Origin of the sequence: Bradyrhizobium sp. SZCCHNS1022 (assembly GCF_032484835.1) — a bacterium.
Lineage (GTDB): Bacteria > Pseudomonadota > Alphaproteobacteria > Rhizobiales > Xanthobacteraceae > Bradyrhizobium.
In genome coordinates this window covers 1-56,474 of record NZ_JAUETT010000006.1, presented here as the reverse complement: position 1 = coordinate 56,474, position 56,474 = coordinate 1, and the positions used below count along the sequence as shown (strand labels likewise).

Here is a 56,474-nt window from a genome sequence, read left to right as displayed (position 1 = left end):
GGCTTGCGACCGCGCGGCGGTTTGCGGCCGAAGGGGCCCGCGTCGCCATCCTCGATATCGATGCTGCCGCGGCCGCCGATGCGGCTGCCACGCTCGGCGATCAGCATATCGGGCTTGCCTGCAACGTCGCCGATAAGGCCTCATGCAACGACGCCGTCGCGCAAGTGGCCGCAAAGTTCGGCGCCATCGACGTCCTGATCAACAATGCCGGCATCACCCAGCCGGTCAAGCTGCTCGACATCACGCCGGAAGACTGGGATCGCATCCAGGACGTCAACCTCAAGGGCGTGCTGTTCCTGTCGCAGGCCGTGATCCCGCACATGCGCGCCCGTAAATCGGGCTCGATCGCCTGCATGTCGTCCGTCTCGGCGCAGCGCGGGGGTGGCATCTTCGGCGGCCCGCATTATTCGGCAGCCAAAGCCGGCGTGCTCGGCCTTGCAAAGGCGATGGCGCGCGAGTTCGGCATCGATGGCATCCGCGTCAACTGCGTGACGCCGGGCCTGATCGGCACCGACATTACCGCAGGCAAGCTGACCGACGAAATGAAGGTCAAGATCCTTGAAGGCATTCCTCTCAACCGTCTTGGCACCGCCGACGATGTCGCTGGCATCTACACGTTCCTTGCGTCGGATCTGTCCGCCTACGTCACCGGCGCCGTGATCGACGTCAACGGCGGCATGCTGATCCATTAACAAGGTCTTAGACGATGGACACCGCAACGACTCGGCTCGTCAACGCACCGACATTGGCGCAGCGCGCCTACAACATCCGCCGCAATGCGCTCCGCATGGGCGAGGTGCAGGGGCAGGGTTATATCGCCCAGGCGCTCGACATCTCGGACGTCCTGGCGGTGGCCTATTTCCATGCGATGCGCTACCGGCCCGATGATCCGGATTGGGATGAGCGGGATCGCTTTCTGCTGTCAAATGGTCACTATGCCATCGCGCTGTACGCCGCGCTGATCGAGGCCGGGATCGTCCCGGAGGCTGAGCTCGAAACCTATGGGAGCGACGACAGTCGGCTACCGATGTCGGGCATGGCATCCTACACGCCGGGCATGGAAATGTCCGGCGGCTCGCTCGGTCTCGGCCTCAGCATCGCCGTTGGCATGGGCCTCGGGCTCAAGCGCAAGAAATCGAGCTCGCGAGTCTACACGCTGTTCTCCGACGGCGAGCTCGACGAAGGCTCGGTGTGGGAGGCGATCTCGTCCGCCAGCCACTACAAGCTCGATAATCTCATCGGCGTCGTCGACGTCAACAATCAGCAGGCGGATGGTCCCTCGACGCAGGTAATGGGATTCGAGCCGCTGGTGGCGAGGCTCGAGGCGTTCGGCTGGTTCGTGCAACGCGCCGACGGCAACGATCTCGACGCCGTCGTGGCGGCCTTCGATGCCGCCAAGACCCATGAGGCGCCGAAGCCGCGGATGATCGTGGCCGACACCTTAATGGGCAAGGGCGTGCCGTTCCTCGAACAGCGAGAAAAGAACCATTTCATTCGCGTCGAGCAGCACGAGTGGCAACTCGCGCTTGCCGCGCTCGAAGCCGGGAGGCCGTGATGAAGACGCCGCGAGCAGCGCCAGATCTGAGCAAGCCGCGCTTGACGACATCGGCGATGATCGCCTCGATCGCCTCCGAAGGCCAGCGCACCAAAGCCGCGCCATTTGGTCATGCGCTGGTCGAGCTGGCACGCAGCCGTCCCGAGATCGTCGGTATGACCGCCGATCTCGGCAAGTACACCGACCTGCACATCTTCGCCAAGGAATTTCCCGACCGCTATTACCAGATGGGGATGGCCGAGCAGCTCTTGTTCGGCGCCGCTTCGGGTCTAGCCGCCGAGGGATTCATGCCGTTCGCGACGACCTACGCCGTGTTCGCCTCGCGCCGCGCCTACGATTTCATCCATCAGACCATCGCGGAGGAAGACCGCAACGTGAAGATCGCCTGCGCGCTGCCCGGCCTGACCTCCGGCTATGGTCCAAGCCATCAGGCGGCGGAGGATCTCGCGCTGATGCGCGCGATGCCGAACATGACCGTGATCGATCCTTGCGATGCGCTGGAGATCGAGCAGGTGGTGCCGGCGATGGCGGCGCATCAGGGGCCGGTCTACATGCGGCTGCTGCGCGGACAGGTGCCGCTGGTGCTCGACGAGTATGATTACAAGTTCGAGCTCGGCAAGGCCAAGCTGTTGCGCGACGGCAGGGACGTGCTGATGATCTCGTCCGGCCTGATGACGATGCGTGCTCTCGAGGTGGCCAAGGCGCTCGCTGACGATCGTGTCGACGTCGCCGTTCTGCATGTGCCGACCATCAAGCCGCTCGACGCCGAGACCATCGTGCGCGAGGCCGGCCGGTCCGGCCGCCTGGTCGTCGTCGCCGAGAACCATACGGTGATCGGCGGTCTCGGCGAGGCCGTCGCGGGACTGCTGATGCGCTCCAGCGTGCATGCGCGCTTCCGGCAGATCGGCTTGCCCGACGAATTCCTCGACGCGGGCGCGCTGCCGACGCTGCACGACCGCTACGGCATCTCTCTGTCGGAGGTCGCCAGGCAGGTGAAGGGCTGGCTCAAATAGCCAGCCGCCTCTCACGATCATCGTCGATACTCCGGTGCGCTTGAGCGCCGGGCATAACAACAAGCTCATATTGGAGGAATGGTAATGCGCAAGGGGAAGACGCGTCGACAATTCCTGGCGGGGACGGCAGCCCTGCCTTTCGCCATCGCCGTCTCGCGCTATGCAAAGGCGGCCGAGTTCACGATGAAGCTCGCGACCGGCCAGGATCCGTCGCATCCGGTCAACAAGCGCGCGCAGCAGGCCGCCGACCGCATCAAGGAAGCCAGCGGCGGACGGCTCGAGATCAATCTTTATCCGGCCAACCAGCTGGGCTCGGACACCGACCTCATCTCGCAGGTCCGAGTCGGCGCCGTCGATGCGATCAACATCTCGAGCTCCGTACTCGCGACACGCGTGCCGCTCGCCGGCATCGTCAATACCGGATTTGCCTTCACATCTTACGACCAGGTCTGGAAGGCGATGGACGGCAGCCTGGGTGACCACATCCGCAAGGATATCGAGAAGACCGGCGCCATCGCGCTCTCCAAGCCGTGGGACAACGGATTCCGTCAGGTCACCTCGTCGACCCGCGAGATCAAGACGCCGGACGATCTCAAGAGCTTCAAGATCCGCGTTCCGGCCGCCCCCATCCTGACCAGCCTGTTCCAGGCGCTTGGCGCGGGTCCGACCCCAATCAACTTCAACGAAGTCTATACCGCGTTGCAGACCAAGGTCGTCGAGGGGCAGGAGAACCCGTTGCCGATCATCGCCACGGCCAAGCTCTATGAAGTCCAGAAGTACTGCTCGCTCACCAGCCATGTCTGGGATGCCTACTGGATTCTCGGCAATCGGGCCGCCTTCGGCAAGCTGCCGTCCGACCTGCAGACGCTCGTCCTGCACGAGTTCAGCAAGTCGGCCGATGACGAGCGCGCCGACATTGCCGCGCTGAGCCAGAGTCTGCGCGCGGATCTCGCAGCGAAGGGCTTCACCTTCATCGATGTCGACAAGAGCACGTTCCGCGCCGTGCTCGCCAAGAGCAGCTTCTACAAGGATTGGCGCGGCAGGTTCGGCGAGGAGGCCTGGACGATCCTGCAGTCGAATGTCGGAGAGCTAGGATGAACACCGTCGACGCGTCTCTGGCAGCATCCACGAAGTACAGCATCGTCGACGGCCTCGAGCGGGCGCTGACGAAGCTGATCGAGATTCCCGCGATCGTCGCCTTGGTCGCGGAGGTTGGAATTCTCTTCACCAGCGTGACGGCGCGCTTCGCCTTCAACCGGCCGCTGACCTGGGCTGACGAACTCGCGTCGATCACCTTTCTCTGGCTCGCCATGCTGGGCGCGGTGCTCGCCCTCGGCCGCGGCGAGCACATGCGGATGACTGCGCTGGTCGATCGCGTCGCGCCGCGCACGCGCGCGGTTCTGGAAAGCGCAGCGCTGATGGCGCCGGCATTGTTCCTCGCCATCCTGCTGCATCCCGCGATCGACTATGCGAGCGGGCAGGCGTTTGCGGAAACGCCTGCGCTCGGCCTGCCCGACAGCGTGCGGGCCGGCGCGGTGCCGGTTGGAATCGCGCTGATGCTGGCAACCGCGCTGCTGCGGATGGCACGCCACGCCTCGCGTGACATCGCGATCACGCTCGCACTCCTGGCGACGATCGGAGCCGCATTGTGGATCGCAGCGCCGGCGCTGAAGGCGCTCGGCAATTGGAACCTCGTGGTATTTTTCGCGATCCTGCTGGGCGCGGCGGTCCTTTCGGGTGTTCCGATCGCGTTCTGCTTCGGTCTTGCCACGGTGGCCTATCTGCTGACGGTGACCACCGCGCCGCTCGAGGTCGTCACCAGCCGGATCGACGAAGGCGTCTCCTCGCTCGTGCTGCTCGCGATTCCGCTATTCATCCTGCTTGGCCATCTGATCGTGATGACGGGAATGGCAACCGCGATGGTCGGCTTCCTGGTCTCGCTGGTTGGGCACGTGCGAGGTGGCCTGTCCTATGTGCTGCTTGGCGCGATTCTCCTTGTCTCCGGTATCTCCGGTGCCAAGACCGCCGACATGGCCGCGGTCGCGCCGGTGCTGTTTCCGGACATGAAGCGGCGCGGCATTCATGACGGTGAGCTGGTCTCGCTGCTCGCCGCCTCCGGCGCGATGGCGGAGACCATTCCGCCCTCGATCGTGCTGATCATCATCGGCTCGGTCGCCGGCGTTTCGATCTCGGCGCTGTTCACCGGCGGCATCGTGCCGGGCCTCGTGCTCGCGGCGGCGCTGGCCATCGTCGCCAAGCGCCGCATGGTCGAACCAGAAGGCATCATCCGGCCGCGCCCATCGTGGACCACCATCCGCTCTGCGCTGATCACTGCGATGCCGGCCCTGCTACTGCCCGTGCTGATCCGCACGGCGGTGACCGAGGGTGTCGCGACTGCGACCGAGGTCTCGACCATAGGCATCGCCTACACGGTCCTGGTCGGGCTGTTCGTCTACCGCCGCTTCGATTGGCGCAATCTCTATCCGGCGCTGGTCCACACCGCGGCGCTGTCGGGGGCGATCCTGTTCATCATCGGGGCCGCCACTGCGATGGCTTGGGCGCTAACGCAATCGAACTTCTCGCATGCGCTCGCGGCGATGATGGTCGCGGTGCCCGGCGGCAAATATGGCTTCCTCCTGATCTCGATCGTCGTGTTCATCCTGCTCGGCAGCATCCTCGAAGGTCTCCCCGCCATGGTGCTGTTCGGCCCGCTGCTGTTCCCGGCGGCGAAGCTGCTCGGCGTACACGAGGTGCACTACGCGATGGTGATCATTTTGGCGATGGGCATCGGCCTGTTCGCGCCGCCCTTCGGCCTCGGCTACTACGCGGCGTGCTCGATCGGGCAGATCGATCCCAATGCCGGACTGACGCGCATTTGGCCCTATCTCGGTGCGCTGGTGCTCGGGCTGCTGCTGGTCGCCTTCGTGCCCCGGCTGTCCATCGGCTTCCTCTGAGACGATGCAATGAAACAGCCCGCATCATGAGCACCGAAATGCCAGTCGCGCGTGAGATGATGACGCAAGAGACGAACGCGACAGCATCCGTCCTCGAAGCCCGGGACATCGAAAAGAGCTTTGGCGCCACCCAGGTGCTTCGCGGCGCCAATCTGTGGATTCGCCGTCGCGAGATCCACGCGCTGCTGGGCGGCAACGGAGCCGGCAAGTCGACCCTGATCCGGATCATCTCCGACTCGCATCGCCACGACGGCGGATCGATCAGCATCGACGGCCGGCTCGATCCGGATGCCAAGGCGATCGCCGTCGTGTTCCAGGAGCTCGCGCTGCTGCCGCATCTGTCGGTGGCCAAGAACATCTATCTGCCGCATCGCAAGCGTGCTTTTGCCAGATTGAGTGAAGCCGAGTGCTTCGAGGAGGCGCGCGCCGCGCTGGCGCTCGTCGACGAAAGCCTTGCCGAACACGTTGGATTGGCCGGTCGCCAGGCTCGATCTACATGAGCGGCAGTTCGTTGAAATCGCTCGGGCGTTGAGCTCCGGGGCGCGCTTGCGGTAAGAACCTCCGCGAATGATTCCGGCGCTCGGGCTGTCAGCGAGTGCCGATGCACAGGCGGAGTCACCGTTGCGCTCGAGAGATACTGCGCGAATGATCAGTGCCGGGCGCTAGTCATGACGGTTCGTTTGCGCGGCGGCGCGGCCGCGGCGGAAGCGGGAGCGTGTGCCGGGTGGGTAGGCCCGCGCGAGCTGATTGTGCTCGATCCGATGCTGCATCATGTCCCGGCGGGTTTGATGCTCGTCCAGCATCAGGACGAGATCTGAGCATGGCTTGGTCGAGCACAGCAGCACGAAGCCGGCTTCGGCGTCCTCGGGATAGACGGTGAGCGCGGCGGAGCGGTCGACCTCGCCCTGGAGCAGTCGCGCCGCGCAGGCGAGGCACCAGCCCTGCTCGCAGATGAAGGGGCTCTCGATGCCGGCATCGATCATGCTGTAGAGCAGATATTCGTCGGCTGCAGCCTTGAAGGTGAGTGTTCCATCGCTACGCTCGAGCCTGACGTGAAAACGGCTGGCGTCGGCTTCGTCGTTCATGATCGTCCTCTCGGTCACGGCTCACCAGCGGCTGTCGGGCAAGGCGACCTCGCCGATGCGGCCGCGCGCGTAGCAATGCGCCGCCGCGATGATGCGTATCGCGATCGCGAGTTCGCGGGGATCCCGCGGCGCGTAGACGATGAGGCTCTGCGGCGGGACGGCGCCGGCCATGTAGCGCGCGAACGGATGCACCGTGCCCCAGCCCTTGGCCGCGACCTTCTGCGCCCATACCGGCCGCAGGGTGAGGTGCAGCGATCCGTCCGGACGAACCAGCAGCCAGACCGGCGCGAATACGAACGCCTCCGGCTGGCCCATGGCATTGGTGTCGTCGAGCGCGAAGGCGCGGCCTGCAGTGTTGAGCGGCGGCGGCACCTCTTCGACGCCGGCCAGCGCGCATGCGCATGAGGCAAGCTGCCCAGCATATCCGGCGGGCGAGGCGTCATCGAGCTGATGGCAAGGCCATGTCAGCGCGAGCCGCGGGGCGTCGCCCTGCCGCGCGGCGAGACGGCGCAGTCCCGGTGCCATGACCCAGACCGGCGCGCCGTGCAGCCACATGCTAGGCGAAGCTGTCATAGTGGACCTGCGTGATCGGTACGTCGGCGCTGCGCAGCAGCGCCTTGACCGCGTTGACCATGACCGGTGGCCCGGCGACATAGAACTCCGCCGCGGCGGGATCGGTGACCGTTGCCTTGATCGCATCGGTGACGAAGCCGGCTGCATGTGGCCAGCTCGCCGGCGCCTGTTCGACGACCGGCAGGTAGCGACTGTGGGCCACGTGCGCGATCGCCGCTTCCAGCATGTCGGCCGCAGCGAGATCGGCCGGCGCACGCGCACCGTAGATGACGTCCACGGGCGATCCGAAATCGAGTTGCGTTTGCGCCGCCTCGCGTATCATCGACAGGATCGGCGCAAGGCCTGTGCCTCCGGCCACGAACACCTTGCGGCCCGGCTCGCGCCGTAGCGTGCAGGTGCCGAACGGGACCTCGACGGTGATGCGAGCGCCCGGCTGCAAGGCGGCAAGCGTATTGCTGCCGTGGCCGCCGTCATAGCGCTTGGCAATGAACTGCAGGATGGCGCTGCCCGGCAGGTTGCACATCGAGTAGCAGCGTCGTAGGCCTTCGCCGAGATGCAGGATCGCATATTGGCCAGGCCGGAAGTCGATCGGCGCGGCGGTCTCGAAGGTGAACTGGCGAATCTCCGGCGCAAGATGTTCGACCTCTCGCAGGATCGCCTGTTGCTCGACGCATCGAGGCGTCGGCGCGGACCAGTCGCCGGGACCGCGCGCGATGGTGACATCCGAGGCTGCGCGAGATTGACATGCCAGGATGCGGTTGCGCCGCGCGTCGCGCGGATTCACGGCTGGGGCGCCGGGAAAAATCAATTCCACTTGCCCGTCGACGAGGGTCACCTTGCAGGAGCCGCAACTGCCCCAGCCGCATTCGTAAGGCAGCGCGACTCCGCTTCGCCGCGCGGCCTGAAGGATGGTTTCGTGTTCGGCCGCGTCGATCGCGACACCATCGGGCTCGATGCGGAGTTGCCGCGTCATCAACGCCGTCCTTTCGGCCTTGACGGTCGGCTGCTCGATGCCGACCGTGCTCGCCAAACTACAGTCCGCAATCCGCGATCAGCCTTGCCTGCGCCGTCATGGTCCGCTCCAGGATCGCTTGCGCACTGTCGGCGCCTGGCGCGGCCGCGAGCGCCTCGCTCAGGCCACGCGCGGCGCGTTCGCCGAGCGGCATCCATTTCGCGGCCCATTCTCGCAACAGCACCGCATGGGTAGGAACCTTGCTGGCGGCGTATCTCACCAGAGCCTTCGTGGTCTCGATGGCATAGGATTCGTCATAGTTGCGGAAATCGTCGTGCATGAGCGCCAGCAGATCGTCATCGTTCGCTCGCGCCAGATCGGCGATCTCGCGATTGAACACGTGATCGAAGATCGGCCGCAGCACGAGATTGCGGGAGACGAAGGCCTCGCCCCAGTCGTAGGCGACCAGATGCTTCTCGATCAGCTCGCGCAGGCCCTGCCATTGTGGTGCCTGCGTCCAGATCGCGCGGGTCCTGTTGCTGTCGGCAAGCTCCGGGCGTCCGGTGTCGAGCGCAAGCGCCTTGGCCAGATAGGCCTGGCGCTGCACGCGGCGCATTTCGTTGCCCATCTGGAAGTAGAAAGTGTTGGTGACGAAGGCCGACGGCGCCATCTGCGCGACATAGGCTGCGCTCATCTGCATCGCGTGCCCGGGAAACCGGACCGGCAGATAGGCCTGGCCGAGGAAGTCGAGCCAGGGCGTCGGAAGCTTGCGGTAGCTGTCCTGCCGCTCGAACTCGTCGATCAGATTGTCGCAATAGACCTCGCGGTCCTTCTGATCGGTGACGTAGCGGCGATAGGTATAGGTGAGGGGATCGCGATAACCCTCCCAGTCGTCCAGCGAAAGTTTCGAGCCCTCGCGATTTTTGAGATAGAACTGGTTGATCGGCCAGTTCTCGGACAGTTCGAACGGGGCGGGCGCGCGCCGGAAATGACTGTGGAACTTGTATGTGACGGCTTCGTATTCCGACGGCAGCCGCCGCTCGGTCCACAGGCTCCAGGTCTTCTTCTGCTTGCGCGCAGCCGGCTTCGCGGTCATCGCGGTCATGGCGTTTCCTCCCAGGATTTTTATGTATGGATGGTCCAGACCCACTCGTCGTCCATCGAATCCAGCCGTCCGCCGAACGACACTAGGCTCGGCTCGATCTCGGCGAGCCGGAACGGCCGGCCCAGTGCCGCCTGCATGCTTTTCTGCGTCAGACGGAAGTTCCTGTCGGCCTGGATGCGGACGTAACCGCCGCGGTCCTCGACCACGATCTCGACGTCCGGATTGTCCTGCTCGCTTGCCGCGATCACTGCGTCGATGATGTCTTCGTCGACGCCCCTGATGACGGGACCGACGAGCTTCGGTGCTGCTGCTGTTGTGGTCATGGTCTTGTCCTATGCGTCCTGTTCGGCCTTGTGGCGCAGGCGGCGCGGCCGGCCGTCATTCGGCACGCCGACCAGAATGGTTTCGCCGTCCTTCTTCACCGCGTAGCGGAAGAGCCGGCAGTCTCGCGGGTTGAGGCCGCGACCGTCATCCATGCTGAACTCCCACTCATGAGCCGAACAGGTGATGGTGCCGGCTTCGAAGTCGACCGTGCCGTCCGCCAGCAGGATTTCCTGGTGCGGGCACATGCCCTGGAAGCAGCGCAACTCGCCGCCGGGCAGGTGCACGACGATCACTTCCTCCCCGTCGACCTCGACGCCGAGGAAATCGCCTTCCCACAGGTCATCCAAGGTTGCGACCTTTATCCACGAGACGTCGGCATCGTCAGACATAGGCCACCTCGATCCAATCCATCGGCTGGATTCCGGACTGGGCGACCGTCATCCCGGACGGCAGTTCCTTGCCGTTGTAGTAGACGCATTTTGACGCGCTCTTCTCGGCCACGCGCAGTCCGACCGCGTGCTGTGCGACCTTGTCGGCCACGATGCTCATGTTATCGCCGTCGTCGACGGGGATCAGCATGACGACGAAATCGCCGCGAAAATTGGCTTGAAGCGGGAACAAAGCCACGCTTACCTCCCATGTCTGTTGTTGTATCGATTGGGCGGGCCGCTCGTGAGCGGCGCTTCTCAATCCCTGTTGTGTCTGTCCTGTCGCCTGTCTCTCGCGCCGGTCGACGCGTTACTCGGCGGCCAGGCGTGACACGCCGTTCCAGGCATAATTTTGCGCGTCGTTGCCGGCCACGTCGGGCGTAATGCCCATGTACTGCAGTGCGCCCTCGAGCGTCGGAGGCTGGATCTGGCCCGCCAGGAAGCGATCGACGACCGAGAGATGGGTATCGTAGCGCTCGGGCAGGCTCTTCCAGACCCACTCGCAGACCTCGCAGCAGAAGTTCAGCTTGCGTCCGTTATGCGTGGTGATCCGCGGCGCCTGGCCAATGCTCGGGCTGCAGATCGGAATGTGGCAGCAATTGCAGACGATCGGCAGCGTTGCGGGATAGGTCTTCTCAATCTGACCGGTGCGCACGTTGTGGCCGATCACGTCCCACAGCTTGCCGAACCGATCGTTCCAGCCGGGATATTTCTGCTCGAGCCAGTCTCGCTCGGCGGCGGACACGCCCGCGTCCGGATTCCACCACACCGTCGGCCGCCAGAACCACACGCCCATGTGATAGGCGTGATGGACCCAGTCGAGCTCGGGTAGGAAATGCTTTTCCCAGTACCACGGCACGTTCATGCCGAGGTCCTTGAACTGGTCCATGAACTGCCGACAGATCCAGTCCTGCATGAACTCCTTGAACGACATTGTCCGGCTTTCCAGCGGCGTATAGTAGTCCATGGAAATGCCGGTCAGTAGCGCGAACAGCTTCCACGAGCGCCAGAACATCTGGTCGACCAGCTTCTGCGCCTCCGCCTTCTTGCCGTTGTTGATCATGATCTTCAGCGTCGGCTCGCCCTGCTGCGAATGCCGGGCCTCGTCGGTCTGGATCGAGGAGATCAGAGCGCCGAACTCGATGTCGCCGACATGCAGCGCGTCCGAGGCCATGCCGAGGAATTGCAGATTGGTGAAGCCGGTCTCGAAGGTGAAGGTGAGCTGGATGGCCGTCGACACCGCATCGTTCGCGGTGAACATGTCGTCGAACAGGCTGCGCGCTGCGATCACACCCCATTCGTTGGTGTGCATCGCCTTGTGAGCCCAGTCGAATTGCGGGTCCTTCGCCAGCAGGCAGTAGGGGAAGTAGATTTGCGCCTGGCCGTGGCGGCATTCGTCGAGCGTGCCGAACGCGGCCATGTTGCGCCACGCGGCCGCCCGGCCGAAGCGGGCCATGCGCGCCTCACCGATCGAGGCAAAATATTCCGGGACCGGAATGGCGCCGTAATGCGCCTTGATGGCCGACTTCCAGCCGGCGTCGAGATTGTCGTACAGGTTGGAGCGCGCGATGGTCGAACGGATGGAGTAGATGCCGTCGTCCTTGCCGGCCTGGTTGTGGACGTATTCGCGATAGGTCAGCTTGTAGGGCTCGTCCCAGCCCCACCATTGCTCGCCGTGGATGCCGAAGCTCTTCGAGAGCGCCTCGGGAAAGGCCTCTTCCTCGCTGACATAGGAGAGGGGCCAGTTCATGTCGCGGGCGATATCGTAGTAATCCCGCCGCTGCAGCTTCGGCATGCGCGCTCCTCCCGAGCTATGATCGCGTTTCGCTCTTGTGTCGTTCCGGACCGCGCCGCCCGTCTTGAACAGGTTGCTTTGCGCGGTTCGTGATCGATGCGTCCAATCTTCAACAGCAGATATGAAGATCGCCGATCGAAATTTGTCGGACAGTGTATGTCTCGTTCTTTGGTTTTTCTTTAGCCTGGTTTACGCACGTGATTGAGTTGGTATGCAGGCCTGATGGAAAGCGCGAACGCGGACGCGCGGAGATGAATGATGCAGTGCGGGGGAATGATGCGAGCAGGCCCTCAGCGCGTCGGCTTCGCTGAAGCGAGACGAGAATCGATTGACCTGAGAAGGGCGGCTATCCTCGTCAGACGAGTGAGTTCGGATGAGCAGGCATCGCAAGGCGACGGATCGGCTGTCTGCGGTGCAGGACGTCAGCTCAGAGCCGTCAGGTGAGAAGAAAGTGCGCGAGAACAGCGTGGGCTTGTCGCGATCAGCGGCTGCGGCCGACGACCCGCAGCAGCAGCCCGTCGAGGGACTCGGTGATCGGGATCTGGCAGGCGAGGCGGCTCTCCGGGCGGACGTCCGTGGCCTCGAATTCGAGCAAGTCGGCCTCGATGTCGCCCGCTGCGCCGACGCGCGCGATCCAGGTCTCGTCGACGTGACAATGGCAGGTGGCGCAGATGCACGATCCACCGCATTCGCCGATGATGCCGTCGACGCCGTTGCGCTTCGCCGCCTGCATGGCGCTCTCGCCGGGCTCGGCGTCAACGAGGCGCACGGTGCCGTCGGGCTCGATGAACGTGATCTTGGGCATGGATCTTCGAATTCCTAGATGAACTGCCGGCCGCCATCGATGATCAAAGTCTGGCCGGTAACGAAGGTCGCGGCAGGCGAAGCGAAGAACAGGGCGCCGCCGACCATGTCGTCGACATCGGCTGCGCGCTTCAGCGCTCCCCTGGAGACGCCATATTCCGCAGCATTCTCCATCAAGCCGAGGCTGGCTTCTGTGAGGGTGAAGCCGGGGGCGATGACATTGACCGTGATCTTGTCATCGCCCAGCTCACGCGCCAGCGCGCGCGTCATGGCGATGACGGCGCCTTTCGACGACACGTAGTGAAGCCACATCGGCGAGCCGCTCATGACCGTCGCCGACGACACGTTGACGATCGCGCCGCCGCCGGCGCGGCGCATCAGCGGCGCCACGGCCTTGCTCATCATCCACACACCCTTGACATTGACGCGCATCACCCGGTCCCATTCGGCCTCGGGTATCGCCTCGAAGCCGCGTCGTTCGAGTCCGGCATAGATGGCAGCATTGTTGACCAGTACGTCGACGCCTCCCATGCGCGCCAACGCTGTTTGCGCCAATGCTGCAGTGGACGTCTCGTTCGCGACGTCGACCTCTGCGGCATGTGCCTTGCCGCCGCGGTCGCGGATCAGCCGCGCGGTTTCCTCGACGCCGCTGAGGCGGATGTCAGCGGCGACGACCTCGGCACCTGCTGCGGCGAAGGCGAGTGCGAATCCGCGGCCCAGCCCGCCGGCGGCGCCGGTGACGATCACGCGTTTCCCAAGCAGTTGGATCGTACTCATGCAGGAACCTCGATAGGCAGCAGATCCGCCATGAACGCGGACGCGACGCCCTCCGCGATCAGCGCCTGAGCCATGCCGGCGCCAGCGTCGGTCAGCATCGACGGCAGCACGAAGCTCTCGAGCATCGCGAGCGTCTCCTTCGGCGGGGTATCGAACCAGCCGCCGATCGTCGCGATGCCGTGAGCGGTGAAGCGCCACAGCTTGTCGGCGTCCTTCATCAGCGCATCCTCGCGTGAGATCGCAGATTTTCGCGTGTCATGCCCATCGATGATCGCAAGGATCGCATCGGCCTGCAGCCAGGGAAGCGCCAGTTGCGAGAAAGTCTCGGCCGCGATCTTGACGCCCTCGATCTCATGAGCGCGCTGCAGCTCGGGATACTTGGGATTGGGGCCGACCGCTGCGGCGAGCTGCTCTGGCGGAAATTTCTTCCAGCCGACGTCGTGCATGAGGATCGCGGGCAGGACCACGGAGGCGTCCGCTTCGGGATGAATCCGCAGTAGCGCCTGGCCAAGACGATAAGAGATCAGGGTGTGCTCGTCGTTGGACCGCACATCCAGCCATGGCCGCGCGGCAAGCCAGATCGGCAGATCCTGTTCGCGCAGAAAGTGCGTCATCGCAGCTCCGCGTCGTAGGTGAGGTAGATCGTCTTGTATTCGAGATAGTCCTCGACGCCGTAGCGGCCCTTCTCGCGGCCGATCCCGCTCTGCTTCATGCCGCCGAATGGCGCGCGCTGGTTCGATCGCTGGATGTCGTTGACCCAGACCGAGCCGGCTTCCAGGCGCTCGGCCAAAGTCAGCCCCGTCGCGAGGTTGCGCGAGAAGACGAAGGCGGCCAGTCCATAGATCGTTGCATTCGCGAGCCTCACGGCCTCCCTGCGATCGTCGAATGGGGCAACGCCGAGCACCGGCCCGAAGGTCTCCTCGGTCATGAGGAGAGAAGAGGGACCGGCATCGGCGATCACGGTCGGCGGCAGGAACCAGCCCTTGTCGTAGATCCCGCCCGTCAAGCGGGCTCCGCCGGTCAGCACAGTCGCGCCGTGGGCGCGGGCATCGGCGATCTGTCGCTCGCTGTTGAGATAGATCTTTTCGTTGATCAGCGGGCCGAGCGCGCAATTCGAAGTCAGGCCGTTGCCAACGTCGAGCTGCGAGACCTTGTCGACGAGCGCATCGAGAAACGCAGCGTAGGCCGCGCGCTCGACATAGACGCGGTTGACGCGATAGCAGAACTGGCCGGAATTGGCGAAGGCGTGACGCGCGATCGCCGCAGCGGCGGCGCCGATATCGGCGTCGGCGCAGACGACGGCCGGGCATTGGCCGCCGAGCTCGAGCGTGACGCGCTTCATCGTTCCCGCTGCTGCGGCGGCGATGGCCTTGCCGGCCCTGGTCCCGCCGGTGAAGGCGATCTTGCGCGGCGTCGGATGCTCGATCATCTGCATGCCGATGTCGGGGCCGCGGCCGGTGACGACGTTGAAGCAGCCGGCCGGAAAGCCCGCCGTTCGGAAGAGTTCAGCGAGCCGCAAGGTCGACAGCGGCGTCTCCTCGGCTGGCTTTGCGACGACCGTGCAGCCGGCCATCAGCGCGGCTCCGAGCTTGAAACAGAGCAGCGTGACCGGATAGTTGAACGGGGTGATGGCGACGACGACGCCGACCGGCTCGCGGGTGATGATGATCTTCTCGCCGGCCATGCCCGTCAGCGGTATCTCGGCATGCAGGCGCTGGCCTTCCTCGGCATAGACGTCGAGCAACTCGGCCGAGCGCCGGATTTCGGTGATCGCGCCGGCCAGGGGACGGCCGAGCTCCCTGGTCAGCAGACGGCCGAGCTCGTCGGCCGCCTCGCGCATCAGCCCGGCGGCGCTCTTCTGCAGCCGCGCACGCTCGGCGACCGGCGTCGCCTTCCAGGTCTGGAAAGCCGTCTCGGCCGATCGGATCGCGGCATCGACATCCGCGCGGCCGGCATCCGGAACGCTATCGATCGTCTCGCCCGTCGCAGGATCGAAGACGGCGAAGGTCGCGCCGCTGCGCGCCGCAACCCAACGGCCGTCGATGAAAATGTCCATGTCCGCGGCCTCTGGTTCAAATCAGATCGAGCATCAGCGCTGCCCGGGTCTTGTCCAGTGCCTCCTCGGCCATCAGCCGTCCGGCCTCGGTCTCCAGCAAGGCAAGCTGCGTCGTCAGACGCGTCGCATATTGGTGCGGCGTCATCTTGAACCAGTCGCAGGCGACAGCGACACCGGTGGTCGTGAAGCGCCACAGCTTGTCGGCGTCGCGTACGATCCTATCGTTGAGGGAGCGCGGGTAGGGACGGGTGTCGTGGCCGTCGATGATCTCGGCGACCGCAACGATGACCGGCTCCGGCCAGTCGGCCTGCTCCAGCACCTCGCGCGACATGCGGACACCTTCGCTCTCGTGCAGGAAGCGCACGTCGGACTGCATCATGTTGGGGCCGAAGCCCTTCTCGATGATGTCGTTCATGTCGATCGAGTACCAGCCGATGTCGTGCAGGATGATCGCGAGTGAAACGATGTCCTCGTCCGCGTCGGGGTAATGCTCAAGCAGCCTGCGGGCATAGGCATAGGACAGCGGGATGTGAACGTCGTTCTTGCGGGCGCGCATGTATGGCTCGCTGATGCGCCAAACTTCATCGTACCGGCTGCCGATCTCGGGCCTGTCGAGCATTGCAATTTCCAATCTTGCAGGGAAGGCCGGCTTTGCCGACCTTCCCTGGTTCGGGGGTCAGGACAGAACGGTCACTTCGCCGGTCGAGCCGTTGACGCGCAGCATCTGTCCGTTCTTGATCGAGGAACTCGCGCGACCCGTGCCGGTGACGGCAGGCAGGCCGTATTCGCGGCACACGATGGCGGCGTGGGACATCATGCCGCCGATATCGGTCACGATCGCGTTGATCTTGCCGAAGATCGGCGCCCAGCTCGGCGCGGTGACCGGCGCGACCAGGATCTCGCCCTGCTCGATCTGGCCGAGCTCATCAGCCGACCGCACCACGCGGGCGCGACCTTCGACGATGCCGGGGGAGGCGGCCATGCCGGAGAGCTTGGTGGTGTTCGCGGCGCCATCGAGCCAGCGGCCGATGCTCTCTGTGGTGATGCCCCAGAGCATGATCGTGAACGGCTCGGTGATGACATCGGGCGGATTGTTGAGCGCGGGCTGCGGCGGCGTCGTCGCCAGCGCGGCAAGAATCGTCTTGCGCCGCTCGATCTCGGGCGGCCAGTAGGTCGGACCGATCGCCGGTGCGCCGACCGCCCAGCCATTGCCGTAGTCGAACAGCGCGTCGCGGACTTCCTGACGGTTCAGATAGAACAGGTCGTCGGCGTCCTTCCAGAAGCCGGCATCGCGGAAGATGGCGCCGAGCTCGCGCATCTTGCGCCAGAACACGCTCATCGACCAATGCTCGATATAGAAGTTGTGGTTCTCGACATAGGGAAACACGGTGCGGGCGAGACCGAGCTTACCCTCGAAGGCGGCACGGGCGTCCGTATCGAGCATGTCGGCATATTCGGACGTGATCCGGTCGCGCTCCTTGGCGATGGCTTCGGTCGGCCGCTCGATTTCCTCACCCCGCTGCACGCGGACGATGTAGTCCCTGATGTAGCCGAGCGGGATGTCGAGATGCTCGATCCAGTACTTGTCGGTCGAATAGAAGCCATTGCCGGAGGTAAAGTTGAACCAGGGATCCTGCGCCTCCTTCCAGGCCTTCAGCCATTCGGCGCCGTTCGGCGCATCGCTGACGGCGGCGAGCGCTTCGTCCACGGATCCGCTCTTCATCGCGTCGGCCACACCGAGCTTCACCGCGAGCTTGGCGAGCTTCTTCAACTCGTCGTCGGGACGAAACAGGTCTACCTCGACACCCTGCACCATCTTGGCGATGGCCTGGTCCGGAATCGTGGGGAACTGGCCCTTCATGAAGCTGAAGAAGTCGAGATAGGCGGCGTAGCCAAGGTTCAGGAACTCGAAATGATACTGCCAGGTCTTGTAGAGCAGCTGGATGGCTCGATCATAGGTCTCCGTCAGCGCATAAGTGTTGTCGAGGCCGACGCCGCCCGTAATCCAATCGAGCGGCACGGCCTCGGGCAGCGGCTCGAAGTTCAGCGCTTCGAGCTCGGCGATGTTGGCGCGGACCTTCTTGTCCCAGTTTGCGAGCAGACGGTCCCAGTTCTGGAAGTAGTAGCCGGCGCGCTCCATGAAATGCGGCACGCGGCCGCCGATCAGCTCGGGCGCAACGGCAACCGGGCTCATGTAGCAGTAGCCATTGTGGATGCGGTATTCGACGCCATTCGCCGGCGGGATCAGGTAATGCCGCGTGTTGTATTGACCGAGGCACTTGACTGCGAATTCGACCGTGACGGCGTCGAACGGCTTGAACGGGCTCGGCCAGTGCTGCGAGTCGCAGAACCAGAACTTGCCGTCCTCCTTGTCGCGCAGGCTGTTCTGGAACTGAAGGTAATAGGGGTAGAGCGTCTCCCAGCCCTCGGCGCCCACAGGCGTCTTCAGATCATAGGGACTTGGAAATTTCGCATGCGCTGTCATGGATGTTTCCCCTGCTTGGTGTTTTCTCTGTTTGTTGTTTGCTTGCTTGGTGACGATCACCGCTTGGCTTGAACCGGGGCCAGCAGCGTCCCCAGCACGCCCGCGATTCCGGTTTCGTAGATGGCGGTCGACTGCTTCTTCTTCTGGCTCCAGACGGTTTCCGGCCGGCTCTGCAGCGCGACGAGGTTCTCGTCATCGGGGAGATCTGCATCGATCGCCCATTCCACATCCTGTGGGCAGCCCATGCTGCGCTCCAGTGACTTGGCGAGCTTGGCCACGGCGAGGACCTGCGCATTGCTCAGGGAGGGCAGGGTGCGGCGCTCCGGCGCAATCACGCGCTCGACGGTTCGGCGCTCTGCGCGATCAGCCACGAGCTCGAAATCCTTCTCAGCGATCCGCTGCTTGGTCACCTGCAGAAGCACCTTCTCGACCACGAAATTGTCGGGTGTGATTTCTCCTGAGACCACCGGCTCACCGAGCCCGAAGGCGGAATCGATCACGATCTTGGTGCGGTCGCCATTGATCGGATCGAGCGTCATCGCAACGCCCGCGGCGCTGGCATTGACCATCTTCTGGACGCCGACCGACATCAACACGTCGATCTGGCCGAGCCCGTTCTCGGCGCGGTAGGAAATGGCGCGGGCATTGAAGAGGCTGGCCCAGCACGCCTTGACCTTCTCGACCACGGCGTCCTCGCCGACCACCCAGAGATAGGTGTCCTGCTGGCCGGCAAAGCTGGCGTCGGGCAGGTCTTCCGCCGTTGCGGACGAGCGTACCGCGACCGGCAGCTGGCCATCGGGCGACAGGCGACGATAGGCCTCGCGGATCGACTGCTCGACCACGCCCGGCATCGGCTGCGCCAGGATTGCGTCGCGGATCTCGTGCGACAGTGTCTCTTCGTCATCGACATCGTCGAGCACGATCCGCGACAGGCGCTCGCGGATCGTTGCCTCGAGGCCGTTGCCTCGAAGATGCAGGGCGTAGGCTTCGGTCGCAACCGCAAATCCCGGCGGTACGCGGACGCCTTGCGCGATCATACGTGCCAGGCTTGCGCATTTGCCGCCGATGCGCGGGAAGTCGTCCTCGCGTGCGGCTTCGAACGGCACGATGAAGGATGCGGCTGCGTTGGCGCACATGCGTTTGTTCCCCACCTTGTGATCCGGATCGACTCCGGACTTGTTGTTGCTTTCGACCGCGCGCGGTCAGACGTCCCATTCGATACGCAGGGCCGTCGGCACGCGAAACGAGATGTTGTGAACGAAATCGATCTTCTGGTCCGCTGCGAGGCGGAGGCCGGGGAGCCTGCGGGTCAGTTCACCCAGGGCGATCGCAAATTCGATGCGTGCCAGCTGCTGGCCGACACAGGTGTGAATGCCGTAGCCGAACGCCAGATGGCTTCTCGCATCGGAGCGCCGGACATTGAAGCGGGTGGGATCGCTGAACACAGCCTCGTCACGATTGGCAGAGCCGATCAGCAAGAGGATGTTGGAGTCCTTCGGCACCGGGACGCCACCGATCTGGGTGTCCTTCAGGGCGCGCCGGCGCCAGGCTACGATCGATGGGCTGAAGCGCAGGGATTCCTCGACCGCGTTCGGAATGAGCTGCGGTTCCGCGATGATGGCTTCCCAGTTTTCGCGCCGCTGCAGCAACTCCCGCATGCCATTGGCCATCAGCGTCGTCGTGGTCTCGTGTCCGGCGAACAGCGCGCTGTAGAGGACGCCGGCGATCTCCTCGTCGCTGATCTCGGCACCTTCGTTCTGAAGCCGAACCAGATCGCCCGGCAAATCGTCGCTCGGGTCGTCATGGCGCAGGCGCACCAACTCGCGGCAGTAATTCCAATACTCGACCATGTTGCGCGCGTGGCCGACCTGCTCCTCGTCGCTCAGGTCGCCCCAGGTCAGCAGCGCGCGGCTGACGGCCCAGGACTTCACGCGCGGCACGTCCATGTTGGGAATGCCGACCAGCTTGAATAGGACCAGTGCCGGCACGTCGTAGGCGAATTCGCGGAAGAAGTCGGCATGGCCGCGATCTGCGAAGGCATCGATGGCTTGGTTGACGATGGCCTTGATCTCCGGCTCGATCGCCCTGAACCGGCGCGGCCCGAAGCAGCCCTGAACCAGCTTGCGAATGCGGGTGTGATCGGGCGGCACACGGGCCGACAGGCCGGAATAGGCCGTGAAGCCGCCCTCACGCATGATGCGCTTGCCTTCCTCGCACATCGGACGCAGCGGCGCCTGCGCGTTCTCCGAGGAGAAAGTCCGCCAGTCGTCGAACACGGCCTTGATGTCGGCGTGGCGCGCGACCACGAAATAGTTCAGCTCGTCGGAGAAGAATACCGGCGCCTCGGCCCGCGCCCATTCGTAGAACGGGAACGGATCGCGCATTTCGAAGGGATCGAAATCCTTTGCGGCGTCGCCAAAGGGGCATCGCGCCAGCTGAGCAGCCGAACCGGGCATATCATCCTCCCATTCGCCGCCCGCGATGGCGACGTTGTTATGGGCACACTCTAAGCGGCGGCCTTTGGGTTTTCTTTAGTCGGTAACTCTATGGCAAATTTGGATAAATCGTCAATGTGCGGGCGCACGGCGTCTTTTCCAGCTTGCGAACTCGGGACAGCGAGCGGCCTTTCGACGCAGCGAATGGGCTGCTCAAGCCGTGAGCTTGCGGTGCAGCTCCTGAAGCGAGGCGCTCTTCGGCCGGTCGTCGAAATGCTTGAGCGAGTCGAGATAGAGCTTGAACTGGCGGTCGATCGCCTCGCGTCGCCCCTGCGCCTTGAACACCTGCATGGCCTCGGCATGCGCCATTTCGCACAGCGGATCGATCGCGAGCGCTTTTTGGCAATGCGCAAGCGCGGCAGAATAGTCGTTGCGTTCGAGATAAATGCGCGCGGCGTCGCGCTGGACCTTGAAGAACATGTCGCGCAGCCAGTAGCGTTTGCTCCAGCACCAGTCGCGTTCGCCGTCGTCGGCATACTCGACCGGAATATCCTCGAACAGGTCTCCGGTGTAGAGACGATCTGCCGCCTGCAGGCAGATCAGCGCCTCGTCGCTGGCGCCGGCCTTGATATGGCCCTGCGACTGGCGGCACAATTGTTCGAAGGTCGAGATGTCGAGCCAGCTGCGCTCCGGCGGCACCAGCACATAGCGCGAGCCCTCGCGGCGGATGTAGTTGCGGCCGTCCTCGCGTCCGCTGGGCTGGCCGAGCGCCAGCCGCAGGTAGCGGACGGTGTGATAGAGACGGTTGCGCGCGGCCTCGATGTCCTCGGCATCGGGCCAGAGCAGATCGGCCAGTTCGTCGGTGCCGGCGCCGTGGCCGCCCTTCTGCAGCAGATACGCGAATAGCGTCTTGGTCTTGCGGGTGGCGCCGCCGGGCGGATCCCAGTTCACCTGGCTGCCGTCGTTGCGATAGATCCGCAAGCGCCCGAAGCATCTAATCTTCCAGCGGTCGCGGCTGTCGAGATGAATGGTCCCGGTTTCTTCCGCCGACCGGCGCAACAACCACATGGGATCGGCGCCCTCGGCCGCATGCAGCGCCGCGGCCGAGGTGTCGATCCGCAATTCCGGCGCGATCGCGCCGAGCCAGAAGTCGACCTGCTCGCGCAACGCGCCGCGCGTCTGCAGCCGCGAGGGAAGCCAATGCGGATTGTCCACCAGCCCGCCGCTGGTCAGGATTTGCGGGTGGCCGCGCAGCGCCACCAGCAATTGCTCGTCGATCAGCACACGGCGATTGTAGAGCGAGGCGATCGAGAGTTCGGACTGCCGCGCGAGTGCCTCGGCCAGCGCCGGCCAGCCCTCGAAATTCGCCGTCGCCGAGTTGGTCTCCAGGCCCCAGCTCATGTCGACGACGAGCAGCGCAGGGCCTTGATTGCGGGTTGGCGACATCCACTTCTCGATCCGCGCCCCGACGTCGCGAAACGAGATCGGCACCTGCAGCAGCGCCATCTCGTTGAAGCTCTTGCCTTCGACGAGACCGATCTTTTTGACGTGTCTTGCGAGCTTCTCGACGCGTGCAATCGCATTCGCGTCGGCCGCGATTGCGAACAGGCGGCAGGGTTGTGCAACCGTCTGGTAAAGTTTGAAGAAGTCCGCAAAAAGCCGCTTTTGCTGCGTTGCAAATAGCGCGAGGTTGACGGATCGGTTTTCAGCCATGGGTATTCAGCCGCGACAACCTCATTGGGATCGGCAGACTGAAGCAGTCTAAAAGCGGCTGTCAACGCGATGCAAGCCTTTGTTTCCCAAGCTTTCCTCACAAGGCTCGAAGCAGTTCGCTCGGCTATTCATCGGCTCGGAAGCCGCGAGCTGCGCTAATTGTCGTTCCACATCGCGACCGATCGTCGCTCGAACATCTCGCGGAACTGACGGGTCGATTCCGGAAGCAGGGCCCCGCTGCCCCAGTCGAGGATGACGGCGTGCTGGCGGACCGCGTCGAATGCGTCGATCTCGCCATTTCGATAACGCTCGGCGACGATCTCCGGATCGAGCCTCGCATTGTGGATGCGCTCGGCCTTGACCTTGGCGCGCAGCGCTTCTGTCGCGGATAGATCGACCACGTAGTCGCAAAGCTCCGCGTCCACGGTCTGGACCACCACGCCGTAATCCTTGGCGGCGCGATCGACCGAGACATAATCGTCCTTGATGTCTTCGAGCACGAGGTTCGGGTCGCGTGCGAGCGGATCGCCGAAGCCGCCGCCGCCCGCCGTGGGGCGAGAGAACACGTCGCCTTCGCCGAGCGGCACGTCGGAAAAGATCGAGCCCAACCGTTCCTCAGCATCAGCGCCGGCACGCTGCAGGGTCAGGCCATGCGGCATGGAGGGCAAGCCGCCCTCGATGCCCCACACCACCGCGCGTTCGCGGTCGCAGATGTAGGAGATGACAGTCTTTTCGGCCTCGAGCATGCGCGAGGTCTTCACCACGCCGGCGCCGCCGCGCCATTTGCCGGGTCCAGGGGAGTCGGTGAGGATCTCGCATGCCGTGGTCAGGATCGGGTTGGCGCGCTCCTGGCCTTCGACCGGCTGCGACATCAATCCGGTGCCGAAGCAGGCGGTGGTGACGTTGCTGCCGTCCTTGCCGTTGCGGCCGCCCCAGCCGCCGGGCAGCCAATCGTAGAACATGAAGATCGGCTTGTCCGGACTGCGCGCGTCGAGCCCGCCGGTGAGCAGATATTCGAGATTGAAGGCGCAGGCGAGCGCGCGCTCCGGCATCAGCTTCGACCACATCTCGTAGATCGAGTTCATGATCTTCTCGAACGGCATCAGGAAGCCGGTGACCGCGATCGGCCATTTGGCGTCGACGATCGAGCCTTCCGGCGCGATGATCTCGAAGCAGCGGTAGAAGCCGGAATTGAGCGGCAGGTCGGGGAAGAACGTTTTCATGCCGGCCGCGACGGCGGAGAAGGTGGCGCCGAAGGCCGAATTGTAGATCGAGCCGATCGTTGGATGGCTGCCGGTGAAATCGTAGATCGCCTTGTCGCCCTTGATCGTCATCTTGATCCGGATCGGGATCATGCCTTCGCCGCCGGCCGGATCGCGGTCGATGAAGTCGACCGTCTCCCATTCGCCGTCGGGCAGGGCGGCGATGCGCTGCCGCGCCGAGCGCTCGACATAGTCCTGCACCGCAGCGAGCCCAGTCTCCACAGTGTCGCGGCCGTATTTGTTGACCAGGCGCAGGATCTCGCGCTCGCAGACCTGGGTCGCCTGCGCCTGCGACTGGATGTCGCCGATGATCGAGGCCGGATCGCGCGTGTTCGACGCGATCAGGTGGGCGACATCCTTGCAGAAGCGACCGCGGTCGAACAGGCGCACCGGCGTGATGCGCAGGCCTTCGCGGAACATCTCGCGTGCGGCGACGTCGAACGAGCCGGGCACGCTGCCGCCGACATCCGACCAGTGCCCGTTGGACTGGCTGAAGGCGATGATCCTGCCGTCGGCGAAGATCGGCCGGATCAGGCGCACATCGGAGAAGTGCGTGCCTCCGGCATAGGGATCGTTGATGGCGAAGACGTCGCCTTCGTGCATGTCGCCCTCGAAGTGACGGATCACCTCCTGGCAGGTGAAGTGCAGGGTGCCGACGTGAACCGCGATATCCTGGTTGCCCTGTGCGGCGCATTCGCCCTTGGCATCGTGCAGCGCGCTGGAGAAGTCGTGGTTATAGATGACGAAGGAATAGCAGGTCCTCAAGACCTGCTCGCCCATTTGGTCGACGCTGGTGATGAAGGAGTTCTTCAGAACCTCGAAGGTCACGGGATCGAGCGCGAGATCTTGCGTCATCGCCTCACTCCTTCACGCTGATGATGATGTTCAGATATTTGTCCACCTCCGCCTTGGCGCCGGGCGGCACCACGGTGGTCGCGTCGATCTGCTCGACGATGGCAGGGCCGCGGAAGGTGAAGCCGCATGGCAGGCTTCCGCGCTGGAACACCGGAGTGTCATGGGCCTCGCCGTCGAACCAGACAGGACGCCGAGCCACCGGCTCCGGCGTTACGCCGGTCGGCTCATGGACGGCGAACTCCGCTTTGGGCACGATGCCGACCGCCTTCAGGTTGAGGCGGAAGAAGCTCACCGGCGCGCTGTCGCGGCGGAAATTGTATTCGCGCTGGTGCTCGGCGTGGAAGCTGGCGACGAGATCGGCGATCGCGCCGATCGGACGTGGCGCGTTCACCGCGAGCGAGCGCCACTGGCCGCGATACATCATGTCGATGGAACGCTGCAGGACGATGTTCTCGGGAGCGACGCCCTCATGGGCCAGCCGATCCAGGGCTTCTTTTTCGATCGCGGCAAACTGCGCTTCGATATCGGCGGGATCGGCTTCCGCTGCGTCGACCATGCAACTCTGCGAGAAGTCGTGCTGCATGTCGACCAGGAGACAGCCGAGCGCGGAGGTCACGCCCGGATTGGGCGGCACGATCACGACGGGAATCGCGAGCTCGCGGGCGACATCGACCCCATGCAGCGCGCCGGCGCCGCCGAAGGCGACCAGGGCAAAATCGCGCGGATCATAGCCGCGGCTGATCGAGATCAGCCGGACGGCATCCGACATGTTGGCGTTGGCGACCTTGAGGATGGCGTCTGCGGCCTCGTGCAGGCCGAGTCCGAACGGCTTGGCGACGCCGTCTTCGACGGATTGGCGGGCGAGGGCAGGGTCGAGAGTCACCTTGCCGCCGGCAAGGCTGGTGCCGAGGCGACCGAGCGTGACATTGGCGTCCGTATTGGTCGGCTGCGCATTGCCGTTGCCGTAGCAGGCCGGACCCGGATAGGCGCCGGCCGATTGCGGCCCATTGCGCAGCGAGCCCGCGGGATCGGTCCAGGCGAGAGAGCCGCCGCCGGCGCCGATGGTCAGCACCTCGATGGAAGCGAAGCGGATCGGATAGCCGAATTCGACGTACCAGTCCTTGGTGATGCGCGACTGGCCCTCATAGGCCAGCGAGACGTCGGTCGAGGTGCCGCCCATGTCGAGCCCGATCGAGTTCGGATAGCCGCACAGGCTGGCGATGGTGCGGCTGGCGATGGCGCCGGCGGCAATTCCAGAGCCCGCAAGCCGTGCGGCAAAATCCTTGACGCTTGCCGGCGTCATCACGCCGCCGCCGGTGTGGAGCAGCAGGAGGTCGCGGGTATAGCCCTCGTTCGCCAGGCGCTCGCCGAGCCGGCTGGTGTAATCGACGACCACCGGGCTCACCACGGCGTTGGCGACTGTGGTTGAGAAACGCTCGTGCTCGAAGATCTCGGGTAGCACCTGCGAGGAGATCGAGACCGGAATCTCGGGCATTGCTTCCAGCAGGATGTCGCGCATGGCGCGCTCATTCTCGCCGTTGAGATAGGCGTTCATGAAGCAGACCGCGACCGCGGCGACGCCGCGGCGCTTGAGGATGCGGGCGACCTCGCGCGCGGCTTCGATATCGAGCGGCTCGATCACGCGGCCGGCGGCGTCGACACGCTCGGGAACGGTCAACCGGTCGCGGCGCGGCACGTAGGGCCTGACCACGTCCTTGTAGGTGTCCCAGAGATCTTCCTTGTTGGCGCGACGGATCTCGATGACGTCGCGAAAGCCCTTGGTGCTGACCACGGCGGTGCGGGGCAGGCGGCGGGTGATCAGGGCGTTGGTCGCAACGGTCGTGCCGTGCGAGAACAGCGCGACCTCGGCAAGGTCGATGCCGGCCTTGGAGACGCCGCCCATGATCCCGTCGATGGGATCTTGCGTCGACGCCGTCTTCTCGACCCGGATGAGGCCGGTCGCCTCGTCCATGATACAGATGTCGGTAAAGGTGCCGCCGACATCGACGGCCACGCGGAGAGTCTGCACGATGCGAGGTTCCTTCGAACGCGGGATCGTAAAGATTATGGACATGCGGTGGCGGCCGCGCTTGACGCTGAGTGCAGGATGTTTTGCGTCAGAGCGCAATCGATTGCCGAAATGACGAGTCACGGCTCTCCGCAGATTCAGGCTCACATCGCGGACAGCATCGGACATGAGATCACGTTCCCGCGGCGTTGATGCCCGAGTTGTGCGTTTGGAGAGGCCCTTCGAAAGATCGAAAGGGCGCAGGGAATGCCGGATGCTGGCCGCACCCATGGCCCGCCTGCAACAAAGAAAGCAGGCGGCAGTCACCACAGGTCAGCCGAAACAATCCGGCATTCCCTGCGCGATGGTTTTACGCTTATACGTGGTCTCCCCGGGGACCGGCTCGATTGCCCCCGTCCACGTGAAGCAAAGCTTCATCGCGTTGCGACAATGCGCTGTCAGCGCATTGCGCAGGCCTCAGCACCGGGAGGCCAGGACCGCACGACTTCACGTCCGCATCGATGTTGTTCGTCGGCGCGAGCAAATCACGCTGCAACCCGACACGGCCACCGCAACCCGCCTCGCGCATCGTGACGACCGCGCGTACGCCCCTTCTCATCGAGGCGGGATGGACATAGTCATACACGATTTCTGGAAAAACGAAATAGAAAAATTTCGTCGGCGGGGGGAGCCTTGCCGTTTGAGCTTGAAAAGTCTGGTGAAACGAGTTTTTACGCGCGGGCGATTGTCAGCGTCTTCCCGGGGGAACGCGCTGCGAAACCATGCGAAATCGCTCAAGTGATTTGCCCGACAAGCAGGCGTGATCCTAGCTGGCCTTGCCGGTTAGCATAGTGACGATTTTAGGAAGGATCGTGCGGTATCCTTGTTTCGGGACGCGGCTTTGTCGCGCTCCCTCACAGGAGGGGTCAAGGTTGCCGCGAATAAATTGAGTGGTGCCGGGGGGGCGGCGACCTCGAAGGATGGCAGGCGGAGATCGCTCATCCGACTGCGTCCCAAAACCTTGCGTATCGCTTTTTTCAGCGTCGCGAAGCGCGCCAGCTTTTCCCGCACTAAGGCGCCGACGTCGACCGCGTGGGCGAAGCCAAACATGGTGCCGAGCCGGCAACAGCTTGCGCTGAGGGACTTCCTGATAGGCCAATTCAATCGTCTCGGTACGATGCTGCCGCTCGTTGAGCAAGGCCGGGAGCCGCGGATATTTTGCTGGCAAAAGGTTGCGTTTCAAAGCAGTATGCAACCATAAGGGGCGTATAGGTCGGGGGCTCCGGGAGATGAACTATTCCGGAATGAGTATTGCAGCGGAGACCCGTGCCAGCCGCGATCAGATTGAATCTGATCCGCTTACGCCGCGGCAGCGCGCGCGCCTAGAGCGCGACCAAGCCCGCGGGTACTCCATCAATACGAAGCAGATCGTGCTGGCGTTCGCTGTCGAGTTTGTCATCATCGGACTCATTCTCACGAACAATGCTGCCACGGTTGCGCAACTTCCAGACACGTCCCTCTTCAAAATGATTCAAGCGATGCTGTTCCCCATTGCCATGGCCATGGTGGAGTTGGCGCGAGTGCCGCTTGCCGTCGCTGTACGAACCCAGACCTCCTGGAACATCAAGCTCGCTGCATTGGTTGGCGTGCTCTGTGCGGTTGCAGTCACATCTGTCTCTCTAATCCTTATCGGTAATTCGACCTTCAATCCTCGTCTCGAAGATACGAGCAAGAAGAGCACTATTCTTGTTGGGCTACAGCAGAGGAAGCAAGAAATACTTCTTCGAGTTAAGGCGGCTGACGAACTGGTTCGGGAGCGACGAAATGAGAGGGACGCAGCCGAGCGCGACAGGCAAAATTTGAATCTGCAGCTGAACGCTCAGCCTAGACCGCCCTGTGTCGTCGTAACTCGCCCAGCTTCTACACCCGGGGGGCCGCCTGAAACGCGCTCGGTTTGCCCGGAGAATCCTGTGCTTAAACCTCTACAAGCCGAGATAGCTTCTTTAAAGGTGAAACTCGTGGACCTCGAAGCGGCTCTAAAAGCCGCCGAAACTCAACGCGCGTCGCCCACTTTGGACACTGGGCCGATAGATAAGGAGATCGAAGAGGCGGAGAAAGACAGTCGCGGATCAGTCCAACAATCGCAACTGCATGCTTACGCCGCAATGCTGTTCCGCAAGGCGCCTGCTGATATAACCGAAGCGGACGTCAAGACACTTGAGCTGTACCTTATCGTAATCCCCTCAATTGCTGCGGCCTTTTCGTCGACCCTCATCGCCATGACAGCCGTTCGGCGGATCAAGCCAACATCCACGTCAGAGGGGATGATCTCGGATGAGGCTGCGGCCTATCTTTTCGGACCACTCGTCGCAGCAATTCGCTCTGAGGCCCGAGAAGCAGTCAAATCGGCTATGAAAAGCTCCCAACTGGCATGAAGCTCCCTCGAACCAGCCTGAACGAAGAGTTGTCCGCGGCGATAAAAAGTCGCATCGGCGCAGAGGAGTTTTATATCCTGGGACGAAGTGGATTTTGGCGTGCCATCGGAGTTGGATTCATTGCTCTCGGTCTCGAGACGACGATCGGATTGGGGCTGTATGGCTATTCAAGCGTCACGCGGAGTGAAGAGAATTTGTCGGTCATGGCCGCGGCTATAAGCAAGGCGCTTGCGGATATTCAGGTGAGAGGGAGCGCCATAGGTACCATCGAGATCCAACCGAGCGAAATTAGGCTGGCTAGAGATCAAACTGTCATTTTAGATGAAAGCTCTCGCATTCGACTTGATCCGGCGACGAAAATATTCGCTGATGGGGAGATGAGGGTTCAAGCGCCGACAGTATCGGTTCCTCTGACGGTGACGCCCCGAGCCAGAACGACTACCCCGACGATCACGAACTTCACGGTCTTCAAGAGCGTTCCATTTGACAAAGGCTCGGTACAGACCGGTTGGGTATTTCTAACCAGTGCGCAGAAATTTCCGACGACGCAGTATTGCTATTACACGGAAAGCGGTGACAACCCGGATGTATCCTTGCGAATTGAGCTAGGCAAAGACGAGCAAAGCGAAAACGAGAAAAATGTGCCGGCCAAGTTTGCCTTGGCTGCCGCGTTCGCCAAATGCGTTTGGTTCCGCAAGGATGCCCTATGACCGATCAGAATCACCACGATGATCTCGGTACATTCGCGGCCATACTGAACTCAAGGCTTGCTATCAGCGCACGGATCGTACGGGCCAAGTCATTTGCGCTTCAATGCGTCGGATGGTTGATCGCCTTTGTGATGATGGGCACCGGGTTGGTGATCGCCTTTTGGGGATATAGCACCACCATATCTCCGGTACCCGCTGCCGACATCGCTGCAAATGCAATTTCTGACGCGTTCAGGCGTGCACAGATACGCACGATTGTTTCCGGCACAATGACGTTGTCGCCTGACGCAGAACTCACGCTTGCCAAGGATCAACGTGTCAAGCTCATGGAAGGATCGATAGTCAAGCTTGATCCGTCGTCGACGGTCCGAGTGGTCGGTGATCTCAAGATAAACGTTCCGCAACCATCTAGAGAGCAGCTTCAATTGGATACGACGAGTGGAAGCAACGAACTCCCGTTTACGCGGTATACGATCTTCAACGGTGCCACGTTTGGAGCAGGCACTGTGGTCACTGGATGGAACTTCGAGGTCTCCGACCCGACACGCCCGACGTACCAGAGATGCTATTTTGAGCAGATATTGGATAAGGGTATAGCTGCGACTCAGACAATAGCCGTAAACGGCGCCCCGAAGCGCGTCTCGCCGCTGAGCAAGTTGCCGTTTGATTTCGATGGCGCAGTATCAAATTGTGTTTGGTTTTCCGGAACGTAAAGTCGTTGCGCAGGAAAAAGATGTGGATGGCCGGGACTATGCCCGGCCATGCCAACTTTGAGAAATCGGTCGCGGCGATTGTGTGGCCTTGAACAGTGGAGGCGTGCCCGCTCAGCCCTCCGGCATCCCCGCATTGACCCACGCCGTGACATCGTCGAGCGTGGCGGCGAAACGCTTCAACATTTCGTCGACCTGCGCCGTGGTGATGATCATCGGCGGGCACATCGCGACGCTGTCGCCGACGTTGCGGATGATCAGGCCGTGATCATGGGCGCGGTCGAAGAACTTCATGCCGACCTTGCCGACCGGCTCGAACTTGGCCTTGGTCGCCTTGTCGGCGACCAATTCGACCGCCGCGATCAGGCCGCGGCCACGGACTTCGCCGACCAGCGGATGATCGGCAAAGCGCGCCAGCTTTTCGCGCAAGTAAGCGCCGACCTCGGCAGCATGCGCGACCAACCCGCGCTCCTCGATGATCGCGAGGTTCTCCAGCGCAACCGCGGTCGCGACCGGATGCGCGCTCGTGGTATAGCCGTGGCCGAAGGTGCCGAGCCGGTCCGATTGATCGGCCATCGCCTGATACATGGCGTCGCTGATGAGCACGGCGGCAAGCGGCTGGTAGGACGAGGTCAGCTGCTTGGAGCAGACCAGGATGTCCGGCTTGATGCCGAAAGTGTCGCAGCCGAACGTGGTGCCAAGACGACCGAACCCATTGATCACCTCGTCGGCGATGACGAGCACGTCGTATTTGCGGCAGACTTCCTGGACGCGCTGCCAGTAGTTCACGGGCGGCACGATCACGCCACCGGCGCCCATCAGCGGTTCGCCGATGAAGGCGGCCACCGTGTCCGGTCCCTCGCTGAGGATCAGCTCTTCGAGCTCGGTCGCGAGCCGCTCGGTGAACGCTTCCTCGCTCTCGCCGGGCAGCCCGAAGCGGTAGTAATGCGGGCACGTCACGTGCTTGGCGAAGGGCAGGGGCAGGTCGAAGCCGCGCTGGTTGGCCTGCAGCCCGGTCAGGCTGCCGGCGCCGATCGTGATGCCGTGATAGGCGCCCTGGCGGGCGATGAACTTCTTCTTCTCGGTGCGGCCGAGCGCGTTGTTGTAGTACCAGACGAACTTGATCGCGCTGTCATTGGCTTCCCCGCCGGAATTGGTGAAGAAGACATGCTTCAGTCCGGGAGGGGCCATGGAGACGAGTTTCTCGGCCAGCAGCGTCGAGGGCTCGTGGGACTTGTGGGTGAAGATGTGGTAATAGGGCAGCTTGGCCATCTGCCGCGTCGCCGCCTCGACCAGCCGCTTCTCGCCGAAACCGAGCCCCACGCTCCACAGGCCCGCGAGGCCTTCGATATATTCGCGCCCCTCGTCGTCATAGACATAGATGCCGGAGCCGCGGCTGATCACGATCGGACCGACGCGCTCATGCCGCCTCATATTGGTCGCGGGATGGATCTGGTGGGCGATATCTTTGCTCTGCAGGGAATTCGTTCGCATGGACAAGGTGGCTTTCTGAGGACGGAAGCGTAAGCTTTATCGCGATCCAGACGGTGGCGATAGCGATTTTCAGGAATCGCAGGCGCGGTATGCGGCGCGCGCTTCGCTCGGCGTGCGACCGAAACGACTGCGATAATGGCGACTGAACTGCGCCTGGTCGCCATACCCCCAATGATAGGCAATTTCAGCCAGGCTCTTCCGGCACGCCGGATCGCGCAGCATGGCGTCGCACATCGCGAGCCTCTGGTTGCGGATGTAGCTGCACACGGTGATGCCCTCGGCCTCGAAGATCTGGTGCAAATATCGCAGCGAGATACCGCATCGATCGGCCACCACCTGGGGGACGAGCCGCATGTCGTCGAGATGGGTCCGGATGAAATGTTCGCAGCGATGCAGGTGCGCGTTGCGCACCGAGGAGGACTGGCCGACGAGCTCGCTCCGATCGGATTCGACCGCCATCACCAGGAGGTCGATCAGATGTCTGCCGGTCAGCGCGCGCGTGGGCTCGTCGATCTCCTCGATCCGTGCGCCGGTCAGGCGGAGCGTATCGACGAAGAGGGCGCCGGCGCCGCGTGCGGCATCGATCTGCCGGGTGGCAAGACGTTCCGGGCAGCCGATGCGCGCGCGCAGCGCGGCGCCCGGAATCTTCAGCACCCAGAGCGCGGCGGGATCGCGATGACTGAACTCATATGGCGAGTGGCTCCGCTCGATCAGGAACGCTCCGGGTCCGCAGCGGACGTCCTTGCCGTCCTGCGCGAAGCGGATCTCGCCATGGTCGGGTACCGTGATCAGGTAGCTCTCTTCGCGTTCGGCGAGGAGATGGTGCGCATGGCGCTTGTAGAGCAGGCCATCCGAGACATTGCGGGAGACGGACACCGGGCCCAGCGACCACGCCGCCAGGCTGCCCTGAAAGTCGCGACGTCCCGGGAAGGACAGATCCAGCGGAAAATAGATCCTGGATACGACGTCCTGCCAGAACTGTCGGCGGCTGTGGCGGGGGATGTCGGCGGTCGCGTAACTGGCCTGCATATCACGCACTCCGAGGATGGGACGCAATTCTACGCAGCAATTGCCGTGCCCGATCGCTCGACATGCGACGATCGGGCCGGGGTCTTGTCGTCAGCCTCTTGAGCCAGCTGTCCCGTGCGGAGGCAGAAGGGGGACTCCAGTTCCGGCGATTAGGCCGCGAGCGAGGAGCGGAGCCCAGCCAGCAGTTCGGCTTTGTCTTTGCGGGCCGACAGCGCCGTCTCCATGTCCACCTTGACGAACTTCACCGGCGTGTTCGGCTGCAACTGGCCGATCAGATCCATGTCGGCGGAGATCACGGTGCCGACCATGAAGTAGCCGCCACCCGACACCGCGTCTCGATGCAGCACGATCGGTTCGGTGCCGCCGGGCACCTGGATCGAACCATAGGGATAACAGGCATCGGTGATGTTGGAGGGATCCGAGCCGGCCCCGAAGGGCGGCTCGCGCGGCACGAATTCGAGCGGCTTGCCGCCCCTGAAACGGTAGCCGATCCGATCGGCCTCCGGTGCGACCTTCCAAGTATCATCGAAGAAGCCGATGCCTGCGGCCTCGGTGATGCGGTGCCAGTAGAGGCCGGGCATCACGCGCAGCTCGGTCGGCATGCCCGGGGGCAGGCCACGCAGGGAGGCGGGGACGGTGCGTCCTTCCGCAACGGCTGTCGCCACACCGACCGGCAGCTCGTCGCCGGCCTCCAGCTTGCGACCCTTGAAGCCGCCGAGCGCGCCGAGCGCATAGGTCGAGCGCGAGCCGAGCACCACCGGCACGTCGATGCCGCCGGCCACCGCGATATAAGCCCGCGCGCCTTTCTTCAGGAAGTCGAACGACAGCTTCTGGCCGGCCTTCACCTTGAAGGATGACCAGGTCTGCTGCGGCTGGCCGTCCAGTTTCGGCGGCAGCTCGGCCCCGGTCACGGCGACCATGGCGTCGTCGGTGAATTCCAGCTCCGGCCCCATGAAGACGGCCTCGAGCACCGCAGCGCCTTCGGGATTGCCGACCAGCAAATTTGCGGCCACGAGCGCGTGCCGGTCCATGCCGCCCGAGAGCGGGATGCCGATGTGATAATAGCCCGGACGTCCGAGGTCTTGCACAGTGGTCGCCAGACCCGGCTTCAACACCTTAATGGCCATGGAGAATGCCCTCCAGCTTGCGATTGTAGCCGTCGATGTCGCGGTTGAATTCGGCGAGCGAGAACGAGACGTCGCGGACCACGGGAGCGAAGCGGCCGGCGTCGACATCGGCGACCGCCGCATCATAGGCGGCGCGATCGATCGGCTTCCACTTCACGATGTCACCGGGCTTGAACAGGCACATGAAGTCCTTGAGATAGCTGATGGTCTGGTTGGGATCGTAGATCGGCATCGGCGTGACGCCGTACATCTGGTAGCCGCCGGCGCCGCGCACCGAATAGATGCAGCTGAAACAGCCGCCGTGCCCGATCGTCAGCTTCGGGGTGTCGGTGCGCGGGCGCAGATATTTCGGGGCCTGGATCTGCCGCTGGCGTTCGACCATCTGGTACAGGAACGGCAGGCCGGCAACGAAGCCGACCATCGAGACAAACCAGGGCGCGCTGGAATGCGCCTCGATGAAGGCATCGACGCCGTCGAGATTGTTGATGCGTGCGGAATATTCGAGATCGGTGCTGGCCGGGTCCTGATGGCGTTCGCGGAAGCGCATCAGGGTCTCATGCGTCCAGGGATCGTTGTAGAGCACGGGAATCTCGATGATCCGTGTCGCGATCACGGGCTCGGACTTGTCGGCCGCCGCATCCATCCGTTTCAGCTCGGCGAGCAGATCGTCCGGCTTGATCACGTCGGGATCGAACTTCACCTGATAGGACGCGTTGGCCGGGCAGATCTCGGTCACGCCCTTGATCTTGGCGTCGCGCACGGCGTTGGTGATGAAGAGGCTCTTGAAGAATGCCTCAAGCGACATCGCTTCGTCGACCTCGGCGAAGATGTGCTCATCGCCGCCGAAGGAAAATCTGGTTTGCATCGGGATCACTGGCCTCCTGTTGCGGACGGGGAGGGTTCTGAGATGACGGCACGAGCTGGCGCGGCAGGTGCGACGAGCCGCGCGGCATTGGCTTCCAGCCATGGCTCTAGCCAGGCGGTATGAAACCGCGCCGCCTGCACCTCGGAATCCTGTGCGAGCGCCTGATGGAGAGACTTGGTCGTCACCAGGCCTTCGATGTTCAACTCGGTCAGCGCACGCGCGAGTCGCCGGATCGCAGCGGCCCTGTCCTCATCATGCACGATCAGCTTGCCGAGCAGGCTGTCGTAGAACGGCGGCACCGTATAGCCGGGATAGAGCATGCTATCGAAACGGACGCCGTTGCCGCCGGGGACGTCGAGGGCAGTCACGGTGCCCGGGTTGGGCATGAAGCCCTTTGCGGGGTCTTCGGCATTGATCCGGACTTCGATCGAATGACCGTGCAGGCGCACCTGATCCTGGCTGATGCGCAGGCGCTCGCCGCCCGCGATCCGGATCATCTCGCGCACGAGGTCGATGCCGGTGACCATCTCGGTGACGGGATGCTCGACCTGAATACGGGTGTTCATCTCCAGGAAATAGAACGCGCCGCTGCTGCTGTCATAGAGATATTCCAGCGTGCCGGCGCCGCGGTAATGCACCGCCTTGGCGAGCGCAACGGCGGAGGCGCACAGCTGCTCCCGAACGGCGGACGGCAGCGATGGCGAGGGCGCTTCCTCCCAGACCTTCTGCCGGCGCCGCTGCAGCGAACATTCGCGCTCGTAGCAATGGATGACGTCGTGCCCGTCGCCGAGCACCTGCACCTCGATGTGCCGCGCGCCTTCGATCAGCTTCTCGACGTAAAGGCCGCCGTCGCCGAAGGCGGCGAGCGCCTCCGCTTGTGCCTGCGGCATCAGATGATGAAATTCCTCGGCCGAGCGCGCGATGCGAATGCCGCGACCGCCACCACCGGCCGCCGCCTTGATCACCACCGGGAAGCCCGTCGTCTCCACCAGGGCGAACGCCTCTTCCGCCGACTCCAGCCGGCCGCGGCTGCCGGGCACTGTGGGCACATCAGCTGCGGCAGCCGCCGCGCGTGCGGCGACCTTGTCGCCCATCAGGCGGATCGATTGCGCCGTCGGTCCGACGAAGACCAGCCCGGCTTCCTCCACTGCCGCCGCGAATTCGGCGTTCTCGGCAAGGAAGCCGTAGCCGGGATGGATCGCGTCGGCGGAGGTCTCGTTGGCTGCGGCCAGGATCGCATCACGCCTGAGATAGGATTTCGACGCCTGCGCCGGCCCGATCTCGACGCTCTCGTCGGCGAGCCGGACCGCAAGCGACTCCTTGTCCGCCTTGCTGTAGACCTGCACGGTGGCGATGCCGAGCTCGCGCGCAGCGCGGATGATGCGCACGGCGATCTCGCCGCGATTGGCGATCAGAAGTTTTTGGATGGTCATGGATCGATCGGGCGCCCTCAAACCTCGACCTCGGCGATCGGCTGACCGGCCATCACGGCGTCTTCATTCTCGGCGAGGAATCGCACGAGCTTGCCCGTGATGCCGGCCTTGACCTCGTTGAACGACTTCATGACCTCGATCAGGCCGATCGTGTCGTTGTCGGTGATGGCGTCGCCGTCGCTCTTGTAGGCCGGCTGGTCGGGCGCGGGCTTGCGGTAGAAAATGCCGGGCAGGGGAGAAAAGATCTGCTGGATAGCCATGGTGTCCTCGTGATTGTCGCGGGTCGATCGGATTAGCGCGCCGGCAAATAGGAGCGGAGGGCCTCGCGCACGGCCTTGGTGATCGCGACCGCGTTCGGCGTGTCAGAATGGACGCAAATGGAGTCGGATCCCACGGCGACGTCGTTTCCGGCCACCGTTTTCGTCTGGCCGTCGGTGATGGCGCGCAGGCAGCGCGAGGCCGCCTCGGTCGGGTCCTTGGCGTCGTGCTCGCGGGTCACGATCAGCGAGCCGTCCTGATTGTAATCGAGATCGGCGTAATATTCGGCGACAAAGCTGTGGCCGCGACGCGGGTAGACCGTCTCGTGCAGCGTGCCTTTCATCCCGAACAGCGGCACCTTGTAGACGTCGGCCACATCGCAGACCGCATCTGCGATCTCTTCCATCCGCGAAGCCATGCCATAGAGCGAACCGTGCGGCTTGATGTGATTGAGGGCCATGCCCTCCGCATCCAGGAAGGCCTTGAGCGCGCCGACCTGATAGAGGATGCAATTGGTCATCTCCTCGCGGCCGAGCTTCATCTCGCGCCGTCCAAACCCCTGCAGATCGGGCAGCGAGGGATGCGCCCCGACCTTGACGCCGTATTTCTTGGCCAGACGCACGGTCCTGCGCATGTGGTTGAAGTCGGAGCCGTGGAACCCGCAGGCGACGTTGGCAACGTCGATCAGGGGCATGAGGCTGTCGTCATCGCCGAGTTTGTAAATACTGAAAGCCTCGCCCATGTCGCAATTGATGGTGACCATTTCCCGTCGTTCTCCCGGCGTCTGCGCTCTTTAGATCATCAGAGTGAGGGGCGCCGCAGACTACGTAGGAGCTGCGGCGCCTTTCAAGGGTCTATTTCGACACGAGATAGTCGACCGGAATCTTTTCCGAGATCGTCCACTCGTCGATCACCTTCGGCTTGCCCTGCTCGGTATCGACGATCAGATACCGGCCCTGGTTCTGGTGGTGCAGCTCCTTGCTGAAGGTGCGCGGTCCGAACAGGGTCGGCTCGTTGTTCATCTTCTCGAGCTCGGCGACCACGGCTTCGGCGTCGGTCGTCTTGGCCCGCTCGACCGCCTTGGCCCAGACGTCGATCAGGACGTAGCCCGGATAGACATACTGGCTCGACGGATCGCCGCCCGTCACTTCCTTGTATTTCTTGTTGAACTCGCCGACCTTCGGATTGGGATCGTCGCCGTAGATCGAGCCCTGCACCGGCACATAGAAGTTCGAGAGGTCCGGGACGGCATTCAGCCAATAGCTGCCATCCATGCTCGATCCGTTGAGGATCATCGACTTGATGCCGGCGGCCCGGATCTGTTTCACCGCGGAAACTGCGCCCGGCATCATCGTGCACAGCATGATGGCGTCCGGTTCCTTGGGCAGGCTCTTGATGCGGGTGATCTGCGAGGCGATCGAGGCGTCGTCATTCTTGAAGGTATCGCTGCCGGCGAGCGTGGCGTCCTTGAGATGCGGCATCATCCAGTCGAAGCCGTCGCAGATGCCCTTGTTGTAGACGGTCCAGCTGTCGAGCAGCCGGTAGAAGCTGCGGGCGTTCTTCTTCTTGTACGCCCATTCGGCCATGGTTGCGCCCTGCACGGCCGCCAGCACGGACGCCGAGAAGGAGTAGGGGCCGACGCCGGGGATTCCGGCCTTGATCGATTCGGCGCACAGGAAGAACGAGACCTTGTTGGCGGCCTGCGCCTGCAAGGCGGCTGGCGCACCGAAATCATAGTCGCAGGAGACGATGACGAGGTCCGCACCCTGGTCGAGCACGGCCAGGCCCGCTTTGGCGCCTTCGGCCTGGTCGGTCTTGGTGTCGGCGAAGACCGCCTTGATCTTCTTGCCGAGCAGCCCGCCGGCCTTGTTGATCTCCTCGATGCGGATCATCGCTGCATCCTGGGCCGGCTTATCGTAGGCCTGCATGAAGCCGGATGCCGCGGTGGCAAAACCGACGACAATCTCGTCTGCTGCCTGGGACGGTGCACACCACAACGCCACCAGCACGGCGAGCCCCCCCGCCAACTTCGTCAAACGCATCAGTAACTCTCCTCCGTTGTCTCGACCAAAGTATCAGTTAGACTCTTCAAGCGCGGGCTGGACCGGGCGCGGCACCACTTGCCGCCGCCGCCATCCACTCCAGGACAATTCGCGATTGCGGGTCAGGCCGGTCGGCAGATACATCAGGATGACGATGGTGATGACGCCGATCGCGACCTCCTGAACGCCATTGGGGAGGGCAACCGTCAGCCCGCCCAGGTTGACGCCCTTTTCGAGGTTGCGGAACAACTCGATCAATGTGGACATCGCGACGACGCCGATCACGGCGCCGCTGAGGCTGTACATGCCGCCGACGACAAGCATCGACAGGGTGATGAAGGTGGTGCGCAGATAGAACGCGCCGGGATTGACGATGCTGAGGAAGTGCGCGTAGAGCGCCCCCGCAAGGCCGATGATGAAGGCGCTGACGACGAAGGCGATCAGCCGTTCCCGGACGATGTCGATCCCCGAAGCACTGGCGGCGACGGCTTCATCGCGGGTGGCGCGCAGGGCCAGGCCCGAGCGGGAGATCGCAAACAGATACGCGATCGCGATGGCGACGGTGGCGCCGAGCCAGCCGTTCCAGACGTTCATGGTCGGCGGGATGCCGACGATCGAGCCTTGCCCGCCGGTGACCGAGTCCCAGTTCGAATAGACGTTGTTGACGACGCCGAGCAGGCCGAAGGTGGCAATCGATGCGGCGATTCCCGATAGCCGCATGATGACGCGCCCGACGACCAGGGCGAACAGCGCCACGAACAGGCCGGAGATCGGGGTCGCCAGCCACATCGATAGCTTGGCGTGCAGCAGCCATGTCGGCAGGCCCTTGAGCGTGATCGATTTCATCACCGGCGGGATGGTCAGCCACGCCGTCATATAGGCGCCGAGGCACATGAAGCTGATATGGCCGAACGACAAAAGGCCGGAATTGCCGATGAAGACATAGAGGCCGACGACCACCATGATGTTGATGAACATCTCGACGATGGTGCGGTTGAAGGCGCGGCTGCCGAACTGATAGCTGAGAGCCGCAATCACGAGCAGCAGCACGGCGAGGATGACCGGCGTCGCGATGGTCCGCCATAGGACTGAAGGCCGCTGTGACATGGCTCAGACCCTCTGCTTGGCGGATTTCGGTGCGAACAGCCCTTGCGGGCGCACCAGCAGAACCACGATGACCGCGCCATAGACGAAGGCGTCGCGGAAGACGCGGGCGTCGTGCGGCAGCGTGGCCTGGAACACGACGCTGGCCGCGCCGATCAGGAAGCCGGCAGCGACCGCGCCCGGCACGCTGCCCAGACCGCCGATGACGGTGGCGATGAAGGCGATCAGCATGACATTGGCGCCCATATTGATATCGGCCGTCCCGGAATTGGTCGCCAGGATCAGCCCGATCGCAGCCGCAAGCATGCCGCTGATGGCGAAGGCGAACAGGATGACCGCGTTGGCGCGGACACCGAGCATCCGGGCCATGGTGAAGTTCTCGGCTGCGGCGCGCATTTCGAGGCCATAGCGCGTTCGCTTCAGGAACAGCGTCAAGGCGGCGAGAACGGTCAGCGTGACGACGATCGTGACCACCTGAAGCATCGGAATGCGGGCACCCAGCACCTCGACCGGCAGGCCGAGCGTCGGCCACAGCGTGATCGACTTCGGGCGGCTGGAATACAGCATCAGCAGGAAGTTGCGGATGGCGAAGCCGAGCGCGAAGGACGCGATCATCATGGTGGCCGGATTGGCGTTGCGGAAGCGACGGAATACGATCACTTCCGACAATACCGACAAGCCGGCGCCGATGATGAGGAGCAGCGGCACCAGCAGATAAAAGGGCAGGTTACCGGCAAACACGATAGCGGCTGCACTGGTCGATGGCCACAGCATTGCGAACACGCAAGAAGCGATGAAATCGCCATGAGCGAAGTTGACCAGCCGCATCACGCCGAAGATGAGCGCGATCCCCAGCGCGCCGAGCGCGTAGAGGCTGCCGAGGCTCAGCGCATCGAACACGATCTGCAGCAGCTCCGTCATGCTCAATGGTCTCCGAACCCGAAATAGGCCTGCTTCAGGCGCTCATCCTTGACCATCTCGCTGGCCGGCCCTTCGAGGACGATGCGGCCGCCGCGCATCAGGATCATCCGTCCGCCGGTCATCATGGCGCGGGTCGAGCTCTGCTCGACGATCAGCAGCGTGAGCCTCCGTTGCGCGCGCAGCCGCGCCAGGATTTCGTAGACCTGATCGATGATCTTGGGCGCGAGGCCAAGCGACGGCTCGTCGATGGCGATCAGGCGGGGCGACGTCATCAGCGCGCGGCCGATGACGAGCATCTGCTGCTGGCCGCCGGACAGCATGCCGGCAACGGCATGGCGGCGGTCCGCCAGAATTGGGAATTCGCTGTAGACGGCCTCCAGGTCGGCGGCGATCTTGTGCTTGTCGGACCGCATGCCGGCGCCGACTTTCAGATTTTCCTCAATCGTCAACGCGCCGAAGACATTGCGTCCCTCCGGCACCATGGAGAAGCCGCGCCGCGCGATCTGCTCCGGCGGCGCAGCTGTGATGGTCGCGCCGTCGAACGTGATGCTGCCCGAGGCGGGCGGCACGACGCCGGCGATCGCGTTCAGCAGTGTCGACTTGCCGGCGCCGTTGGGCCCGGTCACGAACAGGATCTCGCCTTCCTCGATGGCAAGGCTGACGCCGCGCAGCGCGGTCAGGCGGCCATAGCGCACCGTGAGATTGTCGACCGTGAGCAGCGTCATCAGACGGTTGCCCCATCGACGGCAAGGGCGGGGATCACCTCATCGTGCTGAGTGCCCATATAGGCGTGCCGGACCGCGTCGCTCGAACGAATCTGGGCGGGGGGGCCGACCTCAATGATCTCGCCGGAGTCCAGAACGAAGATGCGTTCGCACAGTTCGAGCACCAAGCCGATATTGTGCTCGATCAGTAGCACTCCTATGCCGAATTCTGAGGCAATGCGCCGAATGATCGACGCCAGCTCATGGCTCTCGTGCTCCGACATGCCTGCCGCCGGCTCATCCAGCAGCAGATAGCGAGGCTTGCACATGATGGCACGGCCAATCGCGACGCGCCGCTCGTCGGTGTAGGGCAGTGCTCCCGCGAGGGTGTTGGCGAGATGCGCAATGCCCAGCCAATCCATGACGTGCTCGGCTTCCGCGAGCGCCTCGCGGCGGCTGAGGCCGAGACCGACGCCGGTGACCTCCAGATTATCGACGACCGGCAGCTCACGAAATAGTCGGCCTGACTGAAAGGTACGCGCCACACCCTTATGGCGAAGCTTGTGAGCTGAAATACCTTTGATCGTTTCGCCTTCGAGCGCGATCGTGCCGTGACCTGCCTGCTGGAAGCCCGTCAAAACGTTGATCAACGTCGTCTTTCCAGCGCCGTTCGGGCCGATCAGTCCGGTGATGCTGCCGCGCGGTATCGCCAACGAGACGTTCGACAAAGCTTTCAGTCCCTCGAATTGGACGCTGATATTTTGAGCAATCAGGTCCAATTGAACTGAAGCCATCTTGACGCCTCTCAGGAACCGCGAGCGAACGGCTTGATTTTCGGCGTCGCACCAAGCAATTGTAAAACTCGAAAAATTGTTCGCTGATATCGGATTTTTTGATGGCTCTGACCTTCCGTCAGGTCCGCCACTTCATCGCGACGGCCGAAACCGGCAAGGTGTCGGCGGCTGCTGCTACGCTCAATGTCACGCAGTCGGCCATTACTGCGTCGATCAAGCTGCTGGAGGCCGACCTCGGAAAGAAGCTGTTCGACCGGCACTCGAACGGCGTGACCTTGACATTCGACGGGCAGCTGTTCCTGCAACGCGCCCGGGCGATCGAAGCCTGTGTTGCGGACGCGGTGCGAAGCCCTCATCGCTGGGGACGGCAGGTCGATGGTACCGTCGATGTCGCCGTTAGTTACACCGTCGCCGGATATTTCATGCCCTCGCTTCTGTCGCGCTTCTGGCGCGCATTTCCGAGCATCACCGTCCGCCTTCACGAAAATGAACGCGACGCGATCGAGTTCGGCCTCGTCAACGGCCGCGTCGATGTTGCAGTCATGCTGGTTTCGAACCTGCATGACCGGGGGGCGATCCGCTCACGTCTTCTGCTCCGCTCGCCGCGGCGGATGTGGGCGCCCGCCGGTCATCCGCTGCTCCAGAAGGAGCGGGTTCGCCTCGCCGACCTCGCTGCGGAGCCATATTTGATGCTGACCGTCGACGAGGCCGAACGCTCGGCCATGCGTTACTGGCGGCCTACGCCGCACGTTCCCAACGTCATCTTCCGGACCATGTCGATGGAGGCCGTGCGCAGCATGGTCGCGGCCGGCATGGGCATCACCATCCTCTCGGACATGGTGTATCGCCCATGGTCGCTGGAAGGCCATCGGATCGATCTCAAAACGCTTGATGATGATATTCATACGATGGATGTCGGCCTCGCCTGGAAGAGTGATGCCGACTTGTCTCCTGCCGCGCAGGCCTTCTGCGAGTTCGTCGCCATGGCCTATCCCGCAGCAGAGCCGGTGCATTTCGAGTGAGAATGGCACGAGTTGCGCGCGGGCGGGCGGCGCGACGCCCGTATTTTCAGCCCAACGAGCTTAGCTCAGAGCGCTTTCTTCTTGAGAACCAGCTTCATGGCAGCACCGCCATGACGCGACTCGTCGATCCACAATTGGCCGTCATAGAGAGCGGCCAGATCTCGGGCGATTGCAAGCCCGAGCCCCGTGCCGGGCTTCTGTTCGTCCAGCCTCACGCCGACGTCGAAGATGCGCGTTCGGTGCTCTTTGGGGATGCCGGGGCCATCGTCCTCCACCGAGATCAGAACAGTGCTCCCGAGGTCGGAGACTGAAACGACGACGTGCTGCCGCGCCCATTTCGCGGCGTTGTCGAGCAAGTTCCCGATCAGCTCGATCAGGTCATTCGGATCGCAGCCCACCACGATGTCGGCACGCCCTTCGACCTGAAACCGCTTGTCGCGCCCTGAACCAAATCGCGAATAGGTGCAGATCAGCGTCTGCAGGATATCGGACAGAACCGCGCTGGCGCCGGCATTGGTCGATGCTGACGCGCGTGCGCGCGCCGTCTGGTAGTCGATCAGCAGGGCCATCCGCGAGCATTGCTCCAACAGGATCTTTGCCATCTGCTCGTTGCCGGATGCCTTGAGATCCTTCGCCTCTTCGTTGAGAATGGCCAGTGGCGTCTTCAACGCATGAGCAAAATTCCCCGCCAGGACGCGGGCGCGTTCGACCATGCTGAGATTTGCAGTGATCATTCCGTTCAGCTCGGTGACCAGCGGCATGATTTCGTCCGGCAGGTCCTCGGGCAGCCGGCTGATCTTACCGGTCCTGACCGCGGCGAGGTCGCTGCGTATGCGCGCGAGCGGCCGCAGGCCATAAGCAACCTGGGCGTAAGCGGTACCAACCATTGCGAACGCCATGAGGCCCAGCGCGGTGGCGAGAGTGAGGTTCAATTGCTTCATCTCGTCGCTGATCAGCCGCTCGTCAGCACCGACACGAATGTCGATCGCTTGGTCCAGATGGGGCGGGCGGGTGATGTTCCGAACCATGCGCATCGGCCCGGTCGGTCCCGCGACGCTGATCGGAGGAGCCACCGATCGCGGGCGGTCCTCTTCAGGACCGGACGGAAGAGACAGCGTATCCTGCAATGACGGCGAACGGATCGTGGCGCCATTCGGCAGGAGGACCTGCCAATAGAGGCCGGACTGGGGAGGCGAGAATCTGGGGTCGCTGAGGTCGCGTGCGATAAAGGGCTTCAGCTCGGAATCGATGCCCACGAGGCCGATGAGTTCGCGGGCATGATCCAGAAGGTCGTGATCGAACTGTGCTTCGACGACGCGGCGGAAGACTGCCGAGAGGCCGAGCCCACTGACGAACAAGACGAGCGAAATCCAGATCGCCGCACCAGCGATCATGCGAGCACGGAAGTTGCGGCCGAACATTGGTCTATCCGATGCGATATCCCATGCCTCTGATCGTGCGAATGCAGTCGCGCCCGAGTTTCTTCCTGAGCCGGGCGATATAGACTTCGAGTGTATTCGAGTCGCGAGAATTGTTCCCCGAATAAATATGCTCCAACAGCTCGGGCTGGGACACGATGCGGTCGGGGCGGCGCATCAGGAATTCAAGAATACGTAGTTCGAGCGGACTCAGGCTGACTGTCTCGCCGCCCTTGCTGACGAGGCCGGCAGCAGCATTCACCTCGATCTGGCGCTGACGGAGCACCGCATCGGGCTTGCTGGACGCGCGACGGAGCAGCGAGTTGATCCGGGCGACAAGCTCCTGGGCCTTGAACGGCTTTTCCAGATAGTCATCCGCGCCGGCATTGAGGCCGTTGACGCGCTCCATCCAGCCGCTGCGGGCGGAGAGGATCAGGACAGGCAGCGTCCGCCCCGCGTGCCGCCAGCGCTGCAGCACGTCGAGACCGGAGATGCGGGGCAAGCCAATATCCAGGACGGCGGCATCATAGCTCTGAGTGTTGCCGAGCATCCACCCCTCGTTACCGTCTGTCGCGAGATCTGCTTCGAATCCGGCTTCACTCAGGCTTTCCCTGATCCGGTCGGCGTAAACAGCCTCGTCCTCTATCAGCAAGATACGAATGGTAGCCACCCCGATCGCCCACTATGGATCTGCCTCGTCACGCTGCGTGATTACGCCCTTCGTACTCGCTACGGGTCGACGCCGAGCTGCTTCGCAGCGTCCGCAATACGGGTTCGTTCCTCGCTATCGTCGGCAAAGACGGATAGCGCCCGCTGCAGCGACTGGCGGGCAAGTTCAGTCTCACCCAGCACGACCCGCGAGCGGATCAGCTTGATCCAGCCTTCCGCATCGCGCGGTGATTGTTCGAGCCGGCTGGCAAGATTGTCGACCATGCCCCGGATCATCGCACTGCGATCCTGCGGCGACATGCCTTGCGCGGCGCGGACGTCGTCCTGGCTCGGCCCTCTTGGAGCCGCGGTCTCGGTCGAGGACTTGGCCTTGTCGGAACGGAGCAACTCCTGCATGCGTTCGGAGGAGAGGTTCGGGCCGCTTGAGGCTGGAGCTTGCTCCCCTCCGAGTTCGGCCAGCCGCCGCTTGAGGTCCGGCAGCCACGGCTCGTTCGGATCGGCATCCAATATGATCGCCTTCCAATCGGCGATCGCCCCTTCCTTGTTGCCGTCCTGTTCTTTGGCAAGGCCGTTGAAGAAGCGCGCGCGTGCGTCCTTGGGATCAAGCCTCAGCGCTTCGTCCAGCTCCTTCTTGGCCTCGGCCTTGACGGTGCCGTCGGCCGCTCGCACGAGCGCTTCTCCACGCGCACTGTGGTACTCGGCGGAGTCGGGGCGCAGCTCGATTGCGCGAGAGTAGGCCTGAGCCGCATCCGCAAAGCGTTCGATATTGAAGAGAGACCAGCCGAGCAGCCGCCACCCCTCGACATCCTTCGGATTGCGATCGAGCCGCGTCTGCACACGCTGGATCATCTCCTCCACCGGAGGCAATCCGGCTTGCTGTGACGTGCGGCCTTGCGAATCCTGGGCGGCCGAAGGTTGCGACGACGCCACGCCTTGGGTGGTCGCGATGGGGCGGGCGTCAGCCGTCGCTCCTGGAGCCGGTACGTTGCTCGCTTGTCCCGGCGATGCGGAGGGGACGTCCGGACTTCCGATCACCGCATAGAGCAGAATGGAGCCGAAGACCACGATGCCGGTGACGACCGTGAGCGCAAACTTCCGTTCGGAGTTACTGAGTGGAGTTGCCGCTGCCTCGTCAGCACGATCGGCCGTGAGGATACGCCGTTTGATCTCGAGCGTCGCACCCTCGGCCTCGGTCTTGTCGATCAGACCGCGTGCCGCTTCACCCTCGATTTCCTTGAGCTGGTCGCGGTACACGGCGAGCTCCTGAGCGGAGGCCAACTGCGCCCGCTCAAATCGGCGGATGAATGGGGTCGATATCAGGACGGCAGCGGCAGCAATCATTGCCGTCAACATCAGCCACAGAATCATACGGAGCTCCGTCGGTCGAGGATTGCGTCGATCGTTTTGAGTTCGTCAGCATTGAGTGGAGGAACCTGCACTCCATCGCGCGCATTGGCCGCAGCACGTCGGACATAGCGGCCAAAGCCGATGACAGCCACGAGCAGGGCCAAGAACGGTCCGAGCCAAAGCAAGATCGTGTTCCACTGCAGAGGTGGCTTGAGCAGGACGAAATTGCCATAGCGGGCGACAATGAAGTCCACGGCCTGCCGATCGTTGTCCCCGGCCTGCAGGCGGTCTCGCAGTAGCACGCGAAGGTCGTGCGCCAAGGGCGCATTCGAATCGTCGATGCTCTGGTTCTGGCACACGACGCAACGCAGCTCCTGGCTAAGGACGCGTGCGCGGCCTTCCAGCTTTTCGTCTTTGAGCATCTCGTCAGGCAACACCGCACGGGACGGCGGCACGACGACGGTCGACACGAGCAGGGCGACGAACAATGCCAGTCGGCTGAGCCTTGGCTGGGTCATGACTCGCTCCGCAATGCTTTGAGCAACGGCTCGAATTCGTCGTGCCAGACCTCCTCGGTCAAAGGACCGGGATAGCGAAAGCGGATCCGGCCGGTGCGGTCGATCACGAAAGTCTCGGGAACCCCGGTGACGCCGAAATCGATGCCGATCCGGCCAGACTCGTCCGTGCCGACGCGGGCATAGGGGCTCCCGTGTCGCGCGAGCCAGCGCGCGCCGTCGCTGCGCATATCTTTCCAGTTCAGTCCATAGATCGGAATTCCCGAAGTCTCGGCCAGCTTCAGCAGCATGGGGTGCTCGACGCGGCATCCAGGGCACCAGGACGCGAACACGTTGAGCAACATGACGCCGCCCTTCAGATCCGTGCTGGAAAACCCGCCGTCCTTGCCGTCCAGCGATGCCATGCTGAAGGCGGGTGTCGGCTTGTCGATCAGCGTCGACGGCATCCTGCGGGGATCGTTGGACAGGCTGAAGGCAAGTCCGGCGGCGAGCCCCAGGAAGGCGAGCAGGGGAGCGAGATAGGAAAGGCGCAGCATCGGTCGTCCTACTCGGCGGGGATAGCAGCTGGTATGGCCTGTGCGGCACGTCGCGGCGCGCCGACGCGAAACCGGCGGTCGGCGAGTGAAACAAAGCCGCCACACGCCATCATCAGCGCTCCGATCCAGACCAGCGGCATCAAGGGGTGATAGTAGAAACGGACTGCCCAGGAGCCTTTGTCGTCGGGATCGCCGAGGGTCACATAGACGTTCCAAAGCAGATTGGTGCGGATGCCGGCGGCGGTCGTGAGCTGTTGGCGAACCGGATAGAAGCGACGCTCGCTGAACAGCTGCGTGAACGGCTTGCCATTGCGCGTGATCTCGAAGACCCCGCGTTCGGCCTCGTAGTTGGGGCCCGGTACCTTTCCGACCGAACGTAGCCGGACATCATAGCCGGCAAGCTGCAGGCTTTGGCCGGGCCTTAGCATTTCGATCTTCTCACCGGCCCATGCCGTCATTCCGGTGATGCCCGCAACCGTCACACCCATGCCGGCATGGGCAAGCACCAGGCCATAGACGGCGAGCGGCGTCGTCGCCGCAAGGTTGAGTGTCCTTGCCAGCGGCGTCGACGTGCCGAGGCGTATGCGGTGAGCCAGCACCATCAACGAGCCGACGATGAGCCACGCGGACACGCCCAGGAAGAACGCAACCAGGAAGTGGCGCCCGAACGTCGCGACGAGAACCCCGAGGAAGACCAGCGCAGCCAGGCCCGCAGCGGTCTTGAGCCGCCGAAGCGCATCAACGAGGGCGTCACGCTTCCATCGCAGGACAGGACCAACCGTCATGGCCAGCAGAAGCGGCACCATGATGGGAACGAAGGTCATGTTGTAATAGGGCGGTCCAACGGAAATCTTGTCTTTTCCGATCATGTCGACCACGAGCGGATAGAAGGTGCCGAGAAAGACCGTCGCTGCAGCGGTGGTGAGCACCACATTGTTGAGCACGAGTCCGCTCTCGCGGCTTACCGCGCCAAATAGCGCGCCATGCTTCAGCGTGGGCGCCCGGATCGCAAACAGGGTCAATGCGCCGCCCGTTGCAACCAGGATCATGGCAAGGATGAATGCACCGCGGGCGGGATCCTGCGCGAAGGCATGAACACTGGTGAGCACACCGGAGCGGACCAGGAACGTGCCGATCAGGCTGAGCGAAAATGTCAGGATCCCGAGCAGGATCGTCCAGCTCAGAAGCGCATTCCGACGCTCGACCACCAAGGCGGAATGGAGCAGCGCAGTGCCGGCGAGCCACGGCATGAAGGAGGCGTTCTCCACCGGGTCCCAGAACCACCAGCCGCCCCAGCCCAGCGTGTAGTAGGCCCAGGCGCTGCCGAGCGTGATCCCGATCGTCAGGAAACACCATGCAGCGAGCACCCAGGGGCGGACCCACCGCGCCCAGCTCGCATCGACCTTGCCCTCGATCAGCGCTGCGACCGAGAACGAGAACGCCATCGAGAAGCCGACGTAGCCGAGATAAAGAAACGGCGGATGGATCGCGAGGCCGGGATCTTGAAGGATTGGATTTAATCCATTGCCTTCGAGCGGAGGATCGACGAGCCGGGTGAACGGGTTCGAAGTCCAGACAACGAAGCTCAGGAATCCGAGGCCGATCATCCCGTGAACGCCCAGCACCTTGCTTTGCAGTCCATCGGGAAGATTCGTGCCGAACAACGCGACCGCAGCGCCAAACAACGAGAGAATGAGGACCCACAACAGCATGGAGCCCTCGTGATTCCCCCAGACGCCGGAGACCTTGTAGAGAAGCGGCTTGAGCGTATGCGAGTTGGCGGCCACGACCTGGACTGAGAAGTCCGAATGCACAAACAGCGAGGTGAGGCACGCAAACGCGATAGCGATGAACAGAAACTGGCCGAGGGCTGCTTGGCGGATGAAGGCGGCAATCGTCGGCTCCTGGCGCCTCAGTGCGACGAATGGCACGACCGACTGCACGAGCGAGATGAGGAGCGCCAGAATGAGAGCAAAGGATCCGGCTTCAGCTGTCATCTTGTCCCCCGTTGGACGCGTCTATTCCTGCGACGGACTATCAAGTGTCCGTGATGCGGCGCACTCAATGCGCCGAATGGGGCATCAATCGTACGGAAACATGATGTTCGTCAGATTGCGGTTGGTCGCTATTTGCAACTCATTCTCAGCGAGGAGAACGGCGCGACGCTCACACCGTATTTCACTGACGAATGCTCGCTTGCGTGCGGACGACAGAATAAGTGGCAGCTGCAGCTGCGTCGTTGCGTCGCAGTTGCAGGAAGCGATCTCGTCGTGTGTCCGAGATGAAGTGAGCGTGGCCGCTATTCGAGCAGCTTGGCGATTTCGCCGTGGCCGCCGATCGTGGCGATGTCGCTCGCTCGTTCTCGCCGTTTGTTTTTCAAGGACTTGTCGGCGCCGGCGGCAAGCAGGTTTTGCGCGATCTCGACGTGACCTTCATGGGCCGCCATCATCAGCGCACTCATCCCTTGTGCGTTGCGAGTGTTGATATCGACCTTGCGCTGCAAGAGTGTCCGGACGACATCGGTCAGTCCGGCACGCGCCGCCAGGATCAGGGGGGTGTTGCCGCTCTTGGTCGGAGCCTTCGGATCGGCGCCGCCCTCGAGTAGAACAAGGGCGGCCGCAGCTCCGCCGTTCTCCAGAGCTTTCAGCAGTGGCGTCATTCCGTCGGCATCGGCTCGGCCAACCTCAGCGCCGGCGCGGATCAGCTGGTCGAGCGCTCGGACGTTGCCATGATCCGCCGCGTACCAGAGCGCGGTCCGGCCCTGCTTGTCGGTCGTATCAACCGCAGACCGCTGGACGAGCTGTGGCGCGATCGCCTCGTTGGCGCAAGACGCAACGGCGACCATCAGCGGCGTCCGGCCGTCTTCGAGGACCGGCAGGCCACCCGCATGTTCAAGAAGCGGAGCGATCGTCTCGGCCTTGCAGCGGCTGACGGCTATTGCGAGCGCGGTCGAGCCGTCTGCCCTGGTCGCGGATGCGTCGGCTGATTTAGTCAATAGCAATTTGACCATATCGGCGTAGCCCTTGTCTGCCGCCAGCATCAGCGGCGTATCGCCGTGCCGGTTACGGACGTTGGGGTTGGCGCCTGACGAGAGCAGGAGTTCGGCGAGTTTGACCTGGCCGGCGGCTGCGGCAATCGCCAACGGCGTGTCGCCTTCGTCGTTCGTTGCGTTGACGTCGGCCTTCGCTGCGATCAGCTGACGCATTGGCGCGATCTGGCCGCGCAGGGCTGCATCGATGATATCGGGCTGACCATTTCTCGACGCGGCTTGGGCGTCGAGTTTCGGATTGGCTGCCACGCGTTCGACAGTGCGAACGGTGGCATCGGGACGCTTCTGGGCAGCCGCAGGGTTGCGGCTTGCGACCTCGGTCAGCAGCCGCCCGGCAGGTTCGTAGCCGGCCGCCGCGGACCGGCGCAGCCACTCGCGGGCCTTCTCGACATCGGTCGACGTTCCTCGTCCGGCGAGATACATCGACGCAAGGTTATATTGCGCCTTGGTGTGTCCCTTCTCGGCGCTGAGCTTCATCCATTTGAACGCCAGGCCGTCATCAGGTCTGGTCCCGAGCCCGGACCGATAGAGCGAGGCAAGGCGATATTGCGCGTCGCGATCCCCGCTTAGAGCGGCCGGCTCGAGCAGCTTCAGCGCTTCGGCGGGACGTCCGGCCCGGATCGCCGTATCGGCAGCCCGGCTCGCGGCAGAGGACGCGTCCGTCGTGACGGTCGCGCCGTCGCGCAGCTCCGATGGACTGGCCGCTCGCGCGAGGGGCGGGATGGCTTCGTAGCCGAAAAGACAGATCAGGATGGTAGCGACATGAGCGGGCCTAGGCTGTGCCATACTTGGTCTCGACTTCGATTCCCATGCTTTTGAGAAATGCGGTCGGCAGGATGCCGCCGACACAGACGATGATCGCGTCGTTGGGTATCGTGCTCAGCTTGCCTTTGGCGTCGATTTCGACATCGTGCTCGCCGATCCGCTTCACCGATGAGTTCAGGACGACATTGAGACGTCCGGCGCGTTCTGTAGCTTCGACCCGTTCGCGATTCTTCGGCTTGGCGCGATTGAACGATTCACTGCGGTGCGACAAAGTGACCGTGGTGCCGGGTTCGTCGGCCACCGAACAGGCCGCCTCGAGCGCCGCATCGCCACCGCCGACGACCAGCACGTGCTGCCCCTTATATTGTTCCGGATCGATCAGGCGATAGACCACCTTGGACTGCTCTTCGCCCGGAACGTCGAGCTTGCGGGGCGTTCCTCGCCGACCGATCGCCAGGAGAATCGCGCGCGTCTTGTAGCTGTTGCGGTCGGTCTTCACCTCAAAGCCGTTGTTGAGCTGGATGACGGCATCGACCCGTTCGCCGATATTCACCTTGAGCTTCGTTTTGTTCACAATGCTCATGAAGAAGCTGATCAGTTGCTCCTTGCTCAGCTCTCGGAAGTTGAACTTGCCGGCCAGCGGCAGTGTGAAGGGGGCGGTCATCACGAGCTTGCCGCGCGGGAAATGAGCGACCGTACCTCCGAGCGAGTCCTGTTCCAGCGTGACGAAGCGGAGCTTGTGATGCATTGCCGCGAGACTCGCCGATAGTCCGGCCGGACCGCACCCGACGATCACCACGTCGAGCATGTCGGACTTGCCGAGATCCTTCATCTTGCGAACGGAATCGATCGCTTGACGTCCTTGCTCAATGGCATTGCGGACCAGCCCCATCCCGCCAAGCTCTCCGGCAATGAAGATGCCCGGCACGTTGGTCTGGAACTGCTCATTGACATTGGGGATGTCGATGCCGCGCGTTTCCGTGCCAAAGACAAGGGTGATGGCGTTCACCGGACATACCGCCTTGCAGGCACCATGCCCGATACAATGCGAAGGCTCCACCAGCGAGGCCTTGCCGCCGATCAGGCCGAGAATATCGCCTTCGGGACAGGCTCTGACGCACGAACCGCAACCGATGCACAATGCCGGATCGATGATCGGATGAAGCGATGCCGGTTCGAGCAGTCCAGCCTCCTTGGCGGCTGAGAGCTTTGCCACGCTCTTGAATTCGCGATGTTTGCGCGCTGCGACGTAAGCGGCCCAGACGCCGACCATCGGAGCGGCGTAGACGACGAGCAGATCCAGCGCCATGTCCTCTCTCGCACTCACATTGTTGTTCTGCGGGTCATCGCGCGTCAGCAGATATCCGGACTGACAGGAGCAGAGGAAGTCATTGCCGCGCACGGATGCCGAACGTTGCTTCTCGGCACAGGCGCTAGATGCAAATTCTTCTCAACAGCTCCCGACACAGAAATTCCAGAATGATCACTACACGTGCGCGCATGACCAGCCGCGATCGTTAATCAGTAGCGGCTGGCGGAAATAAGGCTCAGATCAATGACAACGGCGTCACCTAATAGAGCAATCATCAGTGCACAATCGGCTGGCTTCGTCGGCCCGGTAGAACCTCGATTAGCAGGCGACGAATTGTCGCATGTCGTGAGCAGTGCATTCGACCTGGCGCGGGGCTTCGCAGGATGAGCGGGGCGACGAGGGCGCGTACGGGCGGCAACCCGCTTCGACAAATAGTGCCGATTCTGCTGACCGTGATCGTCTGTTGTGCGGTGGGCGTTGGATGGTTGCAGAGGGATGAGGAATATGTGACGCCCGATTCCGGTACCGGGTACTGGCTCGGCATCTACGGCAGCTTGGCGATGTTATCGCTGCTGGTCTACTCGCTGCGCAAGCGGTTCAAGTCGATGCGCCTGATCGGGTCGATCCCATTTTGGTTCCGAACCCACATGCTGCTCGGCATCTTCGGGCCCGTCCTGATTCTATTTCATGCAAATTTCAAACTCGGGGCGCTCAACAGCAACGTGGCATTTTTCGCGATGCTGATCGTCGCCATCAGCGGCGTCATCGGCAGATACATCTACGGCAAGATCCATTTGGGGCTTCACGGCAGGAAGGCGCATGTGAAGGAACTGTTGGCGGAAGCCGAGGCGATGAGAGCGGACCTTGGCCAGGATATGAAGGCTGCGGCCTTTGTATCGCAGCAGCTGAGCGCCTTCAGCAAGGGTCTCGAGAACAAGGTGCCGCGAACTGCGCTCGGCAGCCTGCGCACAGGCGCGATCATTACCGCGCGCACCAGGCGATTTCGGCACGACGTGGTGACGGAAGCACGACGGCTCGTTCGCGCCGAAGCCAAAGGAGCGCGCTGGTCATGGTCGGAGCGGCGAAGGCGCCAGAAGCGGATTGAAAATGTGGTGCGGCGTTATGCTGCAGCGGTTCGAAAAGCGGCGGAGCTGACGTTCTTCGAGCGGCTGTTTTCGCTCTGGCACATCTTTCATCTGCCGTTGTTTTTCCTGATGTTGCTTGCCGGCATCGTGCATGTGTGGGCGGTCCATCATTATTGACGGAGTTGCGTGATGAGATGGCGCCTTGCAGCACTTGCGATCGTCGCAATCGGTCTTGCGGCCGTCGGGGCCCGAGCCCAGACGGTTCTGGAAAAGTTGGTTATGCCGGGACCGCTGGCCGGCAAGCACGCCAAGTTCGAAACCGAGTGCGGCAAGTGTCACGAAGCGTTCACGCGCAAGGCGCAGACCGGCCTCTGCCTTGATTGCCATAAGGAAATCGCCGCCGATCGCAAGGACCACGTGCGGCTGCATGGACGCGAGCAGGGGGCGCTCAGCCAGGAGTGCCGGCAGTGTCACACCGACCACAAGGGGCGCGACACCGACATCGTTCAGCTCGACAAGGAAACCTTCAACCACGATTTTACCAATTACCGGCTGGTCGATGCACACAAGAACGTTCCGTGCGCCGGGTGTCATGTCGCGAAAGTCAAGTTTCGCGACACGCCATCGACCTGCTTTGACTGCCACAAGACGATCGACCCTCATCACGGGCGGCTTGGCGAGCGCTGCGAGAATTGCCATGTCGTCGTGAAATGGCGTGACACCAAGACCTTCGATCACGCAAAAACGAAGTTCCCGCTTGTCGGTGCCCACAAGTCGGTCGCTTGCGCCACCTGTCATTCGAGCCAGCAATACAAGGATCTGCCGACGTCTTGCGTATCCTGTCATCGGCTCCAGGATGTCCATGCCGGCCGCTTTGGCGAGAAATGCGAGACCTGTCACGACCAGGACAAGTGGAAAACCACCCACTTCAATCACGACAAGACCAAGTTTCCGCTGCGCAACGCACATGCCAAGGTGAAGTGCGAGAGCTGCCATACGGGCGATCTCTACCGCGACAAGCTCGCCACCTCCTGCGTCTCATGTCATCGGAAGCAGGACCCGCACCAGGGGAAGCTGGGGGAGCGCTGTGAGAGGTGCCACAACGACACGGGCTGGCGGAAGAATCTTTCGTTCGACCACGAGCTCACCCGGTTTCCCTTGATCGGCCTGCACAAATCGGTCCCGTGCGAGGAGTGCCACCGCTCCCAGACTTACAAGAACACGCCCACCGCTTGCGAAAGCTGTCACAAGGATTTCCACCAGGGGCGGCTCGGAGGGCGATGCGCGAGCTGCCACAACCCGAACGGCTGGTCCTTGTGGCGATTCGATCATGCGCAACAGACGCGCTTTCCGCTCGTAGGGCAGCATCAGAAGATCACATGCGAGTCCTGCCACAAGGCGAAAGCTCCACCGAATCTGAAGCTGCCGATGGACTGCTACAGCTGTCACCGCGGCTCAGACGTGCACAATGGTACCTTTGGACAGAGCTGCGAGCGCTGTCATGTCGCGACCGGGTGGCGCAACGTTCAGATCAGAAACTGAGTCGGATCGAACGCCGCTGCGGATCAGTCCGGTTCGTCTGTAACGCGATCACTCTGTAAGGCGATCGCCTTGTGAGGCGATCGTGAAAGCGTGCGCTCAGGCGCACGCTTGTCCTGGCTTTTCATGAGCAAAATCAGGCCCGTTCCGGACGCCTCGCCATGCGCGAGCAGGCGTCTCGCGAGCAGTGCGCGGAAGTTCGCGTGGCCGTTCAGTTTGAATTCAGCTTGGTCAATTTTTGGGCCAGCTTGAAGCCTCTTTCTCAAGCTGCGGTTCGGTGTATTCGCACCGTAACGACTACTACGGCTGACGACCGCGCATGGGGTCGCGTGCGTTGCCGCAGAGATGAAGCGAAGGAGTGCGTGGCTATCTGAAGGGCGAGTGGATGGGGATCTGAAACCATCTCGCCAAATCGGACATGCGTGACAGCTTTGATGGAATTCCGAGAGGCGACCGCCGGGCGGTTTTGCCTGATGGATCCGCTTTGCCTGACGGTCAGACGACCGCATCGCGCAGCTCCGAATCTTGTGGTCGGGAAGTTTGGAGACTGGGGTGGAGTGCACGTACCGCATTGTTAGGCCGCTCGCGCGTCAATCGCGCACCGCACTGTGGTGCGCGATCGCTGCGATCCTGTTCGCGTTCGCAGCACTCGACCCGGCCGTGGGGCAGGGATCGTTCGACCATTTCTCCACTGGATTTCCGCTGACCGGCAGTCACCGCGCGGTGGAATGCTCATCGTGCCATGTCGGTGGGCGGTTCAAAGGCACGCCGACGCAGTGCGCGAGCTGTCACAACGGCGCGCAGACCGCGGGCATGTCGGTGAATCATCCCAAGACCACCACGCGCTGCGAAAGCTGCCACCAGACCTCGACCTGGAAGGACATACGAGTCATCGATCACACACAGGCGAAGGCGCCGTGCGCCGCCTGTCACAACGGTCTGATGGCCCGTGGTAAGCCAAAAAATCACATCACGACCACGGCCCCCTGCGACACGTGCCACCGGACCGCCGCCAGCTTCCGCGTTGCGATGAGGATGGATCACACCGGCATCGTCGCCGGTTGCGCCAATTGTCACAACGGTACGGTTGCCCGCGGCAAGTCGAGCGGACACGTGCCGACAGCGCTTCCCTGCGAATCCTGTCATACGAACACGTCCAGCTTTGCCGGTGCCACATTCCAGCACAGGGCGACCGACACCAACTGCGCGACCTGCCACAACGGCAAGACCGCGATGGGTATGACCACGCCGCCGCACATCCCGGTGACGGGCGTGCAGTGCTCGAACTGCCACACGAACACCGCGGCGAGCTTCGCCACCTACACGATGAACCACGCGTCGGTGTCGACGGCGCGCTGCGACAGCTGCCACAACGGCTCCTACACCGGCCAGGGCACCAAGGGCGCGATGGG

Annotated in this window: 53 protein-coding genes and 1 pseudogene (1 of these 54 running past the window's edge); 14 read left to right on the top strand and 40 right to left on the bottom strand. The window is 63.1% G+C overall.

The features are described from left to right. The 6 genes from QX071_RS28335 to QX071_RS28310 form a co-directional block, all read left to right on the top strand. Nucleotides 1–692 carry the 3' portion of an SDR family NAD(P)-dependent oxidoreductase gene (locus tag QX071_RS28335; RefSeq protein ID WP_315705883.1) on the top strand. 58 nt of this gene lie to the left of the window's left edge, so 692 of the gene's 750 nt are visible here — the last part of the coding sequence; its start codon lies beyond the left edge, outside the window; its stop codon occupies nucleotides 690–692. Nucleotides 693–706: 14 nt separating this feature from the next. Further along, nucleotides 707–1,555: a transketolase gene (locus QX071_RS28330; protein WP_315705884.1), complete on the top strand. Its 849-nt coding sequence runs from the start codon at nucleotides 707–709 to the stop codon at nucleotides 1,553–1,555. Next, nucleotides 1,555–2,568: a transketolase family protein gene (locus tag QX071_RS28325; RefSeq protein WP_315705885.1), complete on the top strand. Its 1,014-nt coding sequence runs from the start codon at nucleotides 1,555–1,557 to the stop codon at nucleotides 2,566–2,568. Before QX071_RS28330 ends, QX071_RS28325 begins: the two co-directional genes overlap by 1 nt. 84 nt (nucleotides 2,569–2,652) lie before the next feature. Then, nucleotides 2,653–3,666, top strand: coding sequence for a TRAP transporter substrate-binding protein (locus tag QX071_RS28320; protein WP_315705886.1), 1,014 nt, complete (start codon nucleotides 2,653–2,655; stop codon nucleotides 3,664–3,666). Continuing rightward, a complete protein-coding gene (locus QX071_RS28315; RefSeq protein ID WP_315705887.1) occupies nucleotides 3,663–5,522 on the top strand; it encodes a TRAP transporter large permease subunit in 1,860 nt (619 codons plus the stop codon). Before QX071_RS28320 ends, QX071_RS28315 begins: the two co-directional genes overlap by 4 nt. A gap of 38 nt (nucleotides 5,523–5,560) precedes the next feature. Continuing rightward, nucleotides 5,561–6,022, top strand: coding sequence for an ATP-binding cassette domain-containing protein (locus QX071_RS28310; RefSeq protein ID WP_315705888.1), 462 nt, complete (start codon nucleotides 5,561–5,563; stop codon nucleotides 6,020–6,022). Between the two features lie 162 nt (nucleotides 6,023–6,184). Here the strand turns inward: QX071_RS28310 and QX071_RS28305 are convergent, their stop codons facing one another. From QX071_RS28305 to QX071_RS28215, 19 genes are all read right to left on the bottom strand, one after another. Continuing rightward, nucleotides 6,185–6,607, bottom strand: a complete 423-nt coding sequence (locus QX071_RS28305; RefSeq protein ID WP_315705889.1) for a 2Fe-2S iron-sulfur cluster binding domain-containing protein — start codon at nucleotides 6,605–6,607, stop codon at nucleotides 6,185–6,187. A gap of 21 nt (nucleotides 6,608–6,628) precedes the next feature. Continuing rightward, nucleotides 6,629–7,180, bottom strand: coding sequence for a hypothetical protein (locus tag QX071_RS28300; protein ID WP_315705890.1), 552 nt, complete (start codon nucleotides 7,178–7,180; stop codon nucleotides 6,629–6,631). Continuing rightward, the gene (locus QX071_RS28295) at nucleotides 7,164–8,210 is read right to left on the bottom strand and encodes a 2Fe-2S iron-sulfur cluster binding domain-containing protein (RefSeq protein ID WP_315705891.1); all 1,047 of its coding nucleotides are present in this window, start codon (nucleotides 8,208–8,210) and stop codon (nucleotides 7,164–7,166) included. Before QX071_RS28295 ends, QX071_RS28300 begins: the two co-directional genes overlap by 17 nt. A 1-nt stretch (nucleotide 8,211) precedes the next feature. Continuing rightward, nucleotides 8,212–9,237 carry an aromatic/alkene monooxygenase hydroxylase subunit beta gene (locus tag QX071_RS28290; RefSeq protein WP_315705892.1) on the bottom strand — a complete coding sequence of 342 codons (1,026 nt, stop codon included), beginning with the start codon at nucleotides 9,235–9,237 and terminating at the stop codon, nucleotides 8,212–8,214. Between the two features lie 20 nt (nucleotides 9,238–9,257). Beyond that, nucleotides 9,258–9,560: an MmoB/DmpM family protein gene (locus tag QX071_RS28285; protein ID WP_315705893.1), complete on the bottom strand. Its 303-nt coding sequence runs from the start codon at nucleotides 9,558–9,560 to the stop codon at nucleotides 9,258–9,260. A gap of 9 nt (nucleotides 9,561–9,569) precedes the next feature. Continuing rightward, complete coding sequence (locus QX071_RS28280; protein ID WP_315705894.1) at nucleotides 9,570–9,950, bottom strand: Rieske 2Fe-2S domain-containing protein; 381 nt, start codon at nucleotides 9,948–9,950, stop codon at nucleotides 9,570–9,572. Then, on the bottom strand, nucleotides 9,943–10,188 hold the full coding sequence (locus tag QX071_RS28275) for a toluene-4-monooxygenase system B family protein (RefSeq protein ID WP_315705895.1): 246 nt from the start codon (nucleotides 10,186–10,188) through the stop codon (nucleotides 9,943–9,945). Before QX071_RS28275 ends, QX071_RS28280 begins: the two co-directional genes overlap by 8 nt. 111 nt (nucleotides 10,189–10,299) lie before the next feature. Continuing rightward, nucleotides 10,300–11,784: an aromatic/alkene/methane monooxygenase hydroxylase/oxygenase subunit alpha gene (locus QX071_RS28270; protein WP_315705896.1), complete on the bottom strand. Its 1,485-nt coding sequence runs from the start codon at nucleotides 11,782–11,784 to the stop codon at nucleotides 10,300–10,302. Nucleotides 11,785–12,265: 481 nt separating this feature from the next. Beyond that, nucleotides 12,266–12,589, bottom strand: a complete 324-nt coding sequence (locus tag QX071_RS28265) for a 2Fe-2S iron-sulfur cluster-binding protein (protein WP_315705897.1) — start codon at nucleotides 12,587–12,589, stop codon at nucleotides 12,266–12,268. 14 nt (nucleotides 12,590–12,603) lie between these two features. Then, nucleotides 12,604–13,365, bottom strand: a complete 762-nt coding sequence (locus tag QX071_RS28260; RefSeq protein WP_315705898.1) for an SDR family NAD(P)-dependent oxidoreductase — start codon at nucleotides 13,363–13,365, stop codon at nucleotides 12,604–12,606. Next, entirely contained in the window at nucleotides 13,362–13,979 is a 618-nt protein-coding gene (locus QX071_RS28255) for an HD domain-containing protein (protein ID WP_315705899.1), read from the bottom strand. The genes QX071_RS28260 and QX071_RS28255 overlap by 4 nt, the downstream gene beginning before the upstream one ends. Next, nucleotides 13,976–15,421, bottom strand: a complete 1,446-nt coding sequence (locus QX071_RS28250) for an aldehyde dehydrogenase family protein (protein ID WP_315705900.1) — start codon at nucleotides 15,419–15,421, stop codon at nucleotides 13,976–13,978. Before QX071_RS28250 ends, QX071_RS28255 begins: the two co-directional genes overlap by 4 nt. 16 nt (nucleotides 15,422–15,437) lie before the next feature. Next, nucleotides 15,438–16,040 (bottom strand): HD domain-containing protein, encoded by a 603-nt coding sequence (locus QX071_RS28245; protein ID WP_315705901.1) that lies wholly within the window; start codon nucleotides 16,038–16,040, stop codon nucleotides 15,438–15,440. Nucleotides 16,041–16,097: 57 nt separating this feature from the next. After that, nucleotides 16,098–17,906, bottom strand: a complete 1,809-nt coding sequence (locus QX071_RS28240; protein WP_315705902.1) for a PEP-utilizing enzyme — start codon at nucleotides 17,904–17,906, stop codon at nucleotides 16,098–16,100. Between the two features lie 56 nt (nucleotides 17,907–17,962). Continuing rightward, nucleotides 17,963–19,042: a PEP/pyruvate-binding domain-containing protein gene (locus QX071_RS28235; protein ID WP_315705903.1), complete on the bottom strand. Its 1,080-nt coding sequence runs from the start codon at nucleotides 19,040–19,042 to the stop codon at nucleotides 17,963–17,965. Between the two features lie 66 nt (nucleotides 19,043–19,108). Then, the gene (locus tag QX071_RS28230) at nucleotides 19,109–20,362 is read right to left on the bottom strand and encodes a cytochrome P450 (protein WP_315705904.1); all 1,254 of its coding nucleotides are present in this window, start codon (nucleotides 20,360–20,362) and stop codon (nucleotides 19,109–19,111) included. A gap of 192 nt (nucleotides 20,363–20,554) precedes the next feature. Continuing rightward, entirely contained in the window at nucleotides 20,555–22,054 is a 1,500-nt protein-coding gene (locus QX071_RS28225) for a bacterial transcriptional activator domain-containing protein (RefSeq protein ID WP_315705905.1), read from the bottom strand. A 155-nt stretch (nucleotides 22,055–22,209) separates the two neighbouring features. Then, nucleotides 22,210–24,171: a hydantoinase B/oxoprolinase family protein gene (locus QX071_RS28220; RefSeq protein ID WP_315705906.1), complete on the bottom strand. Its 1,962-nt coding sequence runs from the start codon at nucleotides 24,169–24,171 to the stop codon at nucleotides 22,210–22,212. Nucleotides 24,172–24,175: 4 nt separating this feature from the next. After that, nucleotides 24,176–26,200, bottom strand: a complete 2,025-nt coding sequence (locus QX071_RS28215) for a hydantoinase/oxoprolinase family protein (protein ID WP_315705907.1) — start codon at nucleotides 26,198–26,200, stop codon at nucleotides 24,176–24,178. A gap of 253 nt (nucleotides 26,201–26,453) precedes the next feature. On the opposite strand from QX071_RS28215, the gene QX071_RS28210 reads away from it, so the two are divergent. The 4 genes from QX071_RS28210 to QX071_RS28195 all read left to right on the top strand — a co-directional run bounded on the left by QX071_RS28210 (nucleotide 26,454) and on the right by QX071_RS28195 (nucleotide 30,037). Continuing rightward, nucleotides 26,454–26,981: a hypothetical protein gene (locus tag QX071_RS28210; RefSeq protein WP_315705908.1), complete on the top strand. Its 528-nt coding sequence runs from the start codon at nucleotides 26,454–26,456 to the stop codon at nucleotides 26,979–26,981. A gap of 487 nt (nucleotides 26,982–27,468) precedes the next feature. Then, nucleotides 27,469–28,614: a hypothetical protein gene (locus tag QX071_RS28205; protein ID WP_315705909.1), complete on the top strand. Its 1,146-nt coding sequence runs from the start codon at nucleotides 27,469–27,471 to the stop codon at nucleotides 28,612–28,614. After that, the gene (locus tag QX071_RS28200; RefSeq protein WP_315705910.1) at nucleotides 28,611–29,324 is read left to right on the top strand and encodes a hypothetical protein; all 714 of its coding nucleotides are present in this window, start codon (nucleotides 28,611–28,613) and stop codon (nucleotides 29,322–29,324) included. The genes QX071_RS28205 and QX071_RS28200 overlap by 4 nt, the downstream gene beginning before the upstream one ends. Beyond that, nucleotides 29,321–30,037 carry a hypothetical protein gene (locus QX071_RS28195; RefSeq protein ID WP_315705911.1) on the top strand — a complete coding sequence of 239 codons (717 nt, stop codon included), beginning with the start codon at nucleotides 29,321–29,323 and terminating at the stop codon, nucleotides 30,035–30,037. Before QX071_RS28200 ends, QX071_RS28195 begins: the two co-directional genes overlap by 4 nt. Before the next feature lie 111 nt (nucleotides 30,038–30,148). Here the strand turns inward: QX071_RS28195 and QX071_RS28190 are convergent, their stop codons facing one another. The 12 genes from QX071_RS28190 to QX071_RS28135 form a co-directional block, all read right to left on the bottom strand. Then, a complete protein-coding gene (locus QX071_RS28190; RefSeq protein WP_315705912.1) occupies nucleotides 30,149–31,528 on the bottom strand; it encodes an aspartate aminotransferase family protein in 1,380 nt (459 codons plus the stop codon). 69 nt (nucleotides 31,529–31,597) lie between these two features. Continuing rightward, complete coding sequence (locus QX071_RS28185; RefSeq protein ID WP_315705913.1) at nucleotides 31,598–32,557, bottom strand: helix-turn-helix domain-containing protein; 960 nt, start codon at nucleotides 32,555–32,557, stop codon at nucleotides 31,598–31,600. A 149-nt stretch (nucleotides 32,558–32,706) separates the two neighbouring features. Then, entirely contained in the window at nucleotides 32,707–33,684 is a 978-nt protein-coding gene (locus QX071_RS28180; protein WP_315705914.1) for a biotin-dependent carboxyltransferase family protein, read from the bottom strand. Beyond that, on the bottom strand, nucleotides 33,674–34,549 hold the full coding sequence (locus QX071_RS28175; RefSeq protein ID WP_315705915.1) for an allophanate hydrolase subunit 1: 876 nt from the start codon (nucleotides 34,547–34,549) through the stop codon (nucleotides 33,674–33,676). Before QX071_RS28175 ends, QX071_RS28180 begins: the two co-directional genes overlap by 11 nt. Nucleotides 34,550–34,554: 5 nt before the next feature. Next, complete coding sequence (locus tag QX071_RS28170) at nucleotides 34,555–35,982, bottom strand: acetyl-CoA carboxylase biotin carboxylase subunit (RefSeq protein ID WP_315705916.1); 1,428 nt, start codon at nucleotides 35,980–35,982, stop codon at nucleotides 34,555–34,557. A gap of 17 nt (nucleotides 35,983–35,999) precedes the next feature. Continuing rightward, entirely contained in the window at nucleotides 36,000–36,242 is a 243-nt protein-coding gene (locus QX071_RS28165) for an acetyl-CoA carboxylase (RefSeq protein ID WP_315705917.1), read from the bottom strand. A 32-nt stretch (nucleotides 36,243–36,274) separates the two neighbouring features. After that, on the bottom strand, nucleotides 36,275–37,003 hold the full coding sequence (locus QX071_RS28160) for a LamB/YcsF family protein (RefSeq protein WP_315705918.1): 729 nt from the start codon (nucleotides 37,001–37,003) through the stop codon (nucleotides 36,275–36,277). Between the two features lie 91 nt (nucleotides 37,004–37,094). Then, nucleotides 37,095–38,282 carry an ABC transporter substrate-binding protein gene (locus QX071_RS28155; protein WP_315705919.1) on the bottom strand — a complete coding sequence of 396 codons (1,188 nt, stop codon included), beginning with the start codon at nucleotides 38,280–38,282 and terminating at the stop codon, nucleotides 37,095–37,097. A 33-nt stretch (nucleotides 38,283–38,315) separates the two neighbouring features. Beyond that, nucleotides 38,316–39,389, bottom strand: a complete 1,074-nt coding sequence (locus tag QX071_RS28150; RefSeq protein WP_315705920.1) for a branched-chain amino acid ABC transporter permease — start codon at nucleotides 39,387–39,389, stop codon at nucleotides 38,316–38,318. A 3-nt stretch (nucleotides 39,390–39,392) separates the two neighbouring features. After that, nucleotides 39,393–40,307 carry a branched-chain amino acid ABC transporter permease gene (locus QX071_RS28145; protein WP_315705921.1) on the bottom strand — a complete coding sequence of 305 codons (915 nt, stop codon included), beginning with the start codon at nucleotides 40,305–40,307 and terminating at the stop codon, nucleotides 39,393–39,395. A gap of 2 nt (nucleotides 40,308–40,309) precedes the next feature. Next, on the bottom strand, nucleotides 40,310–41,032 hold the full coding sequence (locus tag QX071_RS28140) for an ABC transporter ATP-binding protein (RefSeq protein WP_315705922.1): 723 nt from the start codon (nucleotides 41,030–41,032) through the stop codon (nucleotides 40,310–40,312). Continuing rightward, entirely contained in the window at nucleotides 41,032–41,790 is a 759-nt protein-coding gene (locus tag QX071_RS28135) for an ABC transporter ATP-binding protein (RefSeq protein ID WP_315727954.1), read from the bottom strand. Before QX071_RS28135 ends, QX071_RS28140 begins: the two co-directional genes overlap by 1 nt. A gap of 116 nt (nucleotides 41,791–41,906) precedes the next feature. Here QX071_RS28135 and QX071_RS28130 point away from each other — a divergent pair, with 116 nt between their 5' ends. Continuing rightward, the gene (locus QX071_RS28130) at nucleotides 41,907–42,827 is read left to right on the top strand and encodes a LysR substrate-binding domain-containing protein (protein WP_315705924.1); all 921 of its coding nucleotides are present in this window, start codon (nucleotides 41,907–41,909) and stop codon (nucleotides 42,825–42,827) included. Nucleotides 42,828–42,892: 65 nt separating this feature from the next. Here QX071_RS28130 and QX071_RS28125 read toward each other — a convergent pair whose 3' ends face one another. The 8 genes from QX071_RS28125 to QX071_RS28090 form a co-directional block, all read right to left on the bottom strand. Beyond that, on the bottom strand, nucleotides 42,893–44,248 hold the full coding sequence (locus QX071_RS28125; RefSeq protein ID WP_315705925.1) for a HAMP domain-containing sensor histidine kinase: 1,356 nt from the start codon (nucleotides 44,246–44,248) through the stop codon (nucleotides 42,893–42,895). A gap of 4 nt (nucleotides 44,249–44,252) precedes the next feature. Beyond that, on the bottom strand, nucleotides 44,253–44,915 hold the full coding sequence (locus QX071_RS28120; protein WP_315705926.1) for a response regulator transcription factor: 663 nt from the start codon (nucleotides 44,913–44,915) through the stop codon (nucleotides 44,253–44,255). Nucleotides 44,916–44,974: 59 nt separating this feature from the next. Continuing rightward, nucleotides 44,975–46,282 (bottom strand): c-type cytochrome biogenesis protein CcmI, encoded by a 1,308-nt coding sequence (ccmI, locus tag QX071_RS28115; RefSeq protein WP_315705927.1) that lies wholly within the window; start codon nucleotides 46,280–46,282, stop codon nucleotides 44,975–44,977. Continuing rightward, entirely contained in the window at nucleotides 46,279–46,779 is a 501-nt protein-coding gene (locus QX071_RS28110; protein ID WP_315705928.1) for a cytochrome c-type biogenesis protein, read from the bottom strand. The genes ccmI and QX071_RS28110 overlap by 4 nt, the downstream gene beginning before the upstream one ends. Continuing rightward, nucleotides 46,776–47,312, bottom strand: a complete 537-nt coding sequence (locus QX071_RS28105) for a DsbE family thiol:disulfide interchange protein (protein WP_315705929.1) — start codon at nucleotides 47,310–47,312, stop codon at nucleotides 46,776–46,778. The genes QX071_RS28110 and QX071_RS28105 overlap by 4 nt, the downstream gene beginning before the upstream one ends. Nucleotides 47,313–47,320: 8 nt before the next feature. Continuing rightward, a complete protein-coding gene (locus QX071_RS28100) occupies nucleotides 47,321–49,309 on the bottom strand; it encodes a heme lyase CcmF/NrfE family subunit (RefSeq protein ID WP_315705930.1) in 1,989 nt (662 codons plus the stop codon). Nucleotides 49,310–49,611: 302 nt separating this feature from the next. Beyond that, nucleotides 49,612–51,147, bottom strand: coding sequence for an ankyrin repeat domain-containing protein (locus QX071_RS28095; RefSeq protein WP_315705931.1), 1,536 nt, complete (start codon nucleotides 51,145–51,147; stop codon nucleotides 49,612–49,614). Then, complete coding sequence (locus tag QX071_RS28090) at nucleotides 51,134–52,435, bottom strand: NAD(P)-binding domain-containing protein (RefSeq protein WP_315705932.1); 1,302 nt, start codon at nucleotides 52,433–52,435, stop codon at nucleotides 51,134–51,136. The genes QX071_RS28095 and QX071_RS28090 overlap by 14 nt, the downstream gene beginning before the upstream one ends. 437 nt (nucleotides 52,436–52,872) lie before the next feature. On the opposite strand from QX071_RS28090, the gene QX071_RS28085 reads away from it, so the two are divergent. Continuing rightward, a complete protein-coding gene (locus tag QX071_RS28085; RefSeq protein ID WP_315705933.1) occupies nucleotides 52,873–53,700 on the top strand; it encodes a pyridine nucleotide-disulfide oxidoreductase in 828 nt (275 codons plus the stop codon). Nucleotides 53,701–53,712: 12 nt separating this feature from the next. Further along, a complete protein-coding gene (locus QX071_RS28080) occupies nucleotides 53,713–55,065 on the top strand; it encodes a cytochrome C (protein ID WP_315705934.1) in 1,353 nt (450 codons plus the stop codon). A 23-nt stretch (nucleotides 55,066–55,088) separates the two neighbouring features. Here QX071_RS28080 and QX071_RS28075 read toward each other — a convergent pair whose 3' ends face one another. Then, nucleotides 55,089–55,328, bottom strand: coding sequence for a hypothetical protein (locus QX071_RS28075; protein ID WP_315705935.1), 240 nt, complete (start codon nucleotides 55,326–55,328; stop codon nucleotides 55,089–55,091). Between the two features lie 286 nt (nucleotides 55,329–55,614). Between QX071_RS28075 and QX071_RS28070 the strand changes: the two are divergent. Further along, nucleotides 55,615–56,474: pseudogene (locus QX071_RS28070) on the top strand (hypothetical protein); the annotation flags it as partial.

What these genes read in the sequence shown, in the direction of transcription:
- QX071_RS28330 (WP_315705884.1), top strand. Translation starts at nt 707, where the DNA reads ATGGACACCGCAACGACTCGGCTCGTCAACGCACCGACATTGGCGCAG.
- QX071_RS28325 (WP_315705885.1), top strand. Translation starts at nt 1,555, where the DNA reads ATGAAGACGCCGCGAGCAGCGCCAGATCTGAGCAAGCCGCGCTTGACG.
- QX071_RS28320 (WP_315705886.1), top strand. Translation starts at nt 2,653, where the DNA reads ATGCGCAAGGGGAAGACGCGTCGACAATTCCTGGCGGGGACGGCAGCC.
- QX071_RS28315 (WP_315705887.1), top strand. Translation starts at nt 3,663, where the DNA reads ATGAACACCGTCGACGCGTCTCTGGCAGCATCCACGAAGTACAGCATC.
- QX071_RS28310 (WP_315705888.1), top strand. Translation starts at nt 5,561, where the DNA reads ATGCCAGTCGCGCGTGAGATGATGACGCAAGAGACGAACGCGACAGCA.
- QX071_RS28305 (WP_315705889.1), bottom strand. Translation starts at nt 6,607, where the DNA reads ATGAACGACGAAGCCGACGCCAGCCGTTTTCACGTCAGGCTCGAGCGT.
- QX071_RS28300 (WP_315705890.1), bottom strand. Translation starts at nt 7,180, where the DNA reads ATGACAGCTTCGCCTAGCATGTGGCTGCACGGCGCGCCGGTCTGGGTC.
- QX071_RS28290 (WP_315705892.1), bottom strand. Translation starts at nt 9,237, where the DNA reads ATGACCGCGATGACCGCGAAGCCGGCTGCGCGCAAGCAGAAGAAGACC.
- QX071_RS28285 (WP_315705893.1), bottom strand. Translation starts at nt 9,560, where the DNA reads ATGACCACAACAGCAGCAGCACCGAAGCTCGTCGGTCCCGTCATCAGG.
- QX071_RS28280 (WP_315705894.1), bottom strand. Translation starts at nt 9,950, where the DNA reads ATGTCTGACGATGCCGACGTCTCGTGGATAAAGGTCGCAACCTTGGAT.
- QX071_RS28270 (WP_315705896.1), bottom strand. Translation starts at nt 11,784, where the DNA reads ATGCCGAAGCTGCAGCGGCGGGATTACTACGATATCGCCCGCGACATG.
- QX071_RS28265 (WP_315705897.1), bottom strand. Translation starts at nt 12,589, where the DNA reads ATGCCCAAGATCACGTTCATCGAGCCCGACGGCACCGTGCGCCTCGTT.
- QX071_RS28260 (WP_315705898.1), bottom strand. Translation starts at nt 13,365, where the DNA reads ATGAGTACGATCCAACTGCTTGGGAAACGCGTGATCGTCACCGGCGCC.
- QX071_RS28255 (WP_315705899.1), bottom strand. Translation starts at nt 13,979, where the DNA reads ATGACGCACTTTCTGCGCGAACAGGATCTGCCGATCTGGCTTGCCGCG.
- QX071_RS28250 (WP_315705900.1), bottom strand. Translation starts at nt 15,421, where the DNA reads ATGGACATTTTCATCGACGGCCGTTGGGTTGCGGCGCGCAGCGGCGCG.
- QX071_RS28245 (WP_315705901.1), bottom strand. Translation starts at nt 16,040, where the DNA reads ATGCTCGACAGGCCCGAGATCGGCAGCCGGTACGATGAAGTTTGGCGC.
- QX071_RS28240 (WP_315705902.1), bottom strand. Translation starts at nt 17,906, where the DNA reads ATGACAGCGCATGCGAAATTTCCAAGTCCCTATGATCTGAAGACGCCT.
- QX071_RS28235 (WP_315705903.1), bottom strand. Translation starts at nt 19,042, where the DNA reads ATGTGCGCCAACGCAGCCGCATCCTTCATCGTGCCGTTCGAAGCCGCA.
- QX071_RS28230 (WP_315705904.1), bottom strand. Translation starts at nt 20,362, where the DNA reads ATGCCCGGTTCGGCTGCTCAGCTGGCGCGATGCCCCTTTGGCGACGCC.
- QX071_RS28225 (WP_315705905.1), bottom strand. Translation starts at nt 22,054, where the DNA reads ATGGCTGAAAACCGATCCGTCAACCTCGCGCTATTTGCAACGCAGCAA.
- QX071_RS28220 (WP_315705906.1), bottom strand. Translation starts at nt 24,171, where the DNA reads ATGACGCAAGATCTCGCGCTCGATCCCGTGACCTTCGAGGTTCTGAAG.
- QX071_RS28210 (WP_315705908.1), top strand. Translation starts at nt 26,454, where the DNA reads ATGCTGGCCGCACCCATGGCCCGCCTGCAACAAAGAAAGCAGGCGGCA.
- QX071_RS28205 (WP_315705909.1), top strand. Translation starts at nt 27,469, where the DNA reads ATGAACTATTCCGGAATGAGTATTGCAGCGGAGACCCGTGCCAGCCGC.
- QX071_RS28200 (WP_315705910.1), top strand. Translation starts at nt 28,611, where the DNA reads ATGAAGCTCCCTCGAACCAGCCTGAACGAAGAGTTGTCCGCGGCGATA.
- QX071_RS28195 (WP_315705911.1), top strand. Translation starts at nt 29,321, where the DNA reads ATGACCGATCAGAATCACCACGATGATCTCGGTACATTCGCGGCCATA.
- QX071_RS28190 (WP_315705912.1), bottom strand. Translation starts at nt 31,528, where the DNA reads ATGCGAACGAATTCCCTGCAGAGCAAAGATATCGCCCACCAGATCCAT.
- QX071_RS28185 (WP_315705913.1), bottom strand. Translation starts at nt 32,557, where the DNA reads ATGCAGGCCAGTTACGCGACCGCCGACATCCCCCGCCACAGCCGCCGA.
- QX071_RS28180 (WP_315705914.1), bottom strand. Translation starts at nt 33,684, where the DNA reads ATGGCCATTAAGGTGTTGAAGCCGGGTCTGGCGACCACTGTGCAAGAC.
- QX071_RS28175 (WP_315705915.1), bottom strand. Translation starts at nt 34,549, where the DNA reads ATGCAAACCAGATTTTCCTTCGGCGGCGATGAGCACATCTTCGCCGAG.
- QX071_RS28170 (WP_315705916.1), bottom strand. Translation starts at nt 35,982, where the DNA reads ATGACCATCCAAAAACTTCTGATCGCCAATCGCGGCGAGATCGCCGTG.
- QX071_RS28165 (WP_315705917.1), bottom strand. Translation starts at nt 36,242, where the DNA reads ATGGCTATCCAGCAGATCTTTTCTCCCCTGCCCGGCATTTTCTACCGC.
- QX071_RS28160 (WP_315705918.1), bottom strand. Translation starts at nt 37,003, where the DNA reads ATGGTCACCATCAATTGCGACATGGGCGAGGCTTTCAGTATTTACAAA.
- QX071_RS28155 (WP_315705919.1), bottom strand. Translation starts at nt 38,282, where the DNA reads ATGCGTTTGACGAAGTTGGCGGGGGGGCTCGCCGTGCTGGTGGCGTTG.
- QX071_RS28150 (WP_315705920.1), bottom strand. Translation starts at nt 39,389, where the DNA reads ATGTCACAGCGGCCTTCAGTCCTATGGCGGACCATCGCGACGCCGGTC.
- QX071_RS28145 (WP_315705921.1), bottom strand. Translation starts at nt 40,307, where the DNA reads ATGACGGAGCTGCTGCAGATCGTGTTCGATGCGCTGAGCCTCGGCAGC.
- QX071_RS28140 (WP_315705922.1), bottom strand. Translation starts at nt 41,032, where the DNA reads ATGACGCTGCTCACGGTCGACAATCTCACGGTGCGCTATGGCCGCCTG.
- QX071_RS28130 (WP_315705924.1), top strand. Translation starts at nt 41,907, where the DNA reads ATGGCTCTGACCTTCCGTCAGGTCCGCCACTTCATCGCGACGGCCGAA.
- QX071_RS28125 (WP_315705925.1), bottom strand. Translation starts at nt 44,248, where the DNA reads ATGTTCGGCCGCAACTTCCGTGCTCGCATGATCGCTGGTGCGGCGATC.
- ccmI (WP_315705927.1), bottom strand. Translation starts at nt 46,282, where the DNA reads ATGATTCTGTGGCTGATGTTGACGGCAATGATTGCTGCCGCTGCCGTC.
- QX071_RS28110 (WP_315705928.1), bottom strand. Translation starts at nt 46,779, where the DNA reads ATGACCCAGCCAAGGCTCAGCCGACTGGCATTGTTCGTCGCCCTGCTC.
- QX071_RS28105 (WP_315705929.1), bottom strand. Translation starts at nt 47,312, where the DNA reads ATGCTGCGCCTTTCCTATCTCGCTCCCCTGCTCGCCTTCCTGGGGCTC.
- QX071_RS28100 (WP_315705930.1), bottom strand. Translation starts at nt 49,309, where the DNA reads ATGACAGCTGAAGCCGGATCCTTTGCTCTCATTCTGGCGCTCCTCATC.
- QX071_RS28095 (WP_315705931.1), bottom strand. Translation starts at nt 51,147, where the DNA reads ATGGCACAGCCTAGGCCCGCTCATGTCGCTACCATCCTGATCTGTCTT.
- QX071_RS28090 (WP_315705932.1), bottom strand. Translation starts at nt 52,435, where the DNA reads ATGGCGCTGGATCTGCTCGTCGTCTACGCCGCTCCGATGGTCGGCGTC.
- QX071_RS28080 (WP_315705934.1), top strand. Translation starts at nt 53,713, where the DNA reads ATGAGATGGCGCCTTGCAGCACTTGCGATCGTCGCAATCGGTCTTGCG.